Source organism: Bacillus sp. TE8-1, assembly GCF_008368855.1.
GTDB lineage: Bacteria > Bacillota > Bacilli > Bacillales > Bacillaceae_G > Bacillus_A > Bacillus_A cereus.
The window spans coordinates 115,343-173,013 of sequence record NZ_QPET01000021.1; the positions used below are offsets into that span (position 1 = coordinate 115,343).

The following is a 57,671-nucleotide window of genomic DNA, read 5'->3' on the forward strand; positions in this document are numbered from 1 at the left end:
ACACCTGGACAAATCGTCCAGGTGCGGAATATATGTACTTCAATAACGTAGAAACGAAGCCCGGAATTGGTTATCCGAAACAATGGGAAGATCAGGAGAAATATAAAGGCGGCTGGGAATTGAAAAATGGTGAAATTCAGCTGAAATCTGGTTCGAAAATGAAACGTCTTATGAACATTTTCCACAATCCAGATCAACCAACAATTGATGATTACTTTGAACCTTGGAATTATGATTATGAAACATTAACAAATAGCCCGCAGCGTAAGCATCAACCAGTTGCTCGTCCGAAATCAGCAATTACAGGCGAATTTATCGACAAAATTGAATGGGGTCCGAACTGGGAAGATGATTTAGCTGGTGGACATATAACAGGATTACAAGATCCGAACGTAAAGAAAATGGAAGAAGAAATTAAAACAGATTTTGAAAACGTCTTTATGATGTATTTACCACGCATATGTGAACATTGTATGAATCCGTCTTGCGTATCATCTTGTCCATCTGGTGCAATGTATAAACGTGAAGAAGACGGCATTGTTCTTGTAGATCAAAATGCATGTCGTGCTTGGAGGTTCTGCGTATCATCTTGTCCATATAAAAAAGTGTATTTTAACTGGCAAACGAATAAAGCTGAAAAATGTACAATGTGTTTCCCACGTATTGAGGCTGGTATGCCAACAATTTGTTCAGAAACATGTGTGGGACGTATCAGGTATATTGGGGTAATGCTATATGACGCTGATAAAGTAAAAGAAGCAGCTTCTGTTGAAGACGAAAAAGATTTATATGAATCTCAGCTTACTGTTTTCCTAGATCCAAATGATCCAGAAATAGCAGCTGAAGCGAAAAAACAAGGCATTCCTGAAGAATGGATTAAAGCAGCACAACAGTCACCGATCTATAAAATGATTATCGATTGGAAAATTGCTCTGCCTCTTCATCCAGAGTATCGTACAATGCCGATGGTTTGGTATATTCCGCCGCTTAGCCCAATTATGAATATGGTGGAAGGGAAAGGCAGTAACTGGCAAGCAGAAGAGATTTTCCCTGCTATCGATAATATGCGTATTCCAATTCAATATTTAGCGAATTTACTCACTGCAGGAGATGAATCACACATTCGTCTTACATTGAAGAAAATGGCTGTTATGCGAACGCATATGAGAGCGCTGCAAATTAATAAAGAGCCAAATGAAGCTGTATTAAAAGAACTTGGTTTAACAAAACAGGATGTAGAAGATATGTATCGTCTTCTTGCTATTGCGAAATATAAAGATCGTTTTGTTATCCCGACGTCTCACCGAGAACAAGTTGCAGATTTATATAGTGAACAAGGAAGCTGTGGTTTATCATTCGCAGGTGGCCCAGGCTCTTGTATGACAATTTCTTAAATAAAGGGGGCAGCAAATTATGAAACAAAGTTTACGAACTGTTTTTTCTTGTTCTTCATTCCTTCTCTCCTACCCGGAACTCGGGTGGAGGGAAGCTTTAACTGAATTACTAGAAGAGATGGAAGCGATTGAACAGGACGATGTTAAAGCTTCACTTACAACATTTATAAAACAAGCGCTACATAAAACGAACGATCAACTTATTGATGGTTACGTATATACATTTGATTTTGGTAAAAAGACGAATATGTATTTAACGTATATGAACACTGGTGAACAAAGAGAAAGAGGGATTGAATTACTAGAGTTAAAGCAACATTATAAAAAATCGGGTTTTGAAGTAACAGATAAAGAACTACCTGATTATTTACCGCTATTACTCGAGTTTTTTGCAAATGCAAATGAGCAAGACAGTGAACCAATTATGAGTAAATACAAGGAGAATATACAAGCATTACACGTTCAGTTAAAAGAAGCAGGTAGTATGTATGAACCAATTCTTGCGGCTGTTCTACTCGCTATCGAAGCATGGGATGTACAGACAAATTAGAAAGGAGAGTTGTTAAAATGATGAATCAATTTCTATGGGTATTGTTTCCATATATCATTTTTGCAATCTTTATCGGTGGACATATTTTTAGATACAACTATGATCAATTTGGCTGGACATCAAAATCTAGTGAACTATTAGAAAAGAAAATGCTCCGAATCGGAAGTCTATTATTCCACTTTGGGATTATGTTCGTAATTGGCGGTCATGTTATGGGGATATTAATTCCAGAAGCTGTATACCGTTCGATAGGTATTTCTGAGCATACGTATCACATAATGGCAATTAGTTTCGGGCTTCCGGCAGGTGTTGCTTCTATCATCGGTTTAATTATATTAACGTACCGCCGCGTAACTGTAAAACGTATCATTGCAACGAGCACAAAGGGAGATTATATTGCGCTTATTTTATTACTTATCGTAATGTTAGCAGGACTTTCTTCAACATTTTTAAATATCGATTCAAAAGGATTTGATTATCGTACAACAATTGGCCCTTGGTTCCGAAGTCTCTTTATTTTCCAACCGAAAGTTGAATATATGACGGAAGTACCAGTATGGTTTAAAATTCATATTCTTGCAGGGATGGGTTTATTCGCAATGTGGCCATTTACAAGACTAGTACATGTATTTAGTGCCCCAATTAAATATGTAAGCCGTAGTTATGTAATTTACAGAAGACGTATTCCTAATGAGTTGAAAAAATAATACTGCTGTAAACGGATAGGAGTTAGCAGCTAAAACGAAACGAGGTCTCATATGGCAGGCCTCGTTTTTGTTTACATAGGAAATAATCGTTAATAAGTAGTTTAAATTGAAAAAAGATTAGCATCTAAATAAGATGCTAATCAATGCTACAAACAGAAGCAGAGCAATCTTCACAAGCAATTTCACATTTTAAAAATTGTAAATCGTGGATTGTAATCTTTCCTTTATGAATCGAAATTGTACCTTGCTTTTTTAATTCATTTAACATTCGATTTACACTTTCACGTGAAGTTGCACAGAAATTAGCAAGTTCTTGATTTGTTAATGGTAAATCGATGAGAATCCCATTTTCTTTTAATACACCGTAACTATTTGTCATTCGTATAAGAGTAGAGTACAGGGCACCTTTTTTGCCGTGTAATACTAAATCTCGGAACTTCGTTTGCATTCTTCTTAAATGTTCACTAATCCATTTCATAAATTCAAATACAAGTGCTGGTTTTTGGAGTAATGCTTTTTCTAACGCTTCACGCTTTATAACTCCTACTTCAACATCTTCAAGGCATTTTGAATTTAATAAGTATTTCGCATTGTCCGTGAATAATGTTAGTTCTCCAATAATGTCATATTCCGAACAAATTCGAAGTGTCAATTCTTGTCCGTCAGCACTTAATTTACTAATTTGTACTTTTCCTGAGTGGATGATATAGAGCTCTGTTGCCTCCATACCTTCTTGAAAAATAAAACTACCTTTTTTAATTTGCATTTTATATTCAACAGATGCAAGTAATTCTTTTAAATCTTGAGATAATGTCATACTGTTTGCCACAGTGATCACCTTTCTTCTTATAAGCAATACATTTCCTATTTTGAGTGTAAGTATGATGAAAATGCAAGAGCTATTTTAAAAATAAATTGAAATTTCAATGACCGTAAGGGGAAGAAATCTTCAGTTTTTAGTTTGAAAAATTCAATAGACAAAGTGGATGAGATTAAAGATGTGAACAAAATTCGAACGGATTTGTGAAGAATTTTTGAATGGGGAAAGTAATGTGAGAAAAGTCACATTGAATATGTAGCTTCTTTTTTATAATGAAGGCAAATAAAAAAATTGAAAGCTTACTAAGGATTGCAGCAGAAAAGAAGGGATATAGATGCATGAGAACATGAAAGATTCTTTAGAACGGCCACTTCAAGATTTACGTATTTCAGTTATTGATCGTTGTAATTTTAGGTGTACATACTGTATGCCTGCTGAAGTGTTCGGACCTGATTACGCTTTTTTAAAGGAAGAGCTTTTATTAACGTTCGATGAAATAGAAAGATTAGCGAGATTATTTATAAGTATGGGAATCAATAAAATTAGGCTTACTGGCGGTGAACCTTTATTGCGTAAAGACTTACCGACGTTAATTGCAAGACTTGCAAAGCTAGAAGGCTTAAAAGATATTGGGCTCACAACAAACGGAATTCATTTAGCAAAACAAGCTAAGGTGCTAAAAGGCGCAGGATTAAAGCGAGTAAATATTAGTTTAGATGCAATAGAGGATCATGTCTTCCAAAAAATTAATGGAAGAAATGTAAGCACAAAACCTGTATTGAAAGGAATTGAAGCAGCGAAGGCTGCTGGATTAGAAGTAAAGGTAAATATGGTCGTAAAAAAAGAAATGAATGATAGTCAAATTCTTCATATGGCTCGTTATTTTAAAGAACAAGAAATTCAGCTCCGTTTTATAGAGTTTATGGATGTGGGCAGTACAAACGGCTGGAACTTTGAACAAGTTATTACGAAGGAACAATTAATAGAGAAGATTAATCGTGTATATCCGATTGAGCCTGTTAAACCTCGTTACTTTGGAGAGGTTGCGAAAATGTATCGATATGTAGGGAGCGATGCAGAAGTTGGATTTATTACTTCTGTTTCTGAGTCATTTTGTTCTTCTTGTACGAGAGCCCGTATTTCGGCAGACGGTAAGTTTTTTACATGTTTATTTGGAACAAAAGGAACGGATTTGCGAACGCTTCTTCGAGAAAATATTTCTGACGCCTCACTATTAAAAATTTTACAACATACATGGCGATATAGAACAGATCGATATTCAGATGAAAGAACAGTTGAAAGTACAAGTAAACGTCCAAAAGTTGAAATGTCTTACATTGGTGGATAGTGAAAGGCGGAGTTCTTATGCAAGAGCGTTATGCAAGGCAAGTGTTGTTTTCTAGAATTGGTAAAATGGGACAAAGGAAAATAAGAAAGAAACATGTGCTCCTAATCGGTGCGGGTGCACTAGGAGCTGCGAATGCGGAAGCACTCGTTAGGATGGGAATTGGGAAATTGACAATTGCTGATCGTGACTATGTTGAATGGAGTAATTTACAGCGGCAACAGTTATATACAGAAGAAGATGCACAGCAGTGTAAACCAAAAGCAATTGCAGCGGCACAACATGTAAGAAAGATTAATTCTGATGTGGAAATTGTACCAGTTGTAACGGACGTCACAATGCAAGAAATGGAAGAGTTAACGAAAGAAGTGGATCTCATATTGGATGCGACTGACAACTTTGATACGCGTCTACTTATAAATGACATTTCACAAAAAGAAAATATACCTTGGATATATGGTGGATGCATTGGAAGTTACGGTGTAACGTACACAATTCTTCCAGGAAAAACACCATGTTTTCGCTGCTTAATGGATCATCCTATGGGCGGTGCAACATGTGATACAGCGGGAATTATTCAGCCAACTGTACAAATGGTCGTTGCTCACCAAGTGACAGAAGCAATGAAAATATTGGTGGATGATTTCGAGGCGCTAAGAGGAACAATGTTATCATTTGATATTTGGAACAATCAAGTTCTCTCATTAAAAGTAAATAAACAGAAAAAAAGTACATGTCCATCTTGCGGAAATACACGTACGTATCCAAGTTTAACATTTGAAGCGCAGATGAAAACGGAAGTATTATGCGGACGGAATACAGTCCAAATCCGTCCAGGAATAAAGAGAGTTCTAAATTTAAACGAAATCAAAAAAGGATTACAAAAAATTGTACATGTCCAAAAAACGCCGTACTTACTAGCATTTCTAATTGATGAATATCGTTTCGTTTTATTTACAGACGGTAGGGCATTTATTCATGGGACAAATGATGTGAAAATAGCAAAACGATTGTACGCAAAATATATAGGCTGAATAGAAAGTGAGTTTCACTTTCCAAAAACGAGGTGAAAAAGAATGGTATTAAAACGTATACCAATTCCAGTAGCAGAAGCAGTTGCTCGTGTAATGAAATATGCCTACCAAGGTGAAATGGAAAAGGTTTCTCTTATAGAAAGCTACGGTAGAACACTTGGAGAAGATGTTATTGCAGATCATGATGTTCCGCATTTTGATCGCTCTCCGTACGACGGGTTTGCGATTCGAGCGGAAGATACGAAAGAAGCGAGTAATAGTAACCCCATTCAGTTTGAAGTGATTGGTGAAATTGGAGCAGGATTTGTTTTTACAGAAGAAGTGAAAGCATTTCAAGCTGTCCGTATTATGACAGGAGCCGCAATTCCGAGAGGGTGTAATGCGGTTGTTATGTTAGAACTAACGGCAGGATTTGAAAAAAACGAAAAGACTTATATGACATTAAAACGATCTTTCTCTTCTGGTGATAACATTTCTTTTAAAGGTGAAGATGTAAAACAAAATAGCATTCTTGTGAAAAAAGGGACTGTTATTAATCCTGGAGTAGCAGCGCTTCTTGCTACGTTTGGTTATAGTTTCGTACATGTTATAAAACAACCAGTGATTGGAATTGTAACGACGGGTAGCGAACTGCTTGAAGTACATGAAAAATTAAAGCCAGGGAAGATTCGAAATAGTAACTCCTATATGGTAGCTGTTCAAATTGAACGAGCAGGGGGGATTGTACAGTATTATGGGCAATTCGCTGACGATTTTGAGACGTGTTATAACACTGTAAAAAAGGCGATAAAAGAAGTAGATATATTAATTACAACTGGTGGTGTTTCAGTAGGAGACTATGACTATTTACCTGCCATCTATGAGAGATTACGAGCTAATGTACTTTTTGACAAAATAGCGATGCGACCAGGAAGTGTGACAACTGTAGCTGAGGTAGAAGGAAAATTACTATTTGGTTTATCTGGTAATCCTTCTGCTTGTTATGTCGGTTGTGAATTATATGTTAGACCAGTGATTGGAAAATACTTGCATAGGGAAGATTCGCACATATATCGTGCAGAGGCAATTTTACAAAAAGACTTTCCGAAAGCAAACCCATTTACTCGTTTTGTAAGAGGGCGAGTAGAAATTATAGATGGTCAATTACAAGTTACACCAGTTGGTTTAGATAAATCTAGCGCAATTTCTTCACTTGCAGAAGCGAATGCATTTATCGTTTTACCAGGGGGAACGAGAGGATTTGAAGCTGGAATTACTGTTTCGGTACTGTTATTAGAATCAAACAACGGAAGTGAGTGGCCGTGGGAAGAACCGCTTCGATCATACAAGTAATAGAAAAAGGGATTGCTAACTTATATAAGGATCAGAGGTGCAAGATGACATATACGTATTATGAAGTAATTGATACACCTATTTCAATTGAGGAAGTTACAAACAAAGTAATTCGTCGTGAGTGTGGCGCAGTTACTACTTTCGTTGGTACTGTTAGAGAATTTACAAAAGGGCGTCGTACACTTTGTTTAGAGTATGTAGCTTATAAGACAATGGCGGAGAAACAGCTTGAGAGAATTAGCATTGAAGTAGGAGAGAAGTGGCCGGGGACATATGTCGCTATTACACATCGCATTGGTACATTACAAATTTCTGATCTTGCTGTCGTTGTCGCTGTGTCTACACCACATCGGAAAGCGGCCTATGAGGCGAATGAATATATTATGGAGCGCATAAAACAAATTGTTCCTATTTGGAAAAAAGAGTTTTGGGAAGATGGAGAGTGGTGGATAGGTGATCAGTTAGAGAAAACAGCATATGGTAATGGCGAGCCTGGAAAGGAGATGAGAATATGATTGAAGTACTATTATTTGCACATTTGCAAGAAGGAGCAAGTAAGCCGGCTTTGCATATAGACTATGAAAATATTACAGTTGCGGAATTAAAGGAAGTCCTCACTAAGAAATACAACATAGCAATTTCAAACGAGATTATGGTCGCGATAAATGAAGAATACGCAAATGAGGATGACATCATCCAAATTGGTGATGTCGTAGCAATGATTCCGCCAGTAAGTGGTGGTTGATTCTTTTCAGCCTAATGATGTTAGGACGTGATTGGGCTGGAGAGAATGAATTTAACTATGCATACATAGGAGGGAACAGGATGAAAAGTCCTAATTTTCAATTAAGTTTACAAACTTCTAATCTAATTATCGGTTTTATGGTATGGGTCATTTTATCATCATTAATGCCTTATATTAAAGCGGATATTCCATTAACTGCGGGACAAATTTCTATGGTCACAGCAGTACCTGTTATTTTAGGCTCTATTCTTCGCATTCCAATTGGTTATTGGACAAATCGTTTCGGAGCAAGAAAATTATTCTATATTAGTTTTATTCTATTATTATTTCCTGTTTTTTATATTAGTGTTGCCAATTCTATGATGGATTTAATTATTGGTGGATTATTTGTAGGAATCGGTGGTGCTGTATTCTCTGTAGGAGTAACTTCTTTACCAAAATACTTTCCGAAAGAGAGTCACGGTTTTGTAAATGGTATTTACGGTGTCGGTAACGCCGGAACAGCAATTACTTCGTTTTTAGCACCTGTCATTGCAACTTCAGTTGGCTGGAGAACGACAGTACAATGTTATTTAGTTTTACTTGCAGTGTTTGCACTTATGAACTTTTTATTAGGTGATCGTAAAGAGAAAAAAGTGAATACACCACTAATGGAACAAATAAAAGGTGTATATAAAAATGAGAAACTTTGGTTTTTATGTATCTTTTACTTTTTAACTTTCGGATCATTTGTCGCATTTACCGTATACTTACCAAACTTTTTAGTATCTCATTTCGGATTAGAGAAAGTAGATGCAGGTATGCGGACAGCCGGATTCATCGTACTCGCAACAATTATGCGTCCGATTGGTGGTTGGCTCGGTGATAAGTTTAATCCATTTAAAATATTAATCTTCGTATTTATCGGTTTAACACTATCAGGTATTATTTTATCATTTATGCCTAGTATGAACGTGTATACATTTGGTTGCTTACTAGTAGCATTTTGTGCAGGGATTGGTAATGGTACAATCTTCAAACTCGTTCCAATGTATTTCTCAGAACAAGCTGGTATTGTAAATGGTCTCGTATCAGCTTTAGGTGGACTAGGAGGATTCTTCCCACCGCTAATTTTAACATTACTATTCCAATTAACAGGTCATTATGCAATTGGATTTATGGCACTATCAGAAGTCGCACTTGCTTGTTTAATCATTACAGTATGGATGTATAGCCAAGAGAAATTGTTAGTGATGTTAAAGAATCATTAATAAGGAAAAAGAACCATCCCAAAGTATATTGGGATGGTTCTTTTAGTAATAGGCTTCAACATGTTTTTATTGATATCTCAATAAACGCTTGTTTTCTATAAGAATGTGCTTTTAAAATGAAAAACAGAAGGCTTATGGAATTTTATTTTAAAATATAGAAGTCAAAAGTTATTCAATTAAAGGGCAGATTAGTGAAGGAAATCTTAAATATATTCTAAAGATCGAACTCATTTTTAGAATGCAAATATTTAATTGGATCGGGGTGTTTAGATGAAAAAGTTATATAAGTCCACTCAAGATAAACAAGTATCAGGTGTGTTAGGTGGCTTAAGCGACAAGTATGGGATTGATGTAAGTATTCTTCGCATAGTAACTGCAGTATCAGATTTTTTTAGGGCAAAATTTTTTGGTAAGGCTAACGGATATTGTGAAAAAAGTACTACACTAAAGAATACAGTTCAGTTCGATAAGATAAAATTATGAATTTGTATAAATAATCCATAATTTTCTTTATGAGTTATATTTGATATGTTAAAGAAAAGAGAGGGGAGGGAAATGAAATAAGAATTTTTGATGAGCATTTTCATATTATCGATTTCAGTTTTCTGATTATTGAGACTAAGGGTGTTTTCCGATGAATGAAATGTGTCCACATTTAGTAAAGCGTTTAATCCAACTAAAATATATTTAGAATGAGGTTTTAAATGTTTGTATTTATTATATTAGACGTAATATTACCGATATTAATATTGATGCTAATTGGTGCAATCTTACAAAGAAAGTTCCAATTTAACTTAAAGCAGCTATCTACACTTATTACTTATTGCTTAATGCCAGCGGCTGTATTTGTGAATATATATGATATTCGTATAGAAACAGGTTTTTTGCTCCAGATAATATACTATTTAATGCTTTATAGTCTGAGTCTGATCATAGTAAGTCATTTCATTTCAAAAATATTGAAGTTAGAAAAAGGAGAAAGTGCAGCTCTAAAAAATAGCATTTCGTTAATGAATTCCGGTAATTATGGGTTACCAGTAAGTCAATTGATTTTCAGTCACAATCCAGTGGGGGTTTCCATTCAAATTTTTATTGTTATTTTCCAGAATCTTTTAACTTATTCATATGGGATATATAACTTACTATCAGCAACAAAAACAATCGGAGGTATTATTCGATCATTTCTAAGACTGCCTGTATTTCATGCGCTCGTATTAGGGGTTCTCTTTCAATCTTTTAAAATTCAAATACCTAATTCTATCTTGCTACCTCTTAATCAGCTTGCGAATGGTTTTGTTGCAATAGCACTCATATTGCTAGGGGCACAATTATCTAACATTAAACTTAATTTTTTCCATCGAGTCATAACATGGGCTTTAATTGGAAGGTTACTGATGGGACCATTATTAGCACTTGCCGTAATATACATACTAAACATCGATGGTATTGTTGCACAATCATTATTTATTGCAAGTTCTTTTCCTACTTCAAGAAATACATCAACCATTGCTATGGAATATCAAATAGAGCCTGAATTACATGCACAAATCGTTTTATTTTCAACACTTTTCAGCATTATTACAGTAACTGTCGTTATTTATTTGTCATATATTTTGTTTTGAATATACGTGCAAAAACGAATAGATTTGAGGCGGTAAATGATGGACGGAAACCCCATCGATATGAGAAGAAAACAGTCTATGATATATGGGGGGCGTTTACAATTGTACCGTGTCTGATAATCAAGTGGCTTAATTCAAAAAAAGGAAACTCGTTACGGGTTATTTCGTATGAAAATCTTTAAAGCATCTACATATAGACTTGCGAAAAAAGACAAAATTCCGTTTATAATTGACGTTACATGAGCTTAGTTTGATAGCGGTGGGGTGGGAGCGTCAAGTAAGAATTTTTTCTTTATTGATTTTATGCGGTTTTTCCGCAAAATTGTAACTAAGGGGGATTCCAAGTTGAGTAAACAGAATATCAGCACAACAGTTTCAGGAGATATAATTGTTACCCATCTAGTTGGCAATATAAAAACAGATGATGTGTATGAATGGTTTAATGGTTTTGAGCAGGTTTGTCAACAATTCATTTCTGAAGGGCGGAAATACAAATTGTTGGTGGATAGAAAAGGATACACGCCAAATCATTTTTCTGTTCAAAAAGTATGGAAAGAGAAGTTCTTCAATGAAATCATTTTGAATAACAATAAGGCAATTGCATTTCTCCTTGAAGAGGGGGAGATAATGGATTATTTACAACAATCTAATACGAAAGAATCTGTGAGATTTTTTGATGATTATGAACAAGCGCTAATTTGGTTGAATGAATATCCAATATAAAACCTGTATTGAAGCCGTTGCTCTCAAGCAACGGCTTTTTTGTCCGTAATTGTTGCCGTTATTTTTCTTCACAGATTCTTGTCCAATTGTTTGTCTGATCCTAAAAAACGAAACTAAAGCAAAAAGAACAAACGTCTCTAAAAAACGTTTGTTCACAGTTAATTCCTATTTTAGCTAAGTGATAGATTCCATTTTATGAGTACGAGAAATTCTTTTTATAAGTTTAGGAAGGACAGAAGTTAATTCCTGTTTCATACGCTTCGTAAACGATGGGTCCTTACCTGAAGTCGAAATAGTGACAACATATTCATCATTTCGAATGACACCAGGTGTGTGAAACGATGATGCTGTACCATCACTTACAACGTTAACCCACTGGAAATCATGAGCGGCCTGTTTGACCATCATATTTACAGCATGTTGATTTGTAGCTGCATAAATTAGATGAGCATCTTTAATATCATCATTACTAAAAGTTTTTTGTTTCCAAGTAATATAAGAAAGTTCCTTCATTTCCTCGCAAATTTCTGGGCTGACAACAGTGACGAAAGCGCCTGTATCTTTTAATCCAGACGCTTTTCGATATGCAATTTTACCTCCACCAATGATAATGACAACTTTATTTTGTAGATTAAACATAAGAGGGTACATGTTATACATATATGCATTCCTCCATTCGTTCTAATAATGTTAGTTTCATATATGTATCAAACTGAAGACAGTTACAAGTCGTGACGTGATTATATTTTTTTGTATGCAATTTAATTTTTTGAAGTAATAATCCGGTAAAGAGAAGGTACGGCATGACATATACATGGGACGCAGTCGATGTTATAGCCTTGAGCTCAGCAGCGAAAGAGGGAGTTCCTTTCGTTAAAAAGGAACAGGATACTGGCATACCAAGTTTTCGTTCGACAGCTGCTCCGATTTGTTGTAATTCATGTATCGGTTGTGGATCACTACTGCCTCGCCCTACGAGTAAAATACTACTATTTTGCATTGGCATAGCTTCACGTATTCTTTTCACTACAAGTTCCACCATATGTGGATGTGTACTAAAAGGAGGTACAACTGAAAATGTTATTTGTGGATATTTCTTTTGTAGTTGTTCTATTTCAAAAGGAATATCACGTTTATAGTGAGCTGCTGCAAATAATAAAACAGGTACAATCATTATTTCAGTTACTCCCTCTATTATCGTTTCTGTAACTGCATCCGAAATAGTAGGTGTCGTTAGTTCTAGAAAAGCTATTTTTTGAATTCTTTCGTTTCGCTCTTTCATAACAGATTGAATAAATTGAATGAATTGTTCATTACCTTCTTGTAGCCGGCTCCCATGTCCAACATATACAATTCCTTTCATTGTCTCACCATGTCTTTCTTCATAAGAGTTTCTTGTAATTGATGATCTACGTTATGAAACCCAACTTTATTTGCATAGTGTAAAGTTGGAACGTCGGTATACGAGAATGGGAGAGTAAGAATATTGATAAAGCCAAGGCGTTTTATTTCTGCTAGAAACGTATCAATAGAAGCACGACCTTCAAATACAATGCTATCCCATGAGAATTCAGAAAGAATACGTGAATGAATTTCATCGAAGCGATGATCAATTGTGTACTCATGAGTCATCATATAGGAACCAGCACCAATTTTTTCTTGAATAACAGCAATTCGGTTAATGTTTCGTCCTAAATAAATCGTTGAATTCGAAGAAAATTGCGCAGGTTTACTGAACAATCCATATTGCATGAGCTTTTCTTGAATAGAAAGGTTCATATACTGAAGTTCTGCCTGTAAGGAACGAATATCTTTATGATATTTACTGCATGATTGCATTAAGATGTCTACACTGTCAGCGGAACAAAATACAAGACGATCAACGTTAAAAATCTTATTGATTTGTTCAGAGGTTAATGTGTATTCTTTCTTTTTGAAAGTTGGAATTTGATATATTTCTGCACCGGACTCTTGTAACTTTTGCTTTATTGCGTTTTTTTTATTTGTTGCAGCTGCAAATAAAACTTTCTTGCCGTGCAATGGTTTACGTTCTTTCCAAGAGATTTGATTCCGCAAAGTAACAACATCACCAACAATTGTCATAGAAGGATTAGAAATATTTTCGTTTTTGACAATAGAAACAATGGTAGACAGTGTCCCTGTGACAACGCGCTGTTTACCAGTTGTACCCCATTCAATGACTGCTACTGGCGTATCTTCTTTTTTTCCTGCTTGTAGTAAGTTTTTACAAATTATAGGTAAGTTTTTTATACCCATGTAGTAGGCAATCGTGTCGCTATTGTGAGATGAATTATATTTTCCATGATCGGTTAAGGGACCTTTTGCATGTCCGGTTAATAAAGTGACACTATTACTGTAGTCACGGTGAGTGAGGGGAATACCTGCATAGCTACTAGCGGCGATGCTAGATGTAATGCCTGGTACAATTTCATATGGAATATTTGCTGCTGCTAAAGTTTCTGCTTCTTCACCAACACGGCCAAAAATAGATGGATCTCCGCCTTTTAATCGGACAACAATTTTGCCCTCTTTCGCAAATTGAAGAAGGTGTGCGTTAATTATTTCTTGACGCATAATATGATTCTTTGGCATTTTTCCGCAATACATAAGTTCACATGTTTGTTTTGTATAGCTAAGAAAGAAAGGGTTTAGTAAACGGTCATATAAAACAATATCTGCACGTTTTAAACACTCTATCGCTTTTTTTGTAATAAGCCCTTCATCACCTGGTCCTGCACCAACTAAATATACATATCCGTTCATAATTGCACCTCATCAATTTTTATTTAAAAGGAAGCCAGAGGAGGCTTCCTTTCGAAAATTACATGTATAAATAAATGTCACCGTCAATAACTTCTACTTCGTATGTTTGAATACAGCCGTCATCAGGTTTTTGAACTTCACCTGTTAGTAGTGAGATTTTCCAATCATGCAGTGGACAAAAGGCGAATTCTCCAGACACAATCCCTTCTGCTAACGGTCCGTTTTTATGAGGACAACGATTTTCTACAGCTCGAATATCGCCATTTGAAAGGCGGAATAGGGCGATAGACATACCTTTCATTTGCACTTCTTTACCGATTTGAATAGCAAGATCTTCCGCACGCATAACTTTTATTTTTTCTTTCGTTTGTATCATTTAGATCACAGCTCCTTATTTCACAGTTTCTACTTCATACATCGCTTTTAATGATTTCGTTTCTAGTGCTTGTCCCCATGCTTCCGTATATGTTCTACGAGCTGTTTGGAAACGTTCATTTAACGTAGTAACCATACTTGCATCTTGTAGTATTTCTTTTATATGATCGAAGCCTAAACGTTCTGTCCAGTAGGCGGTACGCTCTCCGTAAATACCAGTTTCACGATAATATTGCATGTAAGCTGCAGCGATGCGAAGGACATCATCTTCAGTAGGGACAATCATTACAAAATCAGCTTCACGTACTTCTGTACCACCATTTCCGCCAATATAAAGTTGATATCCATTTTCGACACAAACAACGCCAAAATCTTTCGTCAGTACTTCCGCACAGTTACGCGGACAACCGGTTACACCCATTTTCATTTTATGAGGTGTATCTACCATTTCTAATGATTGTTCAAGCAACATACCAAGTCCTAATGAATCTTTCGTACCGAAACGGCAAAAACGAGAGCCAACACATGATTTTACATTACGAAGAGACTTTGAATACGCATATCCAGAAGTCATATTTAAGTCAGCCCATACGTTAGGTAAATCTTGTTTCTTGACACCGTATAAGCCAATTCGGCTTGCACCGGTAATTTTCACAAGTGGAACATCATACTTCTTCGCAACTTCAGCAATTTTCATTAAATCATCAGCTGTTGTAACGCCTCCGTACATACGTGGAATAACAGAGAATGTACCATCGTGCTGGATGTTACCATTCATTCTTTCATTAACGAAACGGGACGATTTATCATCTTCATATTCTTCTGGAATCGCCATACGTAAATAGTAGTTTAAAGCAGGGCGGCATTTCGAACAGCCGTCTTCATGTGCAAAACCAAGAACATTTCGTACTTCTTTTGGAGATTTTAAGCCTTTCTCGTGAATGGCCGCTACGACTTCATCACGGGATAAAGGTGTACATCCACACATACCGGCAGATTGCGCTGAGGCATCAAAAGCATCTCCAAGTGTATGAGATAAAACTTGTTCCACAAGTGGACGACATTTACCACAAGAACCTGCGGCTTTCGTACAGCCTTTAACTTCTTCAAAAGTCGTTAACTCTTGTTCTAAAATGGCGTGAACGATTGTTCCTTTCGTAACACCATTACATCCGCAAATTGTGTCATTCGCACTCATAGTAGCAACGTCAAGTTCACATTCTTCACCAGCTTTGTGAAGAAGAGAAGCGGCTGTATATTCTTGTATATCTTCTTCTTTCTTTAACATGCTAAAGAGGCGTGTACCGTCAGCTGTATCACCGTATAAAACGATACCGACGACTTTATTATCACGAATTAATACTTTTTTATAGGAACGTTTACATTCATTAAAGATGGATATTGCTTTCGTTTGATCATCTTCATAAATTTGGCCAGCAGAGAATAAATCACAACCAGCAACTTTTAATTGTGTACCGACGATACTGCCCGAATATCCATCAGTTTGTAAATTTGTTATATGTTTTGCTAATATCGCACCTTGTTCATAAAGAGGAGCAACAAGTCCATATGCGATACCGTCATGCTCTGCACATTCTCCAACTGCATAAATGGACTCATCATTTGTTAGCATATAGTCATTGACTACAATACCGCGATTTACAATTAGACCAGCATCTTTTGCTATTTGCGTATTTGGGCGTATTCCGACAGCCATTACGATTAAATCACAATCTACAACTTCACCGTCTTGAAATTGAATGCCCTCAACATGGTCTGTACCAAGAATTTTTACAGTTTTCTTTTCCATTAGAAATTTCATGCCTTGTGCTTCTAAATCTTCACGCAGAAGAGCAGCTGCTTTCGTATCTAGTTGTTGCTCCATTAAGCTAGGCATTAAATGAACAACATGTACGTCCATTCCTAAATCAATTAGACCTCGTGCTGCTTCTAAACCGAGTAAACCGCCACCAATAACAACGGCCTTTTTCTTTTCTTTAGCGGTATCTATCATAAATTGTGTATCTTCAATAGTTCGAAATCCTGTTACACCAGAAAGTGCGGAACCTTCAACAGGTAAAATAAAAGCACTAGAACCTGTTGCGATAATGAGCTTGTCGTATGTAAGAGTACGCTTCTTTTCTGTAATAATAATTTTTTCTTCTCGGTTAATACTTTGAACTCTTTCATTCGTATACAAAGTTATTTCGTTTTCTTCATACCAACTGTATTCATTCATAATGATATCTTGCATATTTGTTTTGCCTTGTAAAACATGAGAGAGCATAATACGGTTGTAGTTTGGATGCGGTTCATCTCCAAAAATAGTAATCTCATATGAATCACTATCATGTTTTAAGATTTCTTCCATACAGCGAATGCCAGCCATACCATTTCCGATCATAACTAAACGTTTTTTCATTTTCGTTTCCCCTTTTTATGTGAAATGTTGAACAAAGGATTATATTTTTATTATAGAAAATCAAATAAGGGGGAGATGTGATATTTATCACATTTTTATAATGATTCACAAATTGTTAAAATTCGGATTTATTCGAGAGGGATGTGTATAGTCTTTACCAAATGAAAGAGCAGGACATAAGTATGTATACTCATGTCCTGCTCTTTATTTATGCTCTCGTAATGGCACGTGGAAATAAAATATTATTTTCTAAATGAATGTGCTCAAATAAATCAGACTCTAGCGCTTCAAGACGTTGGTAAACAAGTCGATAAGTACCGCAAGCACCTTCTGGAGGAGTAAAGTCATTTGTCACTTTACGAAGTTCTTTTATAATATTTCCAGCATGATTGTGCTCATTTTCTAGTTCATTTACTACTTTACGTAACTTAGCATAGTTTTCATTAGTTGGATTTTGTTCAAATTCTAAAATTAATGGAAAATCTTCCATTTCTTCTTTAATTAAATGCTGTTCTAATTCCATTTTAAGTTCATGAAATAGCTTATGAATTTGAGCTAAATGAGGCTGACTTGCCCCATGAACACGTAATACTTTTGTCACATATGGACTTAACTGTGGTAATTCTTCATTTAAGTAGCGGTGATGCTTATTTATAACATAATCAATCAATTCACGATAAGAAGCATTTTTCCAATCAATTTTCGATTCATTTAATCGTTTCGTATTATGATAAAGCGTATTTAACTCTGTAAGCACTTCAGTAGCTGATAAATTTCTTTCATGAATTGCATCAATAAGTGGCTTATTACCGCCACAACAAAAATCTATTCTATATGATTTAAAAAGATCACTAGCTTTCGGAAATTGTGTAACAATCTCACCAACAATTGAAGTTTCAGTAAATGTATGTTCCATATGAATGCCTCCATAAAGTTTTAATGTAATATCTGAATTAAAAATAGCGATAAATGAAAAATAATGTGGTGATTGAAATCACTTATAATGTGTCAATTTTGAGGATAATAAGATGAGTTTTATAAAAGGAAGAGGGGGAGGGGGAATTCGTCATAATAGTTTCTGATAATAAAAAAGAAGCTTACTAGAAGCTTCTTTTTTACTACTATTTTTCACATGCAACTCCATCGCCATCACGATCAAGATGTGAGTCATAACCTGGTTGTCCTTTATATAGAGGAGCTTTCCCGGCAGCTCTAACTGCGGCACAATTTTTGTAATATGCACTACTAGTATTTCCTGAAGCAGGTTGTGTTTGAGCTTGCTGTGCTTTTTGCTCTTCTTGTTGTTTACGAGCTTGTTCATCAGCCTGACGTTTTTGCTCTTCTTGTTGTTTACGAGCTTGTTCATCAGCCTGACGTTTTTGTTCTTCTTGTTGTTTACGAGCTTGTTCATCAGCCTGACGTTTTTCATCCTCTTGCTTACGAGCTTGTTCTTCGGCTAGACGCTTCTCATCTTCTTGCTTTTGAGTTTTTTCGTCCGCCTCTTTCTTTTCTAGCTCTTTTTTCTGTTCGCTATCTTTTGGCTCTTCATTATTAGAGGCAACTTTTGTACTAGTTGCTGTTGTTTTTTCAGAAGAAGGATCTGAAATACCTGATAGCGCAACAAAAATGACAAATAATACGGCTGTAATAATAAATTGTTTTTTCGCTACACCTGTTTTCTTAATAACAGATAAGATTGCTAGAACAAGGAAGAATATAAATAGAATGAAACTTAAAGTAGAAAAAAACTCGACGACGGGGTGTTCCGATTTTGTTGTACCGGCCGTTATTAATATAATAGAAATCATAAAAAGAATAACGGTAGGACGTCCATATTGTTTTGCTTTTCCATTTTTCTTAAAGAATGAAATGATACATAAGATTAAAAGAATAAAAGCAATAAAAAATAAAGCTGCACCAATATTACTTAAAATCGACATTTTCATACCTCCATTTGTAAGATTCTTCTTATTGATTATATAGGAATTTATTGGATATTACACGTTTTGTATAAATTTAGAAAATTAATATTTTTAATGGACTTATAAACATTTATTTTATATATAAGGAAAAATGGATGTATTTCCTATTACTTTTTGAAAGAGATTTCATAAATTATAGTATATCGATTGAAAGGAGGAGATTTGAATGGAATTTCAATTGTTGGTAACTTGTATATTACAAGAAGGTAATGCTTACTTTTTAGTAACGAAGGTAGATGATGTTATTACGTTAAAAGTACCGATTACTGCGGGAGTAGCAGGTTTATTTTTAGCTTTAGGTGTACCAAGATGTTCTTAATTTAAATCTCTATAGTAGAAGGGGAAGGGACATGCCTTCCTTTTCTACTATTACATAATATAATTATGTAAACTCAAATATCATATTTGTGATAGCACGTTTGAAATGGACATGCATATACTATAATGTTTCATTGGATGTTAGCGGTGAAAGGTAGTTTTAATAAGTGCATCCAGTGATGTTGTTAAGCTATGAAAATAAAAGAGGTGCTATTATATATGAAAAGAAAAACATTGGATATTCCAGTTACATTGCGAAGAGAGTGGTTTTTAATAGAGTTAGCTCATTTAACGAAAAAATATGGAATTGAAATTGCAACTAGCAAAATGGATGCTGCACCGTTTTTAAGAGATCAAGTTACGGAGTCAAAGATAGGGGAAGGGCTACAATATGATAAATATGATGATGAATATATAATTGAAAATTAAAGGGTAACAACAAAATTAAATTAATTTATAACAAAGTATAAAATAAAGCAGATTCTAAATATAGAATCTGCTTTATTATGAAATACTTGTAGTCAACTAACCTCTTTCTAGTGTTTTTCCTACATATTTCTCTTGCGTTATTCCAAAAGATTCACGAAGAATGCGAGCATAATCTTTAGATTCTATTGGTCGTTTATTTTTAGTGCCTTTAAAGGTTTCTGTATAATTTTTATTTGTTAATGATATGTGACCATAAGTAGTTAATTTACAAGTGATAGCCCCTTTATTAAAAGGAGATTCTTTATGCTCTACAATCACTTTTTGAATGTTATTCACTTTTTTCTCATCTATTGGATCTACAGTGAAAGCATAGCCTATTTTCCATTCGTTTGAAGGTTCAGATTGTAAGAAACTTGTAGATTCCCCGTTAGCTCCTTTTCTCATTTCTAAAATATGCGTACCTTTTCGAGTATTTCGCTTACGAATTCGATATTCTCCTGTTTGAGAGGAGATGACTTCTCCGTTAAAAGGGACTGGATGTAAAGGGAGATGAGATGCAAAACCTGCATCCACAACATAATCTTTATCCTCATGACTTAATATGATAATGACATGACCATCATCGGGTTTCCATTTATTATCGTACAGATCATAAACAGTACCGGCTACTTTGTATACTTGAAACCCACAATCAATTAAAAAATAATACAATAAGGAGTTTAATTCATAACAAAGTCCACCTCGTTTTTGAATAAGTAACTTTTCTATTAAGTTATCTTTTGAGATATTTTTAATAGTACCAGCCATAATATCAAGATTTTCATAGGGGAGAATCATTCCCATTTTTAAGAGAATTTCATCTAAATCATCAAATGTTATTTCTTTTGCAGGAATTTTTAAGCGTTTAAAAAACTCCTTTTGTAAATTGGTCATCATAAAGTATTCTCCTTTCTTTTTACAGAATTTTCTTCTGCTCACCGATAGGTTAGTACTTCTAAAAAGTTAATTCAAGTGCGCGGAAATTATCATAATATATGTTTCTGGAAATGTGATTTTCTATTCTGAAATTTCAGTTTAATTTTTAATCGTAGGAAAGTCTTATAATATAAGCTCCTTTAAAATTAGTTTGTATTTAATGAAAAGAAAGTACATATCTTTATTATATTTTTAAATAACTAACTAGTAATAAAATGTTTTTTCACTAAAATTTTTTCAAGATTTGTATGCTTTATATAAACAATATTGATTTAAAAAATATCTGGATGTAGCTAAGTAAACAATTATTGAGAAACTTTTTTGTCGTATTCTATCAAAAGGAAGAGGTAGAAACAAAGAGAATAACGAGAGTTAAGAAAGAGGGTATACAACTAGTAACCTTCTAAAAATAGGGCTAACATCTTTTTAAAATAAAAGATTAGCTATTATTAAGGAAGGGAAAATATAAAATATTATAAAGAACACCTTCTTTCAAAAAAATAGGGGGAGTAATATGCGACTGATGAGAAGATGTGTGGCCTTACTAATTGTATTTTTTATCATGGCTCCAACGATTAGCACAAATGTACAGGCAGAAGTTGTAAAAGAGCTTGGAAAGGGGTTTCCTGATACAGAAGTATTCACACCTGGAGAATGGTTTTTAGGCCAAAAACCTGCTAATTATGATGAGAATAAACCGCCAATTCTCTTTGTACAAGGAAGAAATGGTAATGCTGATAGTTGGTATGGAAAGACAGTATATCATGATATAAATGATATGTATGATTATGCTTTAAAAGCAGGCTATCAAACAGTGTTTATACAATTGTATGATGCAGCGGGGAAAGGTTCGGCTAGTCAGTGGGATAACGGAAAATTGTTGGCACAAAAACTTGAAGAAATATATAATCATTTCGGTAAGAAAGTTAATATTGTAGCGCATAGTAAAGGTGGAATTGATACACAAGCTGCATTAGTTGAATATGGTGCGAATCGATTTGTTGGAAATGTTATTTCACTTGCTACACCGCATCATGGCTCAAATTTAGCAGATTTGTCATATAGTTGGTGGGCAGGGTGGCTTGCTTCTATATTAGGTCAAAAAGATGATGGTACGTATTCGTTACAAATAGGTGAAATGGCAAAGTTTCGTTCAATAATAGATAACAACCCAGCAGCTAAATTAAACCGTTACTATACGGCTACTGGGACTAGCTGGGGACCAACATTTTCTGCATTATCTATGGGCGGGTTATATTTATCATCGTACGGTTCAAATGATGGACTAGTAAATGAATGGAGTGCGAAGCTATCGTACGGTACACATTTATTTACAGATTCCAGATTTGATCATGACAATATAAGAAAAGGATCAGCTGTTTTTGCACGAATTGAACCATATTTACGTACGACAAATGTGGGGTTACCAGCTTTAGTAGCATCCAGCACTAGTTCAAATGAAAATCTAGAACAATTAAATACAACTTCAAATCAAAATATTTTAGGAGGCGAATTACCACAAAATCAGTGGATAGAGCAAAGTATTTCTGTTGATAAAAAGGCTGAAGGAATAGTTTCTGTACTAACTGCTTCTTCTGATGTAGAAGTACAAATGGTATCTCCAAAAGGAGAAACCTATGCAAACAAAGATAGCGCTATAACTACTGGTGAAGGCGAATCTTTCTTTAATGGGGCGACAATTAGAACATTTAAGTTTGATAAATTGGAAGTAGGCGAATGGAAAATCAAAATGATGGCGAAGCAGTCGAAAGATGCATATTTAGTTGTAAGCGATTACAATAATAGCGCGCCATTTGTTCTTCAAATGCCTACAAAAGTTAAAGTAAATAAACCTGAGTATAAACTGAAAAAATCACCAGTGGCACCTGAAATGAAAGGGGATCTTTCCATAACAGTAAGAGTCGTTAATAAAGAAGGTAAGTTAGTCTCTGAATTTAATGAATTACAAAATGTTAATACGAATACATTTACAGGTGCTTTGAAAGATATAAAACAACCGGGAGTATATAACGTTACGATGGATATAAAAGGGATGAATAAAGAAGGAAAACCATATAATCGTACGATTGTTAAGTCGGTTTATGTAGAGAAATAAGGAAGAATAAATAAGCATAATATAAAAGTGCAGAAATCTTGTGTTAGAAAGAATTCTGCACTTTTTTTGCGTGATGAAAGATAATAAAAGTCGAAGAAAACTGTTATTCAATAAAAAAAGATGCTGAAATAGCATCTGAATGTAAAGAAATAATATTAACTTAGTTTTGTAACTGTTAATTCAACTGAATTTATACCATTGTCACAAGTTACAATACTTTGACGATTAAAGCCACTATTATTTCTAAGTTGAAGAGTTGAATTAGCTGGCACTGTAACAATCGTTTCGCCAATGAGTTGAAGACATTCGTTATTTGATGAAGTATTCATTTGAATAGCGAAGTCACCTTGACTATTAGCAAGTGGATTGTTATTTAAAAATATAGTTATGACTGGGATATGTGGAAATACAGGATTTAAAGTAGTATTAATACTGGAAATGAACGAAACTCTATAATCACCAGCTTGTCTAAATTGTATAGTAGTAGGGTTTAGTAAGGAAACGCCTCCTGCTAAAGGTCCAACGTGATTAAATGGAAAAGGATCGCCAAAAGGAACAGTTATAAATTCAGTTTGCCAAAAAGTTCCGTATGCAGGACAGCTTCGTTTATGTGAATGGTCACATGAACATTTTTTATTTGAACTGGAAGAAGATTTGCATGAGCATTTTTTATACGAGTTTGAAGAATGATAGTATGAACCCAATATATTACCTCCTATTCTTAATAAATTTAAACCACATAGTAGTTTATGAAGATGAATCAAAATTGGCGTGTATGCTTGTACTATAAAAGGAGATAGATGTGGAATATAAAGTGGTCAAATGATGAAATGTAGTATTTGGGTATTACCTGTAACACCTTTTGAAGATGATAAGGTTCATAATTTGATAGAAAAATAAATGGAATTTCTAAATAGATTGAAGTAACGAGGAAACGTTTATCCCGCTATTTTTCGAGCAGTAAGACTCCCATCTCAAAATTCAGCGAAAGCAAAGAAGTTAGGTGGGGGATGAATTAAACCCCCACTCATTAAAATTTCAATTTACTATATTTATTTAGTCTGACAAAACAGCAATATTATCTTTAGCTGTATGGATGTTATCATTTGGTGAAGTTATGACATTTAACTGTATGTATATTAGGTTATTCAGTTTATTTTTTTATTTGCGTAGCTGAGCAGGAAGAAGTCAGAAAATATAGAATAATGTACATATGAAGCATCGTTTGTTTTTGGTGTGAATAGTAATTAAAGATACGCTAAAATATTTAAAATTGTAACGAAAGAGAGATTAAATAATAGAGGGAGCAACTTACATGGAAAATATATTAAAGGTATCTTCAAAATCAAGCCCAAATTCAGTCGCGGGTGCAATAGCGGGTGTACTAAGAACAAGTGGTAATGTGGAAATTCAAGCGATTGGGGCTGGAGCTATAAATCAAGCGATTAAAGCAATTGCGATTGCAAGAGGGTTCGTCGCTCCAAGTGGTATTGACTTAGCCTTCGTACCAGCATTTCAAGAGATTTCTATCAATAATGAAGAAAGAACGGCGATTAAATTAATTGTAGGTCCTAGAAAGAAAAGGTCTTAGTAGAAGAGAGTGTTACTATAAGGGGAAAAGACCAATAGACTTCCCATGTTAGATACGTTATTTTATGTAACCGATCCTTGGGTGTGGACACGGCATTATGCCGGACGCATGTCTGTTAATTTCTCCTTAAATTTAGCGTGTGTTCTAGATACTTAAAAATGCCAAATCCTTTGTGATATAAGGGATTTGGTATTTTTGATGTTTTTAAAAATAAACAACCCTAAAACTGCTCATTTAGAAGATTTAGTTTTAGTAGCGGCCATTGAACGTTTTTATGATAGTTTACCTGATAAATAGAAGAGTTTACCAATGAAAAGTAACTGGGGGATTCAAAAAATGAATCAAACTATTTTAGAGAAAGTCCTAAAATTTCGGGATGATAGGAACTGGAAGCAGTTCCACAATCCTAAAGATTTAGCTATTTCTCTTTCTTTAGAGGCGAGTGAGTTGTTGGAGAATTTTCAGTGGAAAAGCAGTGAGGAAGCTGTAGAAACAAAAAAAGAAGACATGAAAGATGAGTTGGCAGATCAATTGGATATTGACTTAGAAGAGATTATTATAAACAAAATAGAAAAAATAATAAAAAATATCCAGTAGAGAAATCTCGAGACTCTAAAAAGAAATATAATGAAATTTAAAAAAGGTGGAATTAAATATGTTATATCTTTTTACTGCAAGTAATGATAGTGCTATAAAAAATTTGGAAGCTACTATTGAAAAAACATATCCTATTTCTACATGTTTAGCAGATTTAGATGCCGATACAGTAACTAAACTTAAAGATAATGAATTACATGAGAATGTATGTATGTGGGGAGCAACTCCTGGTTCTTCAAATGTTGATAGATGGGAAAAGTTAAAAGAGGGTGACGGGATTTTAGCATATTCTAAAGGGGAATTTAAGTTTTTCGGGACAATTTTTGCTAAGACTCATAACCCAGATGTGGCTAGAAAAATTTAGAAAACAAACGATAATGATGAAACTTGGGAATACATCTATTTTATTAAGGACCTAAAACCTGTAAACATTAAAGCAATCGAATTCGCAGCTTTCTTTGGCTACAAATTGAACCATACACCACAAGGATTTACTAATATTGATTCGGATTTTAGTAAAGTAAAGATTGCAGAAGAAGAGAAATCGGAAAATCGAAAAAAAACTAAAATGGAATCTGGTAGGGAAGTATGGCCTCGTGATCCGAAAAAAGCTAAACAAGCTATTAAACAGGCAGAATTTAAATGTGAAATAGATGACACACATGAAACATTTGTATCGGAAGCCAGCCGAAAAAATTATATGGAGGCCCATCATCTAATACCGTTAAGAATGCAACATGATTTTGAAAATAGTTTAGATGTTGTTGGAAATATAGTTAGTATATGTCCGAACTGTCATAGGTTGATTCATTATGGAAGAGACAAAGATAAGAAAAAAGTTTTAGAACTTCTCTTTGAACAAAGAAAAGATTCTTTGAAGAAGTTCGGTATTGAGGTATCTCTCAAAGAGCTATTTGGATACTATGGAATTCTAAAATAAGAATATTCATAGCTATAGTGAAGGTAGAATGTTTCATACTTAAACATAGCTATTATTGTGATGGAAATTTAAATTTCGTCTTTTGAAAGTATCAATAATTTGTATTATTTTCATAGGGTTATATATTTTTCTTTTGCTCTGCTGTATAGCAGAGCTCTTTTTTTTGTCGTACAAAAGCCACCTATATATGTGAAGTGCACCCCAATTGTTAGGCTGTGTCTAACAATTGGGGTGCACTTCAGTCCTGTCGGGCGGCTTCTTTTAATTTATATTCACCAATTCATCAAACTTAAACTTAGTATTCAAACCAAAGGCATCTGTACAATATATAGTTTTCGTCATCGGTTCAATATGTAATACATTTATGTACATGTCTTGCACCATTCCATCACGATAGTATGAGATATGTATTTCTTCTTCCTCGTGAAAAGATTGCATTAACGCTCTTTCTATTCGTTCCATAGTATCTTGTGTTAAAAAAGGTTTAGGTACTTTATATTGTTCCTCAAACATTCTATGTATTTCCTCGTATTGCTCCGGTATTGAAGCAAACGGATTCCATTTCACCATACCTCTTCCACGTACTACAGGAAAGCTGTTATATCCCATGATGTAATACCTCACTTTTGTTTTTTTAACTCCACTACAAACAAACGTGTGTTCTTTTTTGAGGTTTGAAAAGGGACCATTTTGTTAACATGAATATTCAAAAATAATTTTTTTAAGTTAGAATATTCAAAAACTTATTTATGCAAACAAGCATGTCATGATAACATTTAACAAAAGGGGGTAGAAGTAGATGAGTGTTGACATTATTTCTAAAGAAGAAATCACAAAATTATTAAACGAATGGTATCAAGCTATGATTTCACAACGTGTATTACAGTCTCAGAAAATAAAAGAAGATATTGCAAATAAAATCAATAATATTAAGGAAGACCAAACAATATTAGTCTACTACGCTTTATTGAATGCACGGTATAAACTGCTAATTCGGGATATGGATAGTACAAAAGATATTCTGGACAAAATCGAGCCTTTACCAGAGTCTACAGAAACATTTTTAGAGTACTATCATCATTTATTTAAAGCAATTTACGCTATTAATAAAGCAAACCATAGTGAAGCAAGAATGCAATTTGAAAAAGCTGAAACGTTTTTAGAATACATGCATGATGAAATTGAAAAAGCAGAATTTAATTATTGGCTTGCAGTCCATTACTATCACGTATTAAAACCGATCCTAGCAGTTCAATTTGCTACAAAGGCGAATGAAGTATTTTCAATTAGTCCAGGGTATGAATTAAAAACTGCAGCATGCTTAAATACTTTAGGAATGGCACACATTCGACTAAATGAATTCGAAAGTGCAGAGGAATATTTACTTTCAGCACTAGGTACCTTCCAAAAATCTAATGATGAACTTCTTATTAAACGAGTTAAGCATAATTTAGGACTTTTATACGCAAGTCAAAACATGCCAGAGTTAGCAATTAAACACTTAGAGGATTCATTAGAAAATAACGCTAAAACTATGTTTCTTTTAGCAAGAGAACATTTTAAGTTAGGTTATAGTGATATCGCTAATGAATATATTGAGAATGGCTATAAGATTAGCGACTTATGTTATCGTCATCATTTCCGAATTTTAAAAGCAGTACATAACTATGTACCGCAAGAAGAATTAGAAAATGTGGTTATAGAAGGTATTTCGTATTTTGAAAAAGAAGAATTATATGATTGGGTAAAAGAATATGCTTCTCTTTTAGGTGAAATATTCTATGGTTCAGAAAATCATAGAAAAGCAAGCAAGTATTTGCACATCGCTTTAGATGCAGACAAAAAGAGCATAGAAAGAAGGGCGCTAAAATGAAAAAAGCAATCTTATTAATGATGATGTTATCCGCTGTTTTTACTTTTGGTCTTACTAATGCAAAAGACATACCACAAAACGAAGCAATTGAAGTGTTTATGGATCATGGAGAACATATTTAAAACCTAAGGAAGAGGGCGCTTATAGTGTCCTCTTTTTAATATCTATTATTTATATGATGAGGTTGCAGGTACGTCTTTTGGTTATTGTTTGATAAACGTAAGATGTTTCTAAAAATGTGTATACAAAGGTGTATTTTTGTACTGTATATGTTCACGTACTATATAAAAAAGTATGAAAATCTATAAAAATAATTATTTCAATAAAATTTGTTTTAGATATTAAAAAGTGCCAAAACCCTTGTGGTATAAGGGGTTTGGCACTTTTGTGTTTTTTATATTTTATCAAATAAACAACCCTAAAACTGCTCATTCTTCTCCCAAGATTCAACGATATAATGTGCAATCGTCGGATTGAAGCCTTTACCAACTAAAAACATAATCGCAGCAACTTCTGTTAATGCGTGTTCGTGTGATGTATGTTTTGCTTCATTTAAACCGTAATCTACCCATGGTTTTACGAAATCTAGTACAGGTTTCTTGAAAGGTAAAAATTGTGTACCGACAACTTGTTGAATTTGTTGTTGTGTTGGTTCAGTAATTGGTCCAGGTGGTAAGATTTGTGGTTGTGTAATGTCTAGTGTTGGTCCGGGCGGTAAAATTTGTGGTTGAGTTGGATCTATTGTTGGTGGTTTAGGTGGTGAGACACGTGCGTCGTAGTTTGGTTGATACATTTGTTGTTGATATTGCGGTTGTTGTGGCTGAGTTGTGTATGGGTTTTGTGGTGCTACATATGGATTTTGTGGATATTGTTGTTCTTGGTTTTGTGGTGCTACATATGGATTTTGTGGATATTGTTGTTCTTGGTTTTGTGGTGCTACATATGGATTTTGTGGATATTGTTGTTCTTGGTTTTGTGGTATTACATATGGATTTTGAGGATATCGCTGTTCTTGATTTTGTGGTGCTGCATATGGATTTTGAGGATATTCATAATTTGGACGTGTGTCATATGGATTTTGTTGAAATTCAGTTTCTTGGTTTTGCGTTGTTGCATATGGGGTTTCGTCATGTTGTTGCTCTTGCTGTTGTAACTCTTGTTCTTCGTATTGTTCTGTGTATCTCTGTTCTTGTTGTTGAGGATACAATGGTTGCCTTGGATAAGGCGGTTGATTATTATAGAACATGTTTATTCCTCCTTCATGATGATGCCTACCACCTAGTGTATGGGCGGACAAGAAAATATGTGATGAAAAAATGCGGGCGTGTTACAATAAGTAACTGGGTGAAGATAAAATGACAAAACAAGAAAAAATTCAAAAAACAATTACTTTTGTAAAACATATTTTAGAAAAAGATGCGAGTGGGCATGATTGGTATCATATTGAACGTGTACATAAAATGGCGATTTCTTTATCTGAGCAAGAAGGTGGAAATCGTTTTATAATTGAAATGGCAGCATTACTTCACGATGTGGCAGATGAAAAGCTAAATGAAAGTGAAGAAGCAGGAATGAAAAAAGTTTCTGATTGGTTAGAAGAGCTACGTGTTGAAGAAGAGGAAAGTAAACATATTCTTCATATCATCGCCAATATGTCTTATAAAGGTGGCCATGGCGGCACAGTAGAGTCACTTGAAGGGAAAATTGTTCAAGATGCGGATCGTTTAGATGCTCTTGGTGCAATAGGAATTGCTCGTACATTTGCATATGGCGGGGCGAAAGGGAGATTAATGTATGACCCAACTATTCCGCCGCGTGAAGAAATGACGAAAGAAGAGTATAGAAAAAATAATGATCCATCTTTAAATCATTTTTATGAAAAACTTTTGAAATTAAAAGATTTAATGAATACGAATGCAGCAAAACAAGAGGCTGAAATTCGTCATCTTTATATGGAACAGTTTATTGAACAATTTATGAAAGAGTGGAATGCACAAATATGAAAATGTTAACTGTGGAGAACTTATCAAAATCATATGGAGAAAAGCCGTTATTTGATGGATTATCATGTAGTATTACAGAAGGACAACGTGTCGGAATTATTGGTGTAAACGGAACTGGTAAATCGACATTATTAAAAATTATTGCGGGATTAGAAACTCCTGATACAGGTGATATGACGCATTCACGTGGGTATACAATTAGTTATTTATCACAGCAACCAGAGTTTGATGAAAAACTGACAGTATTAGAGCAAGTGTTCCATGGCGATACACCTTTAATTCGTCTTCTTCGTGATTATGAAAAAGCACTATTAAATATTGAAAAAGATCCAAGTAATGAAAAAGTACAGGAACAATTATTTGCAGTGCAGCAACGTATGGATGCAATGAGTGCATGGGAAGCAAATGCAAATGCGAAATCTCTTTTAACGAAATTAGGAATTACGGACTTCACTGCAATTGTTGGGAATTTATCTGGTGGACAGAAAAAACGTATCGCAATGGCACAATGTTTTATTGAAACACCGGATTTATTAATTTTAGACGAGCCTACGAACCATCTTGACCACGAGACAGTTGAATGGTTAGAAGAATATTTAGCGAGATATACAGGTTCGGTATTACTTGTAACCCATGATCGTTATTTCTTAGATCGTGTGACGAATCGTATTTTTGAATTAGATAATGGTAAACTATATAGCTACGAAGGAAACTATAGTACATTTTTAGAAGCGAAAGCACTTCGTGAAGAGCAAGAATTGGCACAAGAATCGAAACGCCAAAATTTATATCGTCGTGAACTTGCTTGGATTCGTCGTGGTGCAAAAGCCCGTTCTACGAAACAAAAGGCGCGTATTCAGCGTTTTGATGAGCTAAAGGCACAAGAAGGACCAGCTGCAAAACAGTCAGTTGATATTGCACTAAGCGGAAGTCGTCTAGGAAAGAAAGTACTTGAGTTAAAAGATGTAACGAAAAAATTTGGCGATAAGACGGTATTACATAATTTTAATCATATTGTGAAACCGGGTGATCGTATCGGAATTATTGGGGCGAATGGAAGCGGGAAATCTTCCCTATTAAATATGCTTGCAGGTAAGTTATCTCCTGATAGTGGTGAAGTGGAAGTAGGACAAACTGTAAAAGTTGCTTATTATACGCAAGAAAATGAAGAGATGAATTTAAATCAGCGTATGATTGAATACATTAAAGAGATTGCAGAAGTTATTCATACGACAGATGGAAAAGTAATTGGTGCATCTCAAATGTTAGAACGTTTCTTATTCCCGACTCATTCACATGGTACACCGCTTGGTAAACTATCTGGTGGTGAAAGAAGACGTTTATATTTATTACGTATTTTAATGGGAGAACCAAACGTACTTTTACTTGATGAACCTACGAATGATCTAGATACACAAACATTAACAGTACTAGAAGATTATTTAGAAGATTTCCCAGGTGTCGTTTTAACTGTATCGCATGACCGTTACTTCTTAGATAAAGTAGTAGATGAACTGTTCATCTTTACTGGCGGAGGCGAAGTGCGTGAGTTTCTAGGTAGTTATACAGATTATTTAGAAATGGAAAAAACGAGAGAACTTATGGAGAAAGCGGAAGTTCAAAAAGAGAAAAAAGTTGTAGAAGAAGCGCCAAAACAACAACGTAAACGTAAACTTTCATACAATGAACAGCGTGAATGGGAAACGATTGAAGATACAATTGCCGAACTTGAAGAGAAAATTGAGTCAATTGGAGAAGAACTTGCGAAAGTTGGATCTGACTTCACAAAGGCACAAGAATTATCTGAAGCACAGCAGAAAACAGAAGAAGAGCTAGAAAAAAAGATGGAAAGATGGAGTGAACTATCAGACATCGTTGAAGGATTAAAATAAAAACAAGCTGCATATATTGAAAAGTAAAGAGAAAAACTTTACACTATTGGTAGAACCTATTTTAGGAGGGAAAAAATGAGAACATCTAATCCAATGTTGAAAAAAGAGGCATTCCGTAAAGAGGGAGCAAGTGCTTCTGCGATGACGATTGGCGGAACAGTAGGCAAAACGTTCATTATGCTTATCTTGCTACTTGCAACGTCTGTCTATTCATACATACAGATGATGCAGGGGACGATGAAGATGCCAGTATTAATTGGTGCTTTAATCGTTGCGGCAATCATCGCATTTGCGTCTATGTTCTTCCCGCGCATTTCACCTTTTGGTGCACCAATCTATGCAGCGGTAGAAGGGGTTGTGTTAGGAAGTATTTCAGCAGTTTATACAATGAAATTTGGCGATTCTATCGTTTTAAATGCTGTATTACTAACAATCTCAATTCTATTTGCAATGTTAGTGTTATATGCAACACGCGTAGTAAAAGTAACGGATAAATTCCGTACAGGCGTGATGGCAGCAACACTTGGAATTATGGTTATGTATTTAGTCGTATTCCTACTAAATATGTTTGGTGTAACTGTTCCATACATTCACCAAGGTGGTACAATCGGTATTATTATTAGTGCAGTTGTTATTGTAGTTGCTGCATTAAACTTATTACTAGATTTCGATTTAATCGAAAATGGTGTACGTAGTCAAGCTCCGAAATATATGGAGTGGTATACTGCGATGGGACTAATGCTTACATTAGTATGGTTATACTTAGAAATTCTTCGTTTCGTTTCTTACTTTACGAAAAATGACTAATAAAAAAATCCTGCATGAAAAATGCAGGATTTTTTTATTTTCAAAGATATATTGAATGTATGGTATAATATGGATGATAGCAACTTGAAGTGAAGGAGATGGAATATGATGAAAGAGAAGAAGGGGATTATGAAAAAACTATTTTCTAAAAGTTTTTTCATAGAACTAGATGAAGCTTTAACGTATCCATCATCAAAAGTTATTACTTCAGCGATTGAAGGATATGCAGCTGAATGCAATGAAAGACTAAAATTTGAGAGTAAAGTTAAACCGATTACTTTCTACTTAGAAAATGCAATGTACCGTGCTGAAATAAAGATGGCTCGCGGAGGATATTACATATCTTGTACTGAAGTGTAATAAATTTTGAAACCATACATGTTTGAACTATGTATGGTTTCTTTTTTTGTTTTGTAAGGTCTAAAATAATACTTTTTACTTACGGATATATCATTTTGTGCTTTTTACCATTCAAACATTTCTCCTTACAATGAAGAAAAACATGTGAGGTGGTATAACTTATGATGAATCGAGTTGTATTAATCGGTAGATTGACAAAGGAGCCAGAATTATACTACACAAAACAAGGCGTCGCTTATGCACGAATATGTGTTGCGGTGAATAGAGGATTTCGAAATAGTTTAGGTGAACAACAAGTCGATTTTATTAATTGTGTCGTTTGGCGCAAATCGGCTGAGAATGTAACTGAATATTGTAAAAAGGGATCACTCGTTGGGATTACAGGGCGTATTCAGACTAGTAATTACGATGATGAACAAGGCAAGAGAATATATAGAACTGAAGTTGTGATTGAGAGTATTACCTTTTTGGAGAGAAGGCGGGAGGGGGCATCGTAATAAAAGGTGATTTGAAGTAATAGCTTCGGAAAAAATTGTGGAAAGTATTTTAATAAACTTAAAGAGGGGATACCGCCAGCTTTTTTGAAAAAACAAGTAAAGAGTATACAAAATTTTATAACGTTTTTTGGCTAATCCAGTAACAAACGAGAACCGTAAAACCCATCACAGGATAGGAATGTATAAAAAGATGAATCGAGTGATAGAAAATAAAAAAGGGATTCCTTCTGAGAGTAAGGAATCCTCCTTTTTGTTGCTACCGATAACGAAAATTATGTAAATAAGCTATCCATATGGATAGCTTATTATATTTTTTTGTTTAGCGTGTTTTTTTCAAAAATAATGGCGATGCCTCAAGAAATGGATAAAAAATAAAAATCATCGGAAACGAAAGCTTTTAAAATCCCGTTCCTAATTTAAAATGTAAAAAGAATGAAATAGTATGGTAGCGGGAAGAAAGTAGTAAAATTAAGCATCCGAGTAGGAGTATAGAGTGATAACATGTTACAATACAGCTAAGAACATGCAATAAAGGAGAGTTTTTTACGTGAAGATTAAAGCAATTGAACCGACGCCAAGTCCAAATACAATGAAAGTTATTTTGAATGAAGTATTACCATCAGGAGCACGTAATAATTATACAAATGAAAATAAAGAACAAGCACCAATGCAAGTGCAAGAAATTTTGAAAATTGAAGGCATTAAAGGTGTATATCATGTAGCCGACTTTTTAGCAGTGGAGCGAAATGCGAAGTATGACTGGAAAGTTTTATTACAACAAGTTCGTGCTGTTTTCGGCGAAGAAGTATTGGAAGAAAGTGAAGAACAACAACTGTCTCATTTTGGAGAAGTGAAAGTGTTTGTTCAAATGTTCTTTACAATTCCAATGCAAGTAAAGTTAACAGATGGAACATCGGAAGAACGTGTTGGCTTACCAGATCGTTTTAAAGAATCAATTATGAAAGTGCAAATGTCTGCACCAAACGTTGTAAAAGAGCGTAAATGGGTAGAACAAAGTACACGTTACGGTAATTTTGAAGAAATTGGGAAAGAAGTAGTGGAAGAGATTGTTGCTGCTTATTCAGAAGAACGTGTAAATGAAACGGTTAAAGAATTATTAAATCAAGCAGGTGCTGTTGAAGTAACGATTCAAAAGCGTGAGCCATATAAAGTAACAGAAGAGATGATGAAAGATTCTGACTGGAAAAATCGTTTTGCAGCATTAGAACAAATGGATCCTACTGAAGAAGATATTCCAGTGTTAAAGATGGCGTTAGATGATGAAAAAGTTTCAATACGCCGTTTAGCAACAGCTTATTTAGGTATGGTAAAAGGTGATGAAGTATTACCGTTATTATATAAAGCTTTGTTAGATCGCTCTGTAAGTGTTCGCCGTACTGCAGGAGATTGTTTATCAGATGTAGGTGATCCGGCAGCGATGTTCGTTATGATTAAATCTCTGAAAGATCCAAGTAAATTAGTACGCTGGCGTGCAGCGATGTTCTTATTTGAACTTGGAGATGAAAGTGCGATTCCAGCATTAAAAGCAGCGCAAGATGATCCAGAGTTTGAAGTAGCCATGCAAGCACGTCTAGCATTAGAGCGTATTGAAGGCGGAGAAGAAGCAAAAGGTTCTGTATGGAAACAAATGACGGAGTCTCGTAAAGGGGAATAATGTATGATTGTTTTCTATGATAGTTGGTGTCCGATGTGTACGGCCGTTGCAGAACGTACGAAAAAATTAGATAAAAAGGGTAAGATGAAATTTGTTTCATTTCGAAATGAAGATGTAGTTGAGAAGTATGAGCTTTCTCAAGAACTACAAAGTAAGATGGAACAAAGACTGTATATTTTTAAAAATAATAAGTGGTATGACGGTATTCAGAGCATAGATGTATTAGCAAAGGCCGTTCCATCTTATTGGTTTGCAGTTCCTTTTATAAAGCTATCTATCGTACTTGGTTTTGGAAGTAAAGTATACGATTATATCGCTAATAATAGAAAACTTGTTCCAGTGGGACATTGCCGCGGTGGGGTTTGTGAAATCCCTACAAAAAAATGAAATCATCGTTATCTTTCTTTTGCACCTATTAATAGAGCGTGATATGATGAATTTGGAATGAAAGTTGAAGGAGAGATTACAAGATGTCAAATGCTTATGAAGAATACATGCGCCAAATGGTAATCCCAATGCGCCAAGAGTTAGTGCGTTCTGGGTTTGAAGAGTTAACTACAGAAGAAGCTGTAACAGAATTTATGGAAAATACATCAGGTACAACTTTAGTAGTTGTAAACTCTGTTTGTGGTTGTGCAGCTGGTTTAGCACGTCCATCAGCAGGTCAAGCGGTTGTTCGTGCTGAAAAACAACCTGATCATCTTGTAACTGTATTCGCAGGTCAAGATAAAGATGCTACTGCAAAAATGCGTGAATACTTCGGAGAAATTCCTCCATCTTCACCATCTATGGCATTATTAAAAGGAAAAGAAGTTGTTCACTTTATTCACCGTCATGAAATTGAAGGTGCAACTATGGACGAAATTATTACGAACTTAGAACAAGCTTTCGAAAAGAATTGCTAAAGAAGGGGGAGAGTAAATCTCCCTCTTTTCTTTATATAGAGGTGAAACAATGATCGTAACAACAGCAGGAAGAACGAACAAAGAAATGACAGATTATGCAAACGAGGTAGCAGCAGAATTAAATGCTTCTTTCGTTAAACGTAATGACATACCGGTACATAAGCTACATGAGCAGTATGAACAAGATGTGCTTGTCGTAGGGAAGAACCGATTAGCTATTTATCCAAAAGGTACGGAAGAATCGTTTTTCTTTCATCCGAACTCAGCGATGTTTCGTGTGAAAAGGTTAATGCGTGGAGAACACGATCCGTTTGTACAAGCCACGCAATTAGAGAGAGGAATGACAGTGTTAGATTGTACGCTCGGGATGGCATCAGATAGTATTGTAGCTAGTTATGTTGTTGGGGAAAGCGGAAAAGTAACAGGACTTGAAGGCAATGAGTATATGGCTTATATTATGGAAAATGGTTTGAAAACATGGTCTTCATCTGTTTCTGAAATTGATGAAGCAATGCAAAGAATCCAAGTAAAGCAAACGGAGCATTTTTCATTTTTAGCGCAATGTGAAGACAATAGTTACGATGTCGTTTACCTTGATCCGATGTTTGAAGAAACTGTCATAGAATCCGATGGAATTAAAGGATTAAAACACTTCGCTTTGTATCATGATATTACTGACGAAACAATTGCGGAGGCAAAACGAGTGGCGAGAAAACGTGTCGTTTTAAAAGATCATTTTCGTAGTTCTAGATTTGAAAAACACAATTTTTATGTATACAAAAGAAAAAGTGCTAAGTTTCACTTTGGTGTAATTGACCCTTGCTAATTGTTTGAAAAGATGTATAATAAGCAATAATTAATTAAATATACTGTCTGTGATGAAGAGAGTAGTCTTTTTTAGAAGGAAAGCGAGCTAGGGATGGTGTGAGCCTAGTACGGAAGAAAAAGATGAAGCGCACTTCGGAGATGCTTCTTGAACGAATAGTAGAGAAAGCCGAGGCCCCCTGTCCTCGTTATAAACGGGAAAGTGGTTCGTAACGAACAACAAGGGTGGTACCACGGGTTAAAACTCGTCTCTTTTTTAGAGACGAGTTTTTTGTGTTTTAAAAAATAAGGAGGTTGTATCATGGATTATAAAATGCAGTTTGCGGAAAGTTTATCTAATATTTTCACGAATGAATTAACGCAAAAACAAATTTTAGATTTAATTGAAACACCGAAACAAGATGAATTTGGAGATGCAGCGTTCCCATGCTTTTCATTAGCGAAGCAATATAAAAAAGCACCAGCTCTTATCGCAAAGGAAGTTGCTGAGAAATTCAATGATCCGTTTTTTACGAAAGTAGAAGCCGTTGGTCCTTATGTAAATGTATTTTTCAATCGTGAAACTGTAAGTGATGCAGTATTAAAAACAGTTTTAGCGGAGAAAGAAGAGTTCGGTCAAAACCACTTTGGCTGTGAAAAAACAGTAGTAATTGATTATTCCTCTCCTAATATCGCGAAACCTTTTTCGATGGGGCATTTACGTTCTACAATGATAGGAAATTCGCTGAAACATATCGCTGAAAAATGTGGCTATGAAGTTGTAGGGATTAATTATATAGGAGATTGGGGAACACAGTTTGGAAAGTTAATTACGGCTTATAAAAAATGGGGAAATGAAGCAGTAGTTAAAGAAGATCCAATACGTGAGCTATTTAAGTTATATGTCCAATTCCATGAAGAGGTAAAAGACGACGAAGAACTAGAAGAAGAAGGACGTGCTTGGTTTAAGAAACTAGAAGAAGGTGATGAAGAAGCGGTAGAACTTTGGAATTGGTTTCGTCATGAGTCCCTTAAAGAATTTTCTCGCATTTATGAACTTCTCGGCGTAGAATTTACTAATTTTCAGGGAGAAGCATTTTATAATAATTTAATGGAAGATTTTATTGGGATTTTAGAAGAACATGAGTTGCTTGAACAATCAGAAGGTGCATTAGTCGTTAATTTAGAAGAAGAAGGAATGCCGCCTTGTTTAATTAGAAAATCAGATGGTGCGACGATTTATGCAACGCGTGACTTAACGGCAGCTTTATATCGTCAAAACACTTATGGGTTTGATAAAGCGCTATATGTTGTTGGTCCAGAACAAAGCTTACATTTCAATCAATTTTTCACCGTATTAAAAAAACTTGGCTATACTTGGGTTGATGGTATGGAACACGTACCGTTTGGCTTCATTTTAAAAGATGGTAAGAAAATGTCGACACGTAAAGGAAGAGTTATTTTACTTGAAGAAGTACTCGAAGAAGCAATCGAACTTGCAAAACAAAATATTGAAGAGAAAAATCCAAACTTAAAACAGAAAGAAGAAGTAGCAAAGCAAGTCGGTGTTGGTGCAGTCATCTTCCACGATTTAAAAAATGAGCGTATGCATAATATCGAATTCTCATTAGAAAATATGCTGAAATTTGAAGGAGAAACAGGACCTTACGTACAGTACACACATGCACGTGCTTGTTCTATTTTAAGAAAAGAAAGTGTAGAATTTGAAACATGTACATTTGCTTTAAAAGACGATCATAGCTGGAGTGTCGTAAAATTACTAAATAAATTCCCGCAAATAATTGAAGCAGCTTTCAATAAAAATGAGCCATCGATTATTTCGAAATATATATTAGATGTAGCACAATCATTCAATAAATATTACGGTAATGTTCGTATATTAGAAGAGAGCAAAGAAAAAGACAGCAGACTCGCATTGGTTTATGCTGTGACGGTTGTATTAAAAGAAGGATTACGTTTACTTGGGGTGGAGGCACCTGAGGAAATGTAACATAGTAGTAAACTGACAAACTGGGTCTAGTATAAACCTGGTTTGTTTTTTTATTGGATATATATTTTTTTTGCAAAATCAATTAAAATCTTTTTAGAGAGGGTGATTCATATTGATTCGAACTTTTATTTTACAAATTCCTTGTCATAGAAGATTAGATAGGAGTTTTTTTAAACTACAAAAGTACATACCTTTATGTGCGCGTTGTACAGGCATGCTTATTGGTATTTTAATGTTTCCAATTTATTTTTATATGACACCTTCATTTCTTTTGGCAATCATACTATCATTTTTCGCTCAAATTCCGTTACTTATCGATGGGTTCACCCAAAAGTGGAAATGGAGAAGTAGCTCAAATTTGCTAAGAATAACTACTGGTGTATTAAGCGGTAATGGTATGGGATTATTCATTTCCTCTAGTGTTATATGGATATTATCTTAAGATATATAGTAATGGAGGTATTTACATAGATGTTCTGGATTTACTTAATTCTAATTTTTATTTCAGGCGGAAGTGGAATTGGTTTTATGATTCAAAATAAGTATACAGAAGCAATAATAGCTTTTGTTATTTGTATACTATTGTTTGGGCTACTGTATTATTATCTTAAAAGAAACAAAAGAAAGAGAAAAGCAGATTGTGACGATTTAGACTGTACGGATTGTTTTGATTGTGATTGTACTTGTTAAATTTTTCTTCCAAATAAAAAGCTAGTGTATTATTAAAAATACACTAGCTTTTTTGCTTTGAAATTTTAAGAAAAGTGTAGGAATACGGCTATTATATAGAGAACTTTAGTTTTGTATATAAAAGGAGGCGTTAGATGTTGGAAACGTATGATTGGAACAATAAACTAACATATTTAAAAAACACGAGAGATTTATATTACAACGACGATTATGTAAGCTTTTTAGTAAATACAGTTTGGAAGATTACTAAGCCTGTACATATCGTTGATTACGGTTGTGGATATGGTTATTTAGGATTAGTATTAATGCCATTGCTCCCAGAAGGTTCAAAGTATACAGGTATTGATAGTGGAGAAACATTATTAGCTGAAGCCAGAGAGTTGTTTCGTTTACTTCCGTATGATTCAGAATTTCTTGAAGGAGATGCTACAGAAATTGAACTGAACGATAAATACGATATAGCAATCTGTCATGCTTTCTTATTACATATGACTACTCCAGAAACAATGCTAGAAAAAATGATACATTCAGTTAAAAAGGGTGGAAAAATAATCTGTTTTGAACCACATTGGATTTCTAATATGGCTTCTTATTTACTAGATGGGGAGAAACAATCGGAATTTATTCAGCTAGGTGTTTTGCAGAAATTATTTGAAAGTGATACGCAAAGAAATGGTAAAGATGGCAATATAGGCATGAAAATACCGATATATTTAAGTGAATTAGGTGTGAAAAATATTGAATGTAGAGTAAGCGATAAAGTGAACTTTTTAGATTCAAATATGCATCACAATGATAAAAACGATTTGTATCAATCATTAAAAGAAGAGGGGATTGCAGGTGATCCGGGTGATAAGCAACAATTTGTAGAACGTTTAATAGCCAGAGGATTAACATATGATAATGCGCTAGCTCAATATGAAGCTGAACTACGATTTTTTAACATATTTCATGTGTATTCTTCTTTTGTATACGCTCCCAATATGAAAATTACATTTGGTGACATAGTTTGTTAAAAGGTATGATGTATAAGGATTGTCGTTTAATGTCGATAAGTCGATATTCGACATATAATCGCTGATAAATGTTAAGAATCGGTCGATATAATTTGAAAATCGCCGATAAAATGAAAGAATCGCTGATATATTTGAATTATCGCCGATATAATTTTATGTACTAATTTCAGCTTCTACAAGATAAAAACCGCATGTTACGTTATTCCATATAATTAAACAAAATACGGAGAAAAACAATCGTTTTTACTATATTTTGTTATAAATTTGAATAATATTAATTAATACCATCCATTTTAAGAGATTTTAGTTGAATACATACTATATGGTGTGTAAAATCTAAGCAAGTAGCAGTTTAAATATAAATTCGAGGTGAATGCATGCTAGATTTTAAGCAATTAGAAACTTGTTTAAAAGACAAGAGATTTGTAGATGGATTACAGGAAATAAATAATGAAATTGCATATATAAAAGAAACGAATACTTTATCCTATGTGAAGAATTGGCTTGCCAATATTCCTTCGCATAAGGAGTTCGATATATTAATTCGCCTTACTGATGAAGGGCTTATGCACCAATACAGTTCATTCCTCATTCGTTACGCTTATAAAAAATTCCCAAATATGAGAACGCTCTCTTTATATTGTGATGAGTTAATTGATGAGCGGAAAATTCTTGAAGCAGAGCAGTTGTTAAAATCTTCTTTAGAAGAGTTAAGTAAAGAAGAAATAGATGCAGATTTTTTAGCGAAAACATATTTTACGTTAGTACGATGTCTTTTAGAAATGAAACGAAACGAAGAAGCGTTAATGTATATGCAAAAAGCAGAGGAGTACAGTGCGCGCGCAGTGTTTGATAAATGGGGCTACGTTTATATGCATACAGGTGAATGGGAGAAAGCGGAAGAACAATTTATTGCTGGCATGCAGCATGAAGATTGTGAAGAGTTATCTACCTATTTATTATCACAATTGTATGCGAATAAAGGAGAACAAAAACGCGCGATACAGTTAATCGATGATGTGATTGTAAAATTCCCACAAGTACTATATTTTCATTTTGAGAAGATAAAGTATTTATTAGATTTAGAGCAATATGAAGAGATGTTAGCGGTAATAGATAACATAAATACTCAGCTGCCATATCATGCCTATAATACTTACTTTGTACATTTACGTGCAGAAGCACTGTACAAAATGAATAAATTTGCAGATTTACAAAAACTATTAAAAGAAGAAAAGAGTTTAAAAGAATCTTTATATCATAATTTAGAAAAAAATCCGGATGGAAAAAAGGTTCACTTGCCGATAGTTCCAATTGTACAAAAGGATAATTATTGTGTTCCGACAAGTTTAGAGATGATGTTGCGTATATGGGGAGAGAAACGTACACAAGATGAAATAGCAGAGTTTATTTTTGATATGACAGGATCGAAGTTTTCAGATACTGTTTCTTATTTAGAAGAATTAGGTTATGAATATCGTTATTTTAAAGGGAACGAAGAGAATTATAAGAGACTGATTGACGAAGGAATTCCTGTTTTATTAAGTATAGATATTGAGCATGCTTCACACGTACAAGTTCTATCTGGATATGATGATACATTGCAAGCTTTCTATGTTCAAGATCCAAACTTTATAGAACCAGTTCTTGTGGAATATAGTAAATTACAAGAAAAATATCGTTATACAGGCTGTTTAGCAATCACGTTTGTTCCGAAAGAAAAGAAGGAGCAACTAGCGTTTCTAAGTGAGGAAGAAAATCGTTACTTTAAATCTATTTTTTCTCTTACGGATCATTTAGATGAACATGACAAAGAGGGAATTAGTAACTTAGTACAATTTTTAAAAGAAACGAGTGATAATCCAAATACGTGGTTATATACGATAAAGCACTTAGATGTTGAAGTAGATAAAAAATTTATTTTATATTGTATCGATAAGTTAATGGAAAAGTTTCCGAACTCGGACTTTGTTAAATTGCATGGTGCACAATGTTTTATTCGTCTTCAAGAAGTAGAGAAAGCGGAGCAAATGCTGACAAGCGTTGAGAAGAAAAATAATCGTGCTTTATATCATTTAATAAACGGAAGATATGCGTTTGAACAGGAAAGTTATCTAGAAGCGATTTCAAGCTTTCGTTTATCGTTACAATTAGACGCAGATCAGCCTATTGCTTGGAGTTTTCTCGCTTTATCCTATATGTATATTGATCAATCTGAAAAAGCATTGCAATACTCTCAAGTTGCATTAGAGCGTAGTCCTGAAAGGTTCACTTTAACAAATCACGGTTTAATATTAATAGATTTAGAAAGATATGAAGAAGCATATGAAATCTTTAATGACTTGTTAAAAGAGTATAAATATGAAGCGCATGTATGGTATGAACGAGCGAGATGTGCACATCAACTAGGGAAATTATATTTAGCAATAAAAGGGCTTAAAGTAGCGATTCATTTGGATAGTAATGCACCTTACATTTATACGAAACTTTCGGAAATATACGAATCTGATTTGAAGGATGAGGAAAGTGCGAAAGAAATTTTATTAAACGGTATTGAGAATTGTGATGATAAAGCACCTCTTTACGTAAAATTAGGTGATTATCATTTTCAAAATGATAGCTTGGAAGAAGCAGAAGTATTGTATAAGCGTGCTTTAGAAGAAAATGATGAGGATGTTTATTCTCACTTCGGACTTACACAAGTTTATATGGCAAGAGAACAATATAAGGAAGCAAAAGAATATATACTTGGTCTTGAGAAGCAAATTGAAAAGAGCCAAGATTTCCTCATGAATGCAGGAATGGTTTTATGGGATGCTGAAATTGAACTTGGTGGAAATGAAGAAGGGTTTAAAGTAGCACTATCTAAGTTAGAAAATGGTATAAAGAAAAGTGATTATAATGTAGTAAGTGCGTTAGATGAATATGTGAATCGAATTAAAGGAACGGAATTTGTACAACGAGGTATAGCATTTTTAAGAACGTTACACAAAGAAAGAAATGAAGTAAGTGAGTACGGTTGTTATGCAGGTATTTTATATGAATCTATTGGACAGTACGGCCAAGCGATGAAAAGATATAATAAGGCGATAGAACAAATGGAAACGGCATTACCGTATTACCGAATTGGTGAAACACTTATGGCATTAGGGCAATTGACGGAAGCAAAACAAGCGTATGAAACATGTTTAGAGCTTGATGGGAATTTCGTAGGTGTACATTTACAGCTTGCGGAAATATACGAAAAAGAAGAAAACCGTTCTAAAAAACAAAGTCATATGGTTCAGGCGATGAAAGAAGAGCCGTTGCATATTAATATGGAATATTTAGCACAGCTTTCAGTAGATATGAATCTTCAGGAAGAATTGCTGACTAAACTAGAACAATTAGCGGACGAAGTACCTGAAATATGGCGTTTAGATGCGATTGCGTATGTGTACGGAGCGATGAATGAAATAGATAAAGAACAAGCACAGGTTGAATACGCACTACAATTAGATGGTGAGCATATAGAAGTTCTATATCATTATGCAAAAGTATTAGTGAAAAAAAGAAATGTAAAAGCAATTGAAGTTGCAATGAAAGTAATACAAAAAGATTTTGATAATGAACGTATATTTGATGTTTATGTAAAAGCAGTAGAGCAACATAAAAAATTGTCTAACATACGAGATTTTCTTCATACGTTAAAGGTGAAAAAAGCAGAAAGGAGTACAGCATTCATGTATGCTGCAGCTGCGGTTACGGAAATATGGATTGAACGCCAGCTGCATGAACAGCCAAAACGATCTATCATTACGAGAGCTTTTTATCGTATGAAAAATCGTGCGAAAGAAATTTCAATGGTTACTATGATAATTGATTTATATGAAATCTCTTTAAAGTTAAATCCGAAAAATAGTATGGCAGCACAGCGATTTGCGCTATTTTATGAGAATGTAGAGATGAATAAAGAAGCAATAGAGATTCTGCACACGTCACTAGAAAATAAATGGGATTATGACGTAGCGAAGCAACTTGTAAATCTTTTCGTTGAGTGCGAGGAAGAAGATATGTTAAGAGATGCTTTGGAATTAACGAAACAAATGGTTCGAGAACTACCAGATGATTATGATACTCTTCTTCTGCAAGCACAAGTATTCTTTAAAGCAGGGGAAGAAAGAAAAGCAGAAAAGATTATCTTACAATTAACAGAGCAAACACCGTTTGTAAGTAGAGCATTTCTTGCTTTAGGAGAAATATATCAAAGTCAAGAAAGGTTTGAAGAGGCAATTCATGTATTAGAAAATGCTTCTATACATCATCCAAATGAAACAGCAATTCTTCTTTCTTTAGCATCTTCATATCATGGTGCCGGCCAAACGATACAGGCAGAAAAAATAACAAATGAAGTATTAATAATTGACGCGAGTGATTTGTTAGCAAGATATGATCGTGCTTGTTATTTAGCGCAGTTAAATAGAAATGAAGAGGCGAAGGAAGAGCTTGAATTTGTCCTTCGTGAGGATGAATCGGGATTCTTTGCTGAACTTATTGAGGATGATGAAAATTTAGCAGCATTGCGAGAATTTGAAAAGTAATTGTATAAGAATAGGGAAAAAAGATAAGGATATATTTTGAATTAGTTGACAATTAGTTGCTAAATGGCATAAAATAACTTTTAACAAAGTATACAAATCTGAAGACGAGAAAGAGTAAAATAGTGAGCTGTTCTCCAGAGAGCCGGTATATTGCTGAAAGCCGGTGTGCAGACGTTATTTGAAAATCATCTCCGAGGAGCCGAGGCTGAAAGTAAGTAAGCCCGGACGGATGTCTACCGTTACAAAGAACACGTATGATAGTACGTTGCTAAGTGCTATTAGTGAAAATGCTAATAGAATTAGGGTGGTATCGCGGGTAAACCCGTCCCTACTTTATAGGGACGGGTTTTTTGTGTGTTTTAAAATATTCAAAGGAGTGATTGTATATGGAAAAAGTAGATGTAAAAGAATCAGCTGTAGGAAGAGAAATGCGAATTCGCAAACAGTGGAACGAACAAAATATTTTCGAACAATCAATTCAGAATCGAGAAGGCGCACAGTCTTTCGTATTTTATGAAGGACCACCAACGGCGAACGGACTACCGCATGTAGGTCATGCACTTGGACGAACAATTAAAGATTTAGTAGCAAGATATAAAACGATGGCTGGTTATAAAGTGTTAAGAAAAGCGGGATGGGATACACATGGTTTACCTGTAGAATTAGGCGTTGAGAAGCAACTTGGTATTTCTGGTAAACATGAGATCGAAGAATATGGTATTGAACCATTTATTCAAAAGTGTAAAGAGAGTGTTTTCACATATGAGAAGCAGTGGCGTGAATTCACTGAAAGTATTGGTTATTGGGTAGATATGGATGATCCATATGTAACTTTAAAGAATCCATATATCGAAAGTGTATGGCATATTTTGGGGACAATCCATGAAAAAGGATTGTTATATAAAGGACATAGAGTTTCACCATACTGCCCAAGCTGCCAAACCTCATTGAGCTCACATGAGGTTGCACAAGGGTATAAAACAGTAAAAGATTTAAGTGCAACTGTGAAGTTTAAAGTGAAAGATAGTGAAAATGAGTATTTCTTAGGTTGGACCACAACACCTTGGACACTTCCAGCAAACGTTGCGCTTGCTGTCCATCCAAATATGGAATACGTTAAAGCAAAACAAGAAAGTCATGTATACATTGTTGCGAAAGAACGTGTACAAGAAGTATTAAAAGAGAACTATGAAGTATTATCTGTTCATAAAGGCGAAGAATTATTAAACACATCTTATACAGCGCCATTTCCGATGAAAGAAGTTACAAATGGTTACCGCGTTATTGCAGCAGATTTTGTAACGGGAGATAGTGGTACAGGACTTGTTCATATTGCTCCAGCATATGGAGAGGACGATTATAGAGTTGTTCAAAGTGAAGGCTTGTCATTCTTGCACGTTGTAGATGAAAAAGGTGAGTATACAGAGGCAGTACCATTTTTGAAAGGGAAATTTGTAAAAGATTGTGACGTGGATATCGTTCGTTATTTAGCGAAGGAAGGTTTACTGTATCATAAAGAAAAATATGAACATAGCTATCCGCATTGCTGGCGTTGTGATTCACCACTACTTTATTATGCAGGAGAAAGTTGGTTAATCCGAACAACTGCAATTAAAGATACATTTTTACAAAATAATGATTCTGTTACTTGGTATCCGGATCATATGAAACATGGGCGCTTTGGTAAGTTTTTAGAAAATATGGTGGACTGGAATATTAGCCGAAATAGATATTGGGGAACGCCATTAAACGTGTGGGAATGTGAAAGTTGTGATCATCAGTTCGCACCGAAAAGCATTGCCGAATTAAGAAAGCATAGTACGAAAGAAACACCAGAAGATTTGGAATTGCATAAGCCTTATGTAGATGAAGTGCAAGTGTGCTGCGGGAAATGCGGAGGCACAATGAATCGTACACCAGAAGTGATTGATGTTTGGTTTGATAGTGGTTCTATGCCATTTGCACAATATCATTACCCATTTGAAAATAAAGAGTTATTTGAAGAGCAGTTTCCAGCGGATGTTATTGCTGAAGGAATTGATCAAACACGCGGCTGGTTTTATAGTTTATTAGCAGTATCAGCACTATATACAGGAAAAGTACCGTATAAACGAGTGTTATCACTAGGGCATGTTTTAGATGAAGAAGGGCAGAAAATGTCTAAAAGCAAAGGAAATGCACTAGATCCAGTTGATTTAGTAGATAAATTTGGTGCAGATGCGCTAAGATGGGCTTTACTTGTTGATAGTGCCCCGTGGAATGCGAAGCGTTTTTCTGAAAGAACAGTACTGGAAGCGAAATCTAAATTTGTAGATACATTAGTCAATGTGTATAGCTTCTACGTTTTATATGCAAATTTAGATGAATATAATCCGAAAGAAACGTATGATGTAAGGCTTACAAAATTAGACGAATGGGTATTATCAAGATTGCATAGTACAACGAAAAAAGTAAGAACTGCACTTGATGATTATCAATTTACGAATGCAGCTCGTGAAATTGCAGCACTTGTAGATGAAGTGAGTAACTGGTATGTAAGACGCTCACGTAATCGTTTCTGGGAATCTGGTATGAACGCTGAGAAAGCAGCTGCGTATGAGACACTTCATGAAGTGCTTGTAACAATTAGTAAATTAATTGCACCATTTACACCGTTTGTCGCGGAAGACATTCATCTAAATTTAGAAGGAGGCAGCGTTCATTTAGCTGATTATCCAGTTGTAAATGAATCACTACTTCAACCGAAATTAGAAGCGGAAATGGATGCTGTTTTACAAGTTGTTGAACTTGGAAGAAGTAACCGTAATCAGCATTCTTTAAAAGTAAAACAGCCGCTAGCAGAACTTGTATTACTTGAGCATAACGAGAATGATATGGATTGGGAATCTTATCGTGATATCGTTATGGATGAGTTAAATGTAAAAGCATTCCATGTTGAACTCGATGAAACAAAATACACATCATATCAATTGAAGCTTAATTTTAAAACAGCGGGGCCGAAATTCGGTAAAAATGTGAATGCAGTGAATGGTTGGCTAAAACAATTATCACAAGAAGAAGTACAAAACTTTGTATCAACAGGAAGAGCAGTTTACGAAGCAACACCAGGAGAAGAAGTAGTTGTAACTGCTGAAGATGTGTTAGTTGAGAAAGTTGCAAAATCAGGATTCTCTAATACGACTAACGGACAATATACGGTTATGTTAGATACGAATGTAACGGAAGAATTGTTGCAAGAAGGAGTAGCGCGTGAATTCATTCGTGCGGTTCAAGAATATCGTAAACAGTTGAATTTACCAGTTAATTTACGAGTGGATGTTATTCTTGATACAGAAGTAGAGCTACAGCGAACGTTAACGAACCATAAAGATTTATTGGAAGAAAACTTACTCGTTAAACAATTTACATTTGGTCACTTAACGAACGAAGACGATGAACTTTCTTTAGGTGAAACGAAAGTTCGAATTAAATTAAGCGCGGCTCATTAAAGGAGAAGGAAGTTGGAATGATTCCAACTTCCTTTTTGTATGATGGAAATTTATCCGGCTAATTTCCTCATAATCCATTCGATAGGACCTCTAGAAAATTTCTTTCTCCATAACACACTAATTAAAATGCTGAAAATGAAAAATGCAGTAGCAAATAATAAAACGAATAGTAGTGATTGATTTTCCATTCTATTTAATAGAATTAATGTCCCAATACCGATAAATACATGACTGACATAATGAGTTAATGTTAATTGTCCTGTTTGTACAATGGAAGTGACAAACCAATTATTTCTATATTTTTCAGCGATATAGAGGCAAATGATTAATATAGCAATAGAGGATCCTGTAGCAGATAAAATATATAATACATTTGGTAAGATGGGTCCTGTATTAAATAAAAATGTGGCGGCCTCTCTGCCGATGTATGGAATAAAAAAGTGTGTAAGTCCTTTTGATAAAAGTTCTGTCAATATTGTGATTGTAATACCGAGTAAGAGTAATCTTTTTTTTATTTTTTTATTATGAAGATCTAACCTGCCAATTAACATACCGATTAAGAAGAACGAGAACCAAGGGAAAATAGGGTGATAGCCATTAAAGAATAAGTTGCGAAGAAAACCCTTTATTGTCCAGAAGTCTACATAATTTATAAATGGAGTTGGACCTACCCAACCCTCGAAAGTATTGAAAGTAAGCTGAAGAGATTGTGCGAACAATAAAATAATGATAGAAAGAAAAAGTAATAGTTTTTTGCGTACTGTCATGAGTAATGCAGCAACGAAAAGGTAAACACCATAGTAGTGTAATATATCCCCAGTCCACTCCATTACATATAGTAGTAATCCTAAAATAAATAAGAAAAGTGATCGTTTCCATATGGTCTTTCGGCTATTAGAAATTTTTATTTGTTCATTGCTAGCAACGGCTGACCTAGTCATTAAAGTTATACCGATGCCAGCAAGTATAACAAACAAAGCAGAGGCTCTACCTTCAAATAGTGACATGAAGGTTATTAAAAAAGGGGGACCATTTCCTTCTGCACCTGTTATCACCATGAAATTAACAAGTAGCATACCAAACATCGCCCAAGCTCTAGCAAAATCTAAGCCGATAATGCGTTTTTTTATATTCACTTCAACCCCTTCTTTCAAAAATGTTATTTACAGCTTCAATCCAAATTTGTTTATAATCTATCTTTGCATCAATCATCATAAAATTTCCGATATTATCAAGCACTAATGCTAACATATGAGCTTTTGAAACTAGATTTTTATTTTCAATTAATTGAAGTTCATTTGCTTTTGTAAGGAGTACTTCAAATCCATGTAAATATTCTGTTTGCACAGTTAGTAATCGATCTTTGTACATCTTGTTTCTTGAAGATAGTAATACATATTCTTGTAGCACTCGGTTAAAATAAGGGTCGTTTCGCTGTTCATCAATTATTTTAAGGCCAATTGCAATACATTTTTCAATAAAATTTGATTTTGTAAACTCTTCTGTATGGAAATACGAAGAGAACTGCATAGCTTTACATAATTCAGTAAAAATACATTCAATTAAAGCATCTTTAGACTTAAAGTAGTAATATATAGATGGTTTTGCGATACCAACCTCCTCACCAATCATTGTATAAGTTGTTTTAACAATACCGTACGTAGCAAAAAGGCGATAACTTGCTTCCATTATTGAAGAGAGTGTTTCTTCACTTTTACTCATATAGATCCTCCTAAAAAAAGGTTATTTAAATCGTATCATTTACAAGTGATTTTTTCAACCTACCGTTAGGTAAAAAATAGGCTATTTTTTTAAACAGTAATATGAAAAGCTTTAGGGATAAGGAATGGATTTAGAAATTTCTTTCTAAAGTATTGTGTTCACTTTACACATAAATATTGAGAAAATTTCACTTACCCTAAATGGAAAGGTAATAGAAGTGTTCATAGAGAATTACTCGTAGATTCAATTTTTATCCATCCGTTTTGCGGGGAATCATTGCCTAGTGGTAATGGGATAAGGTTGAGCTACTTTATTAGGGGGAGTGGTTCTATGTTTAATAAAAAAATGGTGGCAATGGCAATGACTGTGCCGTTAGTAATGGGGACAATTTCTACGGTTTCGGCATTGGAAAAACAACAGCAAGTAAAGTTAGAAGCTTATTCGCCACAGAAAAAAGCAACTGAATATTTAAAAGAAAATGCTGCGCAGTATGGATTGAAAACAGATCTTTCAGACTTGCAATATATTTCTACAACAGAAACGTCAGTAGCTTCATATGTTAGGTTCCAACAAGTTGTTAATGGTGCACCTGTATTTTCAAAACAAATAACAGTTACGCTTAACGGAGAGGGAAAGGGAGTACTCGCTGTTTCTGATTATCAGCCTGTTACAGGTGTGAAGGAAGTAACGACAAAAATTAGTGAAAAAGATGCAATACAAAAATCAATGGCGTATGTTGGAGAAGCAAGTGAGCAAAATTTATGGGCTCCTACAGATAAAGAGTTCGGATATATTGTTGAAGAAGGAATTGCTCGTCCAGTATATAAAGTTGTAGTCCATTCTAATAATCCATTTGGTGCATGGGAAACATTTATTGATGCAGAAAATGGAAAGTTAATTAAAAAGGTTGATATAAACCGAAAAGCTGAAGGGTCAGGAAAAGTATTTTTACCTAACCCAGTCGTATCTAGCGGTAGTAAAGTAGGCTTAAAAGATAATAACGATGCAGATTCAACAGCTCTAACGAACCAACTGAAAACTGTTACGTTAAAAGGTTTAGATGGAACAGGATTTTTAATTGGAGAATATGTAACGATTTCTTCAAAAGCGAAAACAAAATCTACGAATTTACAATTTAACTATACACGCGCAAATGATAGCTTTGAAGATGTTATGTCGTACTATCATATCGACACATTGCAACGTTACATTCAAAGTCTAGGTTTTAAAAATATTAATAACCGTTCGATAAAAGTGAATGTTAATGGTACAACTGATGATAACTCATTCTATTCTCCATCAACAAAAGCTTTGACTTTCGGTACTGGCGGTGTTGATGATGCAGAAGATGCTGGTATTATCGCACATGAATATGGGCATTCGATTCAAGATAACCAAGTTCCTGGCTTTGGTAGTTCAGCAGAAGGTGGAGCGATGGGAGAAGGATTTGGCGACTTCTTAGGTGCTACATATGAAGATGCAGTATCGACTACTGGATATGGTAAAGCATGTGTTGGAGAATGGGATGCGACAGCTTATTCTAGTTCAGATCCAACATGCTTACGCCGATTAGATACGAATAAAGTATATCCGAAAGATATAACGAATGAAGTGCATGATGATGGTGAAATTTGGGCTCAAGGCCAATACGAAATGGCACAAGCTTTTGGCCGTGATGTAGCAACAAAAATCATTTTACAATCACACTGGTCATTAACACCAAACTCTAAATTCAGTGATGGAGCGAAAGCGATTAAGCAAGCGGATGCTCTTTTATATGGCGGACAACATGCTGCTGATATCGATCGCATTTGGGCAGCGAGAGGCATTAGTACGAATTAATATAAAAAGTCGTGGCATTATAAGCCACGACTTTTTAATTTGCTTACGAACTGGTACTAGTAAATAAAGCTATATCAATGATAGTGTGAATATATCCGTATCCCATTTACTTTTTAGCTTCTTTAAAAACAAAATGCTCTTTAAATTTTCTAGATTCAACTTTTTGACCATTTCGCATCGATTGGAATGGGTGTTCTTGCCATGTAATAATAACATCAACTTCATCTGCTTTTGTAGCAACGGGTAAATTAGCGTGTTCAAATCCAGTTTTTCCACTTGCCAAACGACTTTCCTTTAGGGAAAAGAGTTCATATTTCGTTTTCTTATTTGGTTCGTTGCGGAATACTTCGACGTTTACATTATATACTTCACTATTCCCGACATTCTTTACTGAAAAATGATATGTTTGAAATTCATCTTTTTTAGCTTGAAGCATATTCTTGTTTGTTTTTTTCGGTTTATCAATATTCACTTGCCATTGATCAGAGTTTTGAGAGATTGGTAAAGATTTTGGTGAATAGGCATACGTTTCGTTTACTACAATTAAGCAAAACAAAAGGAGAAAGAAACTAATTGCTTTTTGCATATACACACCTCGCTTTAAAATTTTTATTAATATGCGTAAATGAATTAGTTTTTATGTAAAAATTGGAAAATATTAAAGGTGTAATTTTGGATTTAATACATAAGAATATGTATTACAAAATTAACTTTTCACAATTTAGAAGAAGTTAGGAGTTATAAAACCAGAATGTTTCAAAAAAAGCTTGCGTTTTATAAGGTGAGGAGTTAGAATACTCTGTAAATATAAAAAGTGATGATCAGGAAAAGTACATGGTGCAAAGGTCTACAGAGAGCAGCCGATTGCTGGGAAGGTTGCGATACCGCATGATGGAAAGACACCTGTGAGTGTTGCTTTGAACGTGATTATTAGTAAAAGCAAACGGTACCTACCGTTATCAGGGCTAAGATGGTCAATATGACAATTTGGGTGGTACCGCGGAAAAAATCCGTCCCTATTTATAGGGGCGGATTTTTGTATTCTTTGAAAGGGGGTGAGTGACCGTGGATGATGACGATGACAACAATAACGTAAATAAATATAAAATTACTGGAGGGAAAAATAATGGATTCAATAATGAAGCGTTCACTCACAAAAGAATGTACAAAGCAAAGTGGAAAGGTTGTATTACTTCAAGGATGGGTAAAAAAGATTCGACACCTTGGAAATGTTAGTTTTTTATTATTACGGGACAGAACAGGAGTAATTCAATGTGTATTAGAAAATGAATTGGCTGGATATAAAGTTGATGTAGAAAGTGTCGTCCACGTAATTGGTGAAATAGTCGAGACATCGAAAACAGAATTGGGTGTTGAAGTACTTGCTCATGAAGTGAAAGTAATAAACGGTGCAGAGCCACTTCCATTTGAAATAAATAAAAAGAAGTTACAAGTTGGCTTAGATCAACTACTTAATGAGCGAGTAATATCATTAAGGCATGAGCGAACCGCAGCGATTTTTAAAGTGAAATCTACACTCGTTCAGAGCTTTAGTGAATTTCTTATAGAGAACGATTTCACACGGATCTTTACGCCGAAAATTGTTTCGCAAGGGGCAGAAGGAGGAGCAAATGTTTTTAAGCTTCCATACTTCCAAAAAGAAGCTTATTTAGCACAATCACCACAGTTCTATAAGCAAATGATGGTGGCAGGTGGGTTAGAACGAGTTTTTGAAATTGCACCTGTATATAGAGCGGAACATCATAATTCTTCCCGTCATTTGAATGAATATATATCGTTAGACTTAGAGCTTGGTTTTATTCATGATTTTTATGAAGTGATGCAACTAGAAACGGATGTTTTACGATATATGTTTCAACAAGTAGCGAAAAAATGTGAAATAGAACTACAACTATTACAAATAGAAGTACCTGTTATTACTGAAATACCTAAAATTACATTGTTAGAAGCACAAGAAATTTTGAAAAGTAAGTATCGTAAAGAATCTCCTGTAGGGGATTTAGATACAGAAGGTGAAAAGTTACTAGGGAAATATGTGAAGGAAATATATAATAGTGAATTTGTTTTTATTACGCATTATCCGAAAAAAGCGAGACCGATGTATACGATGCCGAATAAAGAGAATCCAGCTATTACTGATTCATTCGACTTATTATATAAAGGATTAGAAATAACGTCAGGGGCACAGCGAATTCATAATTATGAAATGTTACTCGCTTCGTTTAAAGAAAAAGGATTACACCCAGATAAATTTCAATCTTATTTAAATACATTCCGATACGGTTGTCCACCACATGGAGGTTTCGGAATTGGGTTAGAAAGGGTTGTATATAAACTTTTAGAATTAACAAATGTACGAGAGGCGAGTGCTTTTCCGAGAGATTGTACTCGTCTCATACCGTAAAAAGAATCTTCGCGATTATCGCGAAGATTCTTTTTTTATAGTTCGTTTGAAAAGGTGAAAATATAGATTCTTTCTTTTTCTAATAAGCTTAGTAAAAGTCAGTTGAAATATGAACCATTTCGACAAAAAAATCAATATACCCCTTGACAGTTACAAATATAACCGATATACTTCATATTAATTTCAAAAGAAAATATATTCTAAATATTACAATGTGTTGAATAGGAGTAGTAAGGTCATGTATTTGTGCAGAGAGCTATGGGTTGGTGCGACATAGTCAAATGACATCCTGAACTCGCCTAGGAGCAGTAAGGTGGAACGGAATCACATTCTTAGTAAATCTTAACGGTTAACCTTCGATATTAGGTTTGTAATCAAACGATTACTACTAAGGTGGATTCATAATGGAATCAATAAGGGTGGTACCGCGTTAAGTAAATGGCTTAGCGTCTCTTTATATAGAGATGCTAGGCCATTTTTTTATTATATGGAAGAAGAAATGGAGGGTTTATTTGAATAGGTTTATAAAATTTATTTATTTATATAAAAAGATTTAATTAGGAGGAAAATGAGATGAAACAGACGGAGCAATGGACTTCGAAATTAGGTTTTATAATGGCAGCAGCCGGATCAGCAATTGGACTTGGTGCGATATGGAAGTTTCCTTATATCGCTGGGAAGAGTGGGGGAGGAGCGTTCTTTTTAATCTTTATATTATTTACTGTTTTAATTGGACTACCGCTACTTATAGCTGAATTTATGATTGGACGCAGTACGCAGAAACAAGCAGTTGGAGCATTTAAAAGCATCGCACCAAATACAGGATGGCACTGGATCGGACGCCTTGGCGTTGGAACGTGTTTTATACTACTTTCGTTTTATAGTGTTGTAGGTGGATGGGTATTAATTTATTTATTCAGAGGAATAACTGGACAACTGATTACTCCAGGACAAAATTACGGTGCGTTATTTACTGAAACAATTGGGAATCCCACTTGGGCTATTATGGGACATTTCGCTTTTATGTTCATTACGATATGGGTTGTATCAAAGGGTGTACAAAACGGAATTGAAAAAGCAAGTAAATATATGTTGCCAGCATTGTTCGTTTTATTTGTCGCTCTTATTATTCGTTCGTTAACACTTGATGATGCAATGAAAGGTGTGAAGTTTTTCTTACAACCAGATTTCTCAAAGATTACTTCGGAAAGTATTTTGTTCGCAATGGGGCAATCATTCTTTGCAATTAGTATCGGGATTTCAATTATGGTTACGTATAGTTCCTATTTAAATAAAAAAGAAAGTTTACCAAAATCAGCAATAACAATTGTTGGATTAAATTTATTTGTTTCATTATTTGCAGGTCTTGCTATTTTTCCAGCCGTATTTTCATTAGGAATGGAGCCAACAGAAGGACCTGGATTACTATTTATCGTATTACCATCTGTATTTAGTCAAATTCCATTTGGTGGGTTTTTCTTAACAGTATTTCTTGCACTATTTACATTTGCGACATTAACATCAGCATTTTCTCTACTAGAAACTGTTGTTTCAGCATTAGCAAATGGTGAACAAGAAAAGAGAACGAAATTATCATGGCTGATCGGTTTCGGCATTTTCTTAGTAGGTATACCATCAGCGTTATCATTTGGAGTATGGAGTGATATTACGATTTTCGGAAAGAATATTTTTGATGCGGTAGACTTCTTATCTAGTAATATATTAATGCCACTTGGAGCACTATTTATTAGTATTTTCGTTTCATTCAAAATGGAGAAGAAGGTACTAGAAGCAGAGTTTTTTGTAGGTGGAAATTATGGAAAGAAAGTATTTACTTGTTGGGCATTTTTACTTCGATTTGTAGCACCACTTGCAATAATTATCGTCTTCTTAAATGTAATAGGAATTATTTAATATTAAATGTTATAATATTCAGTAAAAAAGGGGTGGTGATCATAAAGGAAAATTTGATAGAAGCAGGGAAATACATGAATATTAGAGGGAAAAAGCTATACGTTGAAACACATGGAAATCCTAAAAATAAGCCAGTCTTATACTTGCATGGTGGACCAGGAGAAAGTTGTTATGATTTTTCATTTCATCAAGCGGAACGTTTAAAAGATTCTCTATATGTAATTATGATAGATCAAAGAGGTGTTTGTCGCTCAGAAGAAATTACTGAAGACGAAGCTTTTGGATTAAATGATTTGATTGAAGACTGTGAGGAACTAAGAAAAGCATTACAAATTGAAAAGTGGTCTGTAATTGGACATTCTTTCGGTGGCTATTTAGCATTGTTATATGCGTCGATATATCCAAGTTCAATAGAGAAAATAATATTTGAAGGGCCAACTTTCGACTTTGCATTAACAAGTAGAGCTTTATTACAAAAAACAGGATATTTATTAAAAAAGCATGAAAAAGAAGAAGTAGCAAAAGAGTGCTTTGCTTATTCATCTAGCTATGCTAGTTCAGAAGAGTTGTTAGAAGCCTATATAAGATTAAGCGCTGAATTAGAAGAAAAAAGAATGGAGATTTACAATTATAAGGAAGATGAGACAGACTATAGTTTATATAGCGATGAAGAGTGGGAAGTATTTTCAAATCGCTCTCAAATTCATTTTGATAGATTAAAATTAGAGGGTGCATGTCATACATCATTATTATATAAAATAAAAGAAGTACAGAATCCAATGTTATTAATTGTAGGAAAACATGATGTAGTAACGTGTGAAGAACAAATTAAAACATTTAATAAAGATGCCCGAAACGGCAAGTATATCGTATTTGAAGAGAGCGGTCATTCACCTCATTATGAGGAAGCAGATAGGTTTGCAGAAACAGTCATACATTTTTTGAAATGAAGAAAAGGGTGCTTCTATAAATGAGAGGCACCCTTTCTATATTTCTGGATATGTGATTGTGATGTTAGGCCACTTACTTTGCCAATTCTTTTTTATAACTCTGTTTTTGTACATATGTAATCGTTCTTTCGATTCAAGAAAATGAGCTGTTGGTCTCACTTGTAAG

General features: G+C 34.6%; 56 protein-coding genes and 4 other annotated features (2 of these 60 running past the window's edge). Of the genes, 40 read left to right on the forward strand and 16 right to left on the reverse strand.

Going from position 1 to position 57,671, the window contains the following annotated elements; genetic code table 11:
- The 3 genes in view from narH to narI are tightly spaced (at most 19 nt apart) and all read left to right on the forward strand, a layout consistent with a single transcriptional unit that may run on beyond the window.
- A protein-coding gene (gene narH / locus DN404_RS19570) for a nitrate reductase subunit beta (RefSeq protein WP_098906422.1) crosses the window boundary here: on the forward strand, positions 1 to 1,394 show its 3' portion. Its footprint begins 82 nt before the window's first position; only the last 1,394 of its 1,476 coding nucleotides appear in the window; its start codon lies off the left edge, out of view; it ends in the stop codon at positions 1,392 to 1,394.
- 19 nt (positions 1,395 to 1,413) lie between these two features.
- The gene (gene narJ / locus DN404_RS19575; RefSeq protein WP_149215363.1) at positions 1,414 to 1,944 is read left to right on the forward strand and encodes a nitrate reductase molybdenum cofactor assembly chaperone; all 531 of its coding nucleotides are present in this window, start codon (positions 1,414 to 1,416) and stop codon (positions 1,942 to 1,944) included.
- Between the two features lie 17 nt (positions 1,945 to 1,961).
- The gene (narI, locus tag DN404_RS19580; RefSeq protein WP_149215364.1) at positions 1,962 to 2,651 is read left to right on the forward strand and encodes a respiratory nitrate reductase subunit gamma; all 690 of its coding nucleotides are present in this window, start codon (positions 1,962 to 1,964) and stop codon (positions 2,649 to 2,651) included.
- Between the two features lie 136 nt (positions 2,652 to 2,787).
- Here narI and DN404_RS19585 read toward each other — a convergent pair whose 3' ends face one another.
- On the reverse strand, positions 2,788 to 3,480 hold the full coding sequence (locus DN404_RS19585; protein WP_000013866.1) for a Crp/Fnr family transcriptional regulator: 693 nt from the start codon (positions 3,478 to 3,480) through the stop codon (positions 2,788 to 2,790).
- A 325-nt stretch (positions 3,481 to 3,805) separates the two neighbouring features.
- On the opposite strand from DN404_RS19585, the gene moaA reads away from it, so the two are divergent.
- The 9 genes from moaA (at position 3,806) to DN404_RS19635 (ending at position 11,522) form a co-directional block, all read left to right on the forward strand.
- Positions 3,806 to 4,819 (forward strand): GTP 3',8-cyclase MoaA, encoded by a 1,014-nt coding sequence (moaA, locus tag DN404_RS19590; protein WP_086389022.1) that lies wholly within the window; start codon positions 3,806 to 3,808, stop codon positions 4,817 to 4,819.
- A gap of 17 nt (positions 4,820 to 4,836) precedes the next feature.
- Complete coding sequence (locus DN404_RS19595; RefSeq protein ID WP_149215365.1) at positions 4,837 to 5,850, forward strand: molybdopterin-synthase adenylyltransferase MoeB; 1,014 nt, start codon at positions 4,837 to 4,839, stop codon at positions 5,848 to 5,850.
- A gap of 42 nt (positions 5,851 to 5,892) precedes the next feature.
- A complete protein-coding gene (locus DN404_RS19600; protein WP_061113426.1) occupies positions 5,893 to 7,182 on the forward strand; it encodes a molybdopterin molybdotransferase MoeA in 1,290 nt (429 codons plus the stop codon).
- A gap of 44 nt (positions 7,183 to 7,226) precedes the next feature.
- Complete coding sequence (locus DN404_RS19605) at positions 7,227 to 7,697, forward strand: molybdenum cofactor biosynthesis protein MoaE (protein ID WP_049107462.1); 471 nt, start codon at positions 7,227 to 7,229, stop codon at positions 7,695 to 7,697.
- A complete protein-coding gene (moaD, locus tag DN404_RS19610) occupies positions 7,694 to 7,927 on the forward strand; it encodes a molybdopterin converting factor subunit 1 (RefSeq protein ID WP_000573692.1) in 234 nt (77 codons plus the stop codon). The genes DN404_RS19605 and moaD overlap by 4 nt, the downstream gene beginning before the upstream one ends.
- A gap of 80 nt (positions 7,928 to 8,007) precedes the next feature.
- Complete coding sequence (gene narK / locus DN404_RS19615) at positions 8,008 to 9,177, forward strand: nitrate transporter NarK (protein WP_025709748.1); 1,170 nt, start codon at positions 8,008 to 8,010, stop codon at positions 9,175 to 9,177.
- 270 nt (positions 9,178 to 9,447) lie between these two features.
- On the forward strand, positions 9,448 to 9,660 hold the full coding sequence (locus DN404_RS19620) for a PspC domain-containing protein (RefSeq protein WP_061684623.1): 213 nt from the start codon (positions 9,448 to 9,450) through the stop codon (positions 9,658 to 9,660).
- Between the two features lie 221 nt (positions 9,661 to 9,881).
- The gene (locus DN404_RS19630; protein ID WP_000497494.1) at positions 9,882 to 10,799 is read left to right on the forward strand and encodes an AEC family transporter; all 918 of its coding nucleotides are present in this window, start codon (positions 9,882 to 9,884) and stop codon (positions 10,797 to 10,799) included.
- Between the two features lie 303 nt (positions 10,800 to 11,102).
- Positions 11,103 to 11,522 (forward strand): STAS/SEC14 domain-containing protein, encoded by a 420-nt coding sequence (locus DN404_RS19635; RefSeq protein ID WP_080353262.1) that lies wholly within the window; start codon positions 11,103 to 11,105, stop codon positions 11,520 to 11,522.
- 174 nt (positions 11,523 to 11,696) lie between these two features.
- Here DN404_RS19635 and DN404_RS19640 read toward each other — a convergent pair whose 3' ends face one another.
- From DN404_RS19640 to DN404_RS19670, 7 genes are all read right to left on the reverse strand, one after another.
- Positions 11,697 to 12,182: a precorrin-2 dehydrogenase gene (locus tag DN404_RS19640; RefSeq protein WP_000282586.1), complete on the reverse strand. Its 486-nt coding sequence runs from the start codon at positions 12,180 to 12,182 to the stop codon at positions 11,697 to 11,699.
- Entirely contained in the window at positions 12,175 to 12,885 is a 711-nt protein-coding gene (locus tag DN404_RS19645) for a sirohydrochlorin chelatase (protein ID WP_000676473.1), read from the reverse strand. The genes DN404_RS19640 and DN404_RS19645 overlap by 8 nt, the downstream gene beginning before the upstream one ends.
- A complete protein-coding gene (locus tag DN404_RS19650) occupies positions 12,882 to 14,306 on the reverse strand; it encodes a uroporphyrin-III C-methyltransferase (RefSeq protein WP_044307183.1) in 1,425 nt (474 codons plus the stop codon). Before DN404_RS19650 ends, DN404_RS19645 begins: the two co-directional genes overlap by 4 nt.
- Positions 14,307 to 14,364: 58 nt before the next feature.
- Positions 14,365 to 14,682 carry a nitrite reductase small subunit NirD gene (gene nirD, locus DN404_RS19655; protein ID WP_149215366.1) on the reverse strand — a complete coding sequence of 106 codons (318 nt, stop codon included), beginning with the start codon at positions 14,680 to 14,682 and terminating at the stop codon, positions 14,365 to 14,367.
- Between the two features lie 15 nt (positions 14,683 to 14,697).
- Positions 14,698 to 17,103, reverse strand: coding sequence for an NADPH-nitrite reductase large subunit (gene nirB, locus DN404_RS19660; protein WP_044307184.1), 2,406 nt, complete (start codon positions 17,101 to 17,103; stop codon positions 14,698 to 14,700).
- A gap of 208 nt (positions 17,104 to 17,311) precedes the next feature.
- Positions 17,312 to 18,019 carry an iron-sulfur cluster repair di-iron protein gene (gene ric, locus DN404_RS19665; protein WP_044307185.1) on the reverse strand — a complete coding sequence of 236 codons (708 nt, stop codon included), beginning with the start codon at positions 18,017 to 18,019 and terminating at the stop codon, positions 17,312 to 17,314.
- A gap of 205 nt (positions 18,020 to 18,224) precedes the next feature.
- Entirely contained in the window at positions 18,225 to 19,043 is an 819-nt protein-coding gene (locus DN404_RS19670) for an excalibur calcium-binding domain-containing protein (protein ID WP_102956879.1), read from the reverse strand.
- Between the two features lie 208 nt (positions 19,044 to 19,251).
- On the opposite strand from DN404_RS19670, the gene exsG reads away from it, so the two are divergent.
- Entirely contained in the window at positions 19,252 to 19,404 is a 153-nt protein-coding gene (exsG, locus tag DN404_RS19675; protein WP_000395679.1) for an exosporium protein ExsG, read from the forward strand.
- A 218-nt stretch (positions 19,405 to 19,622) separates the two neighbouring features.
- A complete protein-coding gene (locus DN404_RS19680) occupies positions 19,623 to 19,832 on the forward strand; it encodes a hypothetical protein (protein ID WP_000824206.1) in 210 nt (69 codons plus the stop codon).
- A gap of 96 nt (positions 19,833 to 19,928) precedes the next feature.
- On the opposite strand, the gene DN404_RS19685 is transcribed toward DN404_RS19680, so the two are convergent.
- Positions 19,929 to 20,768 carry an arylamine N-acetyltransferase family protein gene (locus tag DN404_RS19685; protein ID WP_000988903.1) on the reverse strand — a complete coding sequence of 280 codons (840 nt, stop codon included), beginning with the start codon at positions 20,766 to 20,768 and terminating at the stop codon, positions 19,929 to 19,931.
- A gap of 553 nt (positions 20,769 to 21,321) precedes the next feature.
- Here DN404_RS19685 and DN404_RS19690 point away from each other — a divergent pair.
- A complete protein-coding gene (locus tag DN404_RS19690) occupies positions 21,322 to 22,923 on the forward strand; it encodes an esterase/lipase family protein (RefSeq protein WP_149215367.1) in 1,602 nt (533 codons plus the stop codon).
- A gap of 155 nt (positions 22,924 to 23,078) precedes the next feature.
- On the opposite strand, the gene DN404_RS19695 is transcribed toward DN404_RS19690, so the two are convergent.
- A complete protein-coding gene (locus DN404_RS19695) occupies positions 23,079 to 23,627 on the reverse strand; it encodes a hypothetical protein (RefSeq protein WP_016122400.1) in 549 nt (182 codons plus the stop codon).
- A gap of 611 nt (positions 23,628 to 24,238) precedes the next feature.
- On the opposite strand from DN404_RS19695, the gene DN404_RS19700 reads away from it, so the two are divergent.
- The 4 genes from DN404_RS19700 (at position 24,239) to DN404_RS19715 (ending at position 26,051) form a co-directional block, all read left to right on the forward strand.
- Positions 24,239 to 24,514, forward strand: coding sequence for a stage V sporulation protein S (locus DN404_RS19700; protein ID WP_000427801.1), 276 nt, complete (start codon positions 24,239 to 24,241; stop codon positions 24,512 to 24,514).
- 309 nt (positions 24,515 to 24,823) lie between these two features.
- Positions 24,824 to 25,111 (forward strand): nucleoside triphosphate pyrophosphohydrolase family protein, encoded by a 288-nt coding sequence (locus tag DN404_RS19705; RefSeq protein ID WP_002025705.1) that lies wholly within the window; start codon positions 24,824 to 24,826, stop codon positions 25,109 to 25,111.
- Positions 25,112 to 25,169: 58 nt separating this feature from the next.
- Entirely contained in the window at positions 25,170 to 25,475 is a 306-nt protein-coding gene (locus tag DN404_RS19710; protein ID WP_000966113.1) for a hypothetical protein, read from the forward strand.
- Between the two features lie 105 nt (positions 25,476 to 25,580).
- Positions 25,581 to 26,051, forward strand: coding sequence for an HNH endonuclease (locus DN404_RS19715; protein ID WP_006929631.1), 471 nt, complete (start codon positions 25,581 to 25,583; stop codon positions 26,049 to 26,051).
- Positions 26,052 to 26,312: 261 nt separating this feature from the next.
- Here DN404_RS19715 and DN404_RS19720 read toward each other — a convergent pair whose 3' ends face one another.
- Positions 26,313 to 26,660, reverse strand: coding sequence for a YolD-like family protein (locus DN404_RS19720; protein ID WP_000541073.1), 348 nt, complete (start codon positions 26,658 to 26,660; stop codon positions 26,313 to 26,315).
- 190 nt (positions 26,661 to 26,850) lie between these two features.
- Between DN404_RS19720 and DN404_RS19725 the strand changes: the two genes are divergently transcribed.
- Positions 26,851 to 27,924, forward strand: coding sequence for a response regulator aspartate phosphatase (locus tag DN404_RS19725; RefSeq protein ID WP_049107464.1), 1,074 nt, complete (start codon positions 26,851 to 26,853; stop codon positions 27,922 to 27,924).
- Positions 27,921 to 28,046: an aspartate phosphatase gene (locus DN404_RS19730; RefSeq protein WP_000709201.1), complete on the forward strand. Its 126-nt coding sequence runs from the start codon at positions 27,921 to 27,923 to the stop codon at positions 28,044 to 28,046. The genes DN404_RS19725 and DN404_RS19730 overlap by 4 nt, the downstream gene beginning before the upstream one ends.
- A 296-nt stretch (positions 28,047 to 28,342) precedes the next feature.
- Here DN404_RS19730 and DN404_RS19735 read toward each other — a convergent pair whose 3' ends face one another.
- Positions 28,343 to 29,170: a hypothetical protein gene (locus DN404_RS19735; RefSeq protein ID WP_086412143.1), complete on the reverse strand. Its 828-nt coding sequence runs from the start codon at positions 29,168 to 29,170 to the stop codon at positions 28,343 to 28,345.
- A 109-nt stretch (positions 29,171 to 29,279) separates the two neighbouring features.
- Here DN404_RS19735 and DN404_RS19740 point away from each other — a divergent pair, with 109 nt between their 5' ends.
- The 15 genes from DN404_RS19740 to ileS all read left to right on the forward strand — a co-directional run bounded on the left by DN404_RS19740 (position 29,280) and on the right by ileS (position 48,652).
- Positions 29,280 to 29,927 carry an HD domain-containing protein gene (locus tag DN404_RS19740; protein WP_000165965.1) on the forward strand — a complete coding sequence of 216 codons (648 nt, stop codon included), beginning with the start codon at positions 29,280 to 29,282 and terminating at the stop codon, positions 29,925 to 29,927.
- Positions 29,924 to 31,819 (forward strand): ABC-F family ATP-binding cassette domain-containing protein, encoded by a 1,896-nt coding sequence (locus tag DN404_RS19745; protein ID WP_000783169.1) that lies wholly within the window; start codon positions 29,924 to 29,926, stop codon positions 31,817 to 31,819. The genes DN404_RS19740 and DN404_RS19745 overlap by 4 nt, the downstream gene beginning before the upstream one ends.
- Positions 31,820 to 31,894: 75 nt before the next feature.
- Positions 31,895 to 32,626 (forward strand): Bax inhibitor-1/YccA family protein, encoded by a 732-nt coding sequence (locus DN404_RS19750; protein WP_001260655.1) that lies wholly within the window; start codon positions 31,895 to 31,897, stop codon positions 32,624 to 32,626.
- Positions 32,627 to 32,731: 105 nt separating this feature from the next.
- Positions 32,732 to 32,986 (forward strand): DUF4318 domain-containing protein, encoded by a 255-nt coding sequence (locus tag DN404_RS19755; protein ID WP_000975137.1) that lies wholly within the window; start codon positions 32,732 to 32,734, stop codon positions 32,984 to 32,986.
- A gap of 161 nt (positions 32,987 to 33,147) precedes the next feature.
- On the forward strand, positions 33,148 to 33,483 hold the full coding sequence (locus tag DN404_RS19760) for a single-stranded DNA-binding protein (RefSeq protein ID WP_000982018.1): 336 nt from the start codon (positions 33,148 to 33,150) through the stop codon (positions 33,481 to 33,483).
- 547 nt (positions 33,484 to 34,030) lie between these two features.
- Positions 34,031 to 35,158 carry a conserved virulence factor C family protein gene (locus DN404_RS19765; protein ID WP_000692566.1) on the forward strand — a complete coding sequence of 376 codons (1,128 nt, stop codon included), beginning with the start codon at positions 34,031 to 34,033 and terminating at the stop codon, positions 35,156 to 35,158.
- Positions 35,159 to 35,161: 3 nt separating this feature from the next.
- Positions 35,162 to 35,545 carry a thiol-disulfide oxidoreductase DCC family protein gene (locus DN404_RS19770; protein WP_000634884.1) on the forward strand — a complete coding sequence of 128 codons (384 nt, stop codon included), beginning with the start codon at positions 35,162 to 35,164 and terminating at the stop codon, positions 35,543 to 35,545.
- Between the two features lie 83 nt (positions 35,546 to 35,628).
- A complete protein-coding gene (locus DN404_RS19775; protein WP_000063706.1) occupies positions 35,629 to 36,063 on the forward strand; it encodes a BrxA/BrxB family bacilliredoxin in 435 nt (144 codons plus the stop codon).
- A 49-nt stretch (positions 36,064 to 36,112) separates the two neighbouring features.
- The gene (locus tag DN404_RS19780) at positions 36,113 to 36,889 is read left to right on the forward strand and encodes a class I SAM-dependent methyltransferase (RefSeq protein WP_000637459.1); all 777 of its coding nucleotides are present in this window, start codon (positions 36,113 to 36,115) and stop codon (positions 36,887 to 36,889) included.
- A 40-nt stretch (positions 36,890 to 36,929) separates the two neighbouring features.
- Positions 36,930 to 37,144, forward strand: a binding site (T-box leader).
- A 45-nt stretch (positions 37,145 to 37,189) separates the two neighbouring features.
- The gene (argS, locus tag DN404_RS19785; protein ID WP_000384910.1) at positions 37,190 to 38,878 is read left to right on the forward strand and encodes an arginine--tRNA ligase; all 1,689 of its coding nucleotides are present in this window, start codon (positions 37,190 to 37,192) and stop codon (positions 38,876 to 38,878) included.
- 112 nt (positions 38,879 to 38,990) lie between these two features.
- Positions 38,991 to 39,320, forward strand: a complete 330-nt coding sequence (locus DN404_RS19790) for a DUF2085 domain-containing protein (RefSeq protein WP_000621475.1) — start codon at positions 38,991 to 38,993, stop codon at positions 39,318 to 39,320.
- Positions 39,321 to 39,349: 29 nt separating this feature from the next.
- Entirely contained in the window at positions 39,350 to 39,568 is a 219-nt protein-coding gene (locus DN404_RS19795; RefSeq protein WP_000498601.1) for a hypothetical protein, read from the forward strand.
- A gap of 137 nt (positions 39,569 to 39,705) precedes the next feature.
- Entirely contained in the window at positions 39,706 to 40,584 is an 879-nt protein-coding gene (locus DN404_RS19800; RefSeq protein WP_025709739.1) for a class I SAM-dependent methyltransferase, read from the forward strand.
- Positions 40,585 to 40,961: 377 nt separating this feature from the next.
- Positions 40,962 to 45,164, forward strand: a complete 4,203-nt coding sequence (locus DN404_RS19805) for a bacteriocin-processing peptidase family protein (RefSeq protein ID WP_149215368.1) — start codon at positions 40,962 to 40,964, stop codon at positions 45,162 to 45,164.
- Positions 45,165 to 45,256: 92 nt separating this feature from the next.
- Positions 45,257 to 45,497, forward strand: a binding site (T-box leader).
- A gap of 53 nt (positions 45,498 to 45,550) precedes the next feature.
- Positions 45,551 to 48,652 carry an isoleucine--tRNA ligase gene (gene ileS / locus DN404_RS19810; protein ID WP_044306552.1) on the forward strand — a complete coding sequence of 1,034 codons (3,102 nt, stop codon included), beginning with the start codon at positions 45,551 to 45,553 and terminating at the stop codon, positions 48,650 to 48,652.
- Between the two features lie 50 nt (positions 48,653 to 48,702).
- On the opposite strand, the gene DN404_RS19815 is transcribed toward ileS, so the two are convergent.
- Positions 48,703 to 49,788 carry a DUF418 domain-containing protein gene (locus DN404_RS19815; protein ID WP_001022158.1) on the reverse strand — a complete coding sequence of 362 codons (1,086 nt, stop codon included), beginning with the start codon at positions 49,786 to 49,788 and terminating at the stop codon, positions 48,703 to 48,705.
- Between the two features lies 1 nt (position 49,789).
- Entirely contained in the window at positions 49,790 to 50,374 is a 585-nt protein-coding gene (locus tag DN404_RS19820) for a TetR/AcrR family transcriptional regulator (RefSeq protein ID WP_000045224.1), read from the reverse strand.
- Positions 50,375 to 50,704: 330 nt separating this feature from the next.
- On the opposite strand from DN404_RS19820, the gene DN404_RS19825 reads away from it, so the two are divergent.
- Complete coding sequence (locus DN404_RS19825) at positions 50,705 to 52,216, forward strand: M36 family metallopeptidase (RefSeq protein ID WP_000482274.1); 1,512 nt, start codon at positions 50,705 to 50,707, stop codon at positions 52,214 to 52,216.
- Positions 52,217 to 52,322: 106 nt separating this feature from the next.
- On the opposite strand, the gene DN404_RS19830 is transcribed toward DN404_RS19825, so the two are convergent.
- Positions 52,323 to 52,802 (reverse strand): hypothetical protein, encoded by a 480-nt coding sequence (locus tag DN404_RS19830; RefSeq protein WP_001167910.1) that lies wholly within the window; start codon positions 52,800 to 52,802, stop codon positions 52,323 to 52,325.
- Between the two features lie 222 nt (positions 52,803 to 53,024).
- Positions 53,025 to 53,237 (forward strand) — a binding site (T-box leader).
- A 105-nt stretch (positions 53,238 to 53,342) separates the two neighbouring features.
- Between DN404_RS19830 and aspS the strand changes: the two genes are divergently transcribed.
- The 3 genes from aspS (at position 53,343) to DN404_RS19845 (ending at position 57,505) form a co-directional block, all read left to right on the forward strand.
- A complete protein-coding gene (gene aspS, locus DN404_RS19835; RefSeq protein WP_086411910.1) occupies positions 53,343 to 54,641 on the forward strand; it encodes an aspartate--tRNA(Asn) ligase in 1,299 nt (432 codons plus the stop codon).
- Positions 54,642 to 54,849: 208 nt separating this feature from the next.
- Positions 54,850 to 55,098, forward strand: a binding site (T-box leader).
- 116 nt (positions 55,099 to 55,214) lie between these two features.
- On the forward strand, positions 55,215 to 56,555 hold the full coding sequence (locus tag DN404_RS19840) for a sodium-dependent transporter (protein ID WP_086411911.1): 1,341 nt from the start codon (positions 55,215 to 55,217) through the stop codon (positions 56,553 to 56,555).
- 74 nt (positions 56,556 to 56,629) lie between these two features.
- Positions 56,630 to 57,505 carry an alpha/beta fold hydrolase gene (locus DN404_RS19845; RefSeq protein ID WP_149215369.1) on the forward strand — a complete coding sequence of 292 codons (876 nt, stop codon included), beginning with the start codon at positions 56,630 to 56,632 and terminating at the stop codon, positions 57,503 to 57,505.
- Between the two features lie 36 nt (positions 57,506 to 57,541).
- Here the strand turns inward: DN404_RS19845 and DN404_RS19850 are convergent, their stop codons facing one another.
- On the reverse strand, positions 57,542 to 57,671 hold the final stretch of the coding sequence (locus tag DN404_RS19850) for a nucleotidyltransferase family protein (protein ID WP_006922721.1). The gene runs 446 nt beyond the window's last position; 130 of the gene's 576 nt are visible here — the last part of the coding sequence; its start codon lies off the right edge, out of view — the gene reads right to left on this strand; it ends in the stop codon at positions 57,542 to 57,544.

Excerpts from the sequence above, each read along its gene's own strand:
- narJ (WP_149215363.1), top strand. The coding sequence starts at position 1,414 with ATGAAACAAAGTTTACGAACTGTTTTTTCTTGTTCTTCATTCCTTCTC.
- narI (WP_149215364.1), top strand. The coding sequence starts at position 1,962 with ATGATGAATCAATTTCTATGGGTATTGTTTCCATATATCATTTTTGCA.
- moaA (WP_086389022.1), top strand. The coding sequence starts at position 3,806 with ATGCATGAGAACATGAAAGATTCTTTAGAACGGCCACTTCAAGATTTA.
- DN404_RS19595 (WP_149215365.1), top strand. The coding sequence starts at position 4,837 with ATGCAAGAGCGTTATGCAAGGCAAGTGTTGTTTTCTAGAATTGGTAAA.
- DN404_RS19600 (WP_061113426.1), top strand. The coding sequence starts at position 5,893 with ATGGTATTAAAACGTATACCAATTCCAGTAGCAGAAGCAGTTGCTCGT.
- DN404_RS19605 (WP_049107462.1), top strand. The coding sequence starts at position 7,227 with ATGACATATACGTATTATGAAGTAATTGATACACCTATTTCAATTGAG.
- moaD (WP_000573692.1), top strand. The coding sequence starts at position 7,694 with ATGATTGAAGTACTATTATTTGCACATTTGCAAGAAGGAGCAAGTAAG.
- narK (WP_025709748.1), top strand. The coding sequence starts at position 8,008 with ATGAAAAGTCCTAATTTTCAATTAAGTTTACAAACTTCTAATCTAATT.
- DN404_RS19620 (WP_061684623.1), top strand. The coding sequence starts at position 9,448 with ATGAAAAAGTTATATAAGTCCACTCAAGATAAACAAGTATCAGGTGTG.
- DN404_RS19630 (WP_000497494.1), top strand. The coding sequence starts at position 9,882 with ATGTTTGTATTTATTATATTAGACGTAATATTACCGATATTAATATTG.
- DN404_RS19635 (WP_080353262.1), top strand. The coding sequence starts at position 11,103 with ATGCGGTTTTTCCGCAAAATTGTAACTAAGGGGGATTCCAAGTTGAGT.
- DN404_RS19640 (WP_000282586.1), bottom strand. The coding sequence starts at position 12,182 with ATGTATAACATGTACCCTCTTATGTTTAATCTACAAAATAAAGTTGTC.
- DN404_RS19645 (WP_000676473.1), bottom strand. The coding sequence starts at position 12,885 with ATGAAAGGAATTGTATATGTTGGACATGGGAGCCGGCTACAAGAAGGT.
- DN404_RS19650 (WP_044307183.1), bottom strand. The coding sequence starts at position 14,306 with ATGAACGGATATGTATATTTAGTTGGTGCAGGACCAGGTGATGAAGGG.
- nirD (WP_149215366.1), bottom strand. The coding sequence starts at position 14,682 with ATGATACAAACGAAAGAAAAAATAAAAGTTATGCGTGCGGAAGATCTT.
- nirB (WP_044307184.1), bottom strand. The coding sequence starts at position 17,103 with ATGAAAAAACGTTTAGTTATGATCGGAAATGGTATGGCTGGCATTCGC.
- ric (WP_044307185.1), bottom strand. The coding sequence starts at position 18,019 with ATGGAACATACATTTACTGAAACTTCAATTGTTGGTGAGATTGTTACA.
- DN404_RS19670 (WP_102956879.1), bottom strand. The coding sequence starts at position 19,043 with ATGTCGATTTTAAGTAATATTGGTGCAGCTTTATTTTTTATTGCTTTT.
- exsG (WP_000395679.1), top strand. The coding sequence starts at position 19,252 with ATGGAATTTCAATTGTTGGTAACTTGTATATTACAAGAAGGTAATGCT.
- DN404_RS19680 (WP_000824206.1), top strand. The coding sequence starts at position 19,623 with ATGAAAAGAAAAACATTGGATATTCCAGTTACATTGCGAAGAGAGTGG.
- DN404_RS19685 (WP_000988903.1), bottom strand. The coding sequence starts at position 20,768 with ATGATGACCAATTTACAAAAGGAGTTTTTTAAACGCTTAAAAATTCCT.
- DN404_RS19690 (WP_149215367.1), top strand. The coding sequence starts at position 21,322 with ATGCGACTGATGAGAAGATGTGTGGCCTTACTAATTGTATTTTTTATC.
- DN404_RS19700 (WP_000427801.1), top strand. The coding sequence starts at position 24,239 with ATGGAAAATATATTAAAGGTATCTTCAAAATCAAGCCCAAATTCAGTC.
- DN404_RS19705 (WP_002025705.1), top strand. The coding sequence starts at position 24,824 with ATGAAAAGTAACTGGGGGATTCAAAAAATGAATCAAACTATTTTAGAG.
- DN404_RS19710 (WP_000966113.1), top strand. The coding sequence starts at position 25,170 with ATGTTATATCTTTTTACTGCAAGTAATGATAGTGCTATAAAAAATTTG.
- DN404_RS19720 (WP_000541073.1), bottom strand. The coding sequence starts at position 26,660 with ATGGGATATAACAGCTTTCCTGTAGTACGTGGAAGAGGTATGGTGAAA.
- DN404_RS19725 (WP_049107464.1), top strand. The coding sequence starts at position 26,851 with ATGAGTGTTGACATTATTTCTAAAGAAGAAATCACAAAATTATTAAAC.
- DN404_RS19730 (WP_000709201.1), top strand. The coding sequence starts at position 27,921 with ATGAAAAAAGCAATCTTATTAATGATGATGTTATCCGCTGTTTTTACT.
- DN404_RS19735 (WP_086412143.1), bottom strand. The coding sequence starts at position 29,170 with ATGTTCTATAATAATCAACCGCCTTATCCAAGGCAACCATTGTATCCT.
- DN404_RS19740 (WP_000165965.1), top strand. The coding sequence starts at position 29,280 with ATGACAAAACAAGAAAAAATTCAAAAAACAATTACTTTTGTAAAACAT.
- DN404_RS19745 (WP_000783169.1), top strand. The coding sequence starts at position 29,924 with ATGAAAATGTTAACTGTGGAGAACTTATCAAAATCATATGGAGAAAAG.
- DN404_RS19750 (WP_001260655.1), top strand. The coding sequence starts at position 31,895 with ATGAGAACATCTAATCCAATGTTGAAAAAAGAGGCATTCCGTAAAGAG.
- DN404_RS19755 (WP_000975137.1), top strand. The coding sequence starts at position 32,732 with ATGATGAAAGAGAAGAAGGGGATTATGAAAAAACTATTTTCTAAAAGT.
- DN404_RS19760 (WP_000982018.1), top strand. The coding sequence starts at position 33,148 with ATGATGAATCGAGTTGTATTAATCGGTAGATTGACAAAGGAGCCAGAA.
- DN404_RS19770 (WP_000634884.1), top strand. The coding sequence starts at position 35,162 with ATGATTGTTTTCTATGATAGTTGGTGTCCGATGTGTACGGCCGTTGCA.
- DN404_RS19775 (WP_000063706.1), top strand. The coding sequence starts at position 35,629 with ATGTCAAATGCTTATGAAGAATACATGCGCCAAATGGTAATCCCAATG.
- DN404_RS19780 (WP_000637459.1), top strand. The coding sequence starts at position 36,113 with ATGATCGTAACAACAGCAGGAAGAACGAACAAAGAAATGACAGATTAT.
- argS (WP_000384910.1), top strand. The coding sequence starts at position 37,190 with ATGGATTATAAAATGCAGTTTGCGGAAAGTTTATCTAATATTTTCACG.
- DN404_RS19795 (WP_000498601.1), top strand. The coding sequence starts at position 39,350 with ATGTTCTGGATTTACTTAATTCTAATTTTTATTTCAGGCGGAAGTGGA.
- DN404_RS19805 (WP_149215368.1), top strand. The coding sequence starts at position 40,962 with ATGCTAGATTTTAAGCAATTAGAAACTTGTTTAAAAGACAAGAGATTT.
- ileS (WP_044306552.1), top strand. The coding sequence starts at position 45,551 with ATGGAAAAAGTAGATGTAAAAGAATCAGCTGTAGGAAGAGAAATGCGA.
- DN404_RS19820 (WP_000045224.1), bottom strand. The coding sequence starts at position 50,374 with ATGAGTAAAAGTGAAGAAACACTCTCTTCAATAATGGAAGCAAGTTAT.
- DN404_RS19825 (WP_000482274.1), top strand. The coding sequence starts at position 50,705 with ATGTTTAATAAAAAAATGGTGGCAATGGCAATGACTGTGCCGTTAGTA.
- DN404_RS19830 (WP_001167910.1), bottom strand. The coding sequence starts at position 52,802 with ATGCAAAAAGCAATTAGTTTCTTTCTCCTTTTGTTTTGCTTAATTGTA.
- aspS (WP_086411910.1), top strand. The coding sequence starts at position 53,343 with ATGGATTCAATAATGAAGCGTTCACTCACAAAAGAATGTACAAAGCAA.
- DN404_RS19840 (WP_086411911.1), top strand. The coding sequence starts at position 55,215 with ATGAAACAGACGGAGCAATGGACTTCGAAATTAGGTTTTATAATGGCA.
- DN404_RS19845 (WP_149215369.1), top strand. The coding sequence starts at position 56,630 with ATGAATATTAGAGGGAAAAAGCTATACGTTGAAACACATGGAAATCCT.